The organism is bacterium (genome assembly GCA_035307765.1).
Classification (GTDB): Bacteria; Sysuimicrobiota; Sysuimicrobiia; order Sysuimicrobiales; family Segetimicrobiaceae; genus Segetimicrobium.
This window is the reverse complement of record DATGHU010000007.1, coordinates 1-57,671: the sequence shown is the minus strand read 5'-3', so window position 1 is coordinate 57,671 and position 57,671 is coordinate 1. Positions and strand designations below refer to the sequence as shown.

The following is a 57,671-nucleotide window of genomic DNA, read 5'->3' as shown; positions in this document are numbered from 1 at the left end:
CTGGGGCGGTGACCGCGAGCTCCTCGGCGAGTTCTCCGGCCTCTCCGCCGGCTGCCGTTGTGCGGGCGCGCATTCCGGAGGGAGGGGGGCGCCCCCCGAAGAACAGGAAAGGGCGAGGCCGTGCTCCCCTTGAACGCGGCGGCCCCGGTCCTGCGCGCCGTTTCCCGAACGAGGGACAGAGAAGAGGAGGAGATGCCGTGATGAGCCCTCGTGACCAGGGTGTCCGTTCCGGGCGCCCGATCACGATCGAAGATCTTTTCGCGCTCAAGATCCTCAACGATCCGCAGCTGTCTCCCGATGGAGCTCGGGTGGTCTGTACCGTGACGACGGGGGACGTTGCGACGAACGGCTACCGGAGCCACCTGTGGATCGCCCCCGTCGATGGGCGCGCACCGTGGCAACTGACCAGCGCCGCAGGCAAGGACACAACTCCCCGGTGGTCCCCCAACGGGGCCCAGGTCGCCTTCATCTCAGACCGCAGCGGGGAGAAGCAGGTCTGGGTGATTGGGGTGGAGGGGGGCGAGGCACGTCAGGTGACGTCGGGCCCGCTCGCCCCCTCCGAGCTGGCTTGGTCCCCGGACAGCGGCTGGCTGGCCGTGGTGGCCAAGCCCCAACCTAAGCCGGGGCCGGACGAGAGCGACGTGCGCGTGATCTCGCGCTTGCGCTACAAGCTCGATGGTGAGGGGTTCTGGGACGGGCGATGGAAGCAGGTGCTCGCCGTGCCCGCCGGCGGTGGGGAGGCCCGGCAGCTTACCCGTGAGGAGTGCGATCACGTGAACCCGGCTTGGTCGCCCGACGGGCGCTGGGTTGCGTATGCCGCCAACCCCGATCCGAACGCCGATCTCACCAATGTCACGGATATCTGGGTGGTGGCCGCCGAGGGCGAGGGGGTGCCGCGGCGTCTGACCGGGGGCATCGGTCCGGTCAGCGTGCCGGCGTGGTCCCCCGACGGGACGCGGATCGCGTACGCCGGGCACGATAATGCCTGCCGGGGAGCGACGAATTCAGCCGTCTGGGTGGTCTCCGCCAGCGGCGGTGATCCGGTCTGCCTGACACGCGAGTTCGACCGCAGCATCGGCCATCATGTGATCTCCGACGTCCGCGCCCACCCCGGCGCGGGAGGGCTGACGTGGGCACCCGATGGCTCGCGGATCTCCTTCTTGTATGCCGACGGCGCCAATACCCAGATTGCGTCAGTGGCGGCGGCAGGCGGCGCGGTCCGCCAGGAGACCCAGGGCGATCACGAACTGATAGGATGCTCGCTGGACCGCCGGGCGATTCGAGCGGCGTGCATCGAGAGCGATCCCCTGACGCCAGGGGAGATCGTAGTGCAGGACCTTGGGCCGGCGGCGGGCCCGCTGCGGCGGATCACGGACCTGAACGGGGCGTTCCTGCGGACCCTGGCGCTCTCCGTTCCGGAGCGGTTCCAGGTTTCCAGCGCGGACGGGTGGAGGATCGAGGGGTGGGTGCTGCGCCCCACCGGCCCGGGCCAGCGTGAGCGGGTTCCCACAATCCTGGAGATTCACGGCGGACCGCACGGAGCGTACGGCAACGGATTTTTCCATGAGTTTCAGCTCCTCGCCGCCTCCGGGTACGGTGTGGTCTACATGAATCCACGCGGAAGCCAGGGGTACGGGCAGGCATTCACCGCGGGGACGCGTCACGACTGGGGTGGTAAGGACTACGAGGATCTCATGCGCGGGCTCGATCACGCGGTCGGCGCGTACAGCTGGATCGACCCCGACCGGCTCGGTGTGGCGGGCGGGAGCTACGGCGGGTTCATGACCAACTGGGTCGTCGGTCATACGCAGCGCTTTAAGGCCGCGGTGACGATGCGGAGCATCAGCAACGCCTACAGTCAGTGGGGGACCTCGGACCTTGCCTATCAGAAGGGGTTCTGGGAATATCCGGGCGATCCGTGGGAATCCCCCGGATTCTACCTCGAGCGATCGCCGATCACCTACGTGCGCCAGATGCGGACCCCCCTGTTGATTCTCCACAGCGAGAGCGATCTGCGCTGTCCGATCGAGCAGGGGGAGCAGTTGTTCATCGCGCTCAAGAAACAGGGGACCCCCACGCTCTTCGTCCGCTTCCCGGGGGAGAGCCACGATCTCTCCCGAAACGGGCAGCCCAAGCATCGGGTGGAGCGGCTCCGCCACATCCTGGCCTGGTTCGGCACCTACCTGGCTTCGAGGCCGGGCGCCGCCGAGGCCGGGCGCGCAGCACACCGGCGGCAGGCCGTGGCCGCCGACGAATAGGCCGGCGCCGTGACGCGCATCTATACCCGGACCGGAGACGGCGGGGATACCAGCCTGTTCGGGGGGGCCCGCGTCTCGAAGGATGACCCGCGGGTCCGGGCGTACGGCACGATCGACGAACTGAACGCCGTCCTGGGGCTGGCGCGCGCCGCCGGCTGCGATCCGGAGATCGACGGGCTCCTCGAGGTGCTGCAGCATCACCTGTTCGATCTCGGCGCGGAGCTGGCCACCCCCGCGGCCGCGTCTTCGGCCGCGTCTCACGTGGTCAGGATGTCCGCCGATCAGATCGCCGGGCTGGAGCGGGAGATCGATCGGTTTGAGGATCGCCTCCCGCCCCTGCGCCAATTCGTTCTCCCGGGAGGCACCCCGGGTGCGGCGGCACTGCACCATGCCCGAACGGTGGCGCGTCGCGCCGAGCGGCAGATCGTGCAGCTCGCCGCGCTGGAGCCGATCAACCCGGAGCTCCTCAAGTACGTCAACCGACTGTCCGATCTGCTCTTCGTGCTGGCGCGCGCGGCCAACCTCGCGGCCGGGCGCCCCGACGTCGTGTGGAGGCCCGGCCGCTAGCGAGCGGGCCCTACTTGTGATCCTGGCGGTGGGGAAGCGGGGCCGCCGGCGACCGGTACGGCAGCGGGATGTACTCCACCGACGGACGGCGCCGGCCCGCCTGCGGGTAGAGCTGCATCAGGTCGTAGATCGCCCGCGGCATTTCCGTCGACACCGAAAATCCCAGTCCTCGCGCCTCCGTGACGGTGATCGGATAGTCATGGGTCCACGTGCCCCCGGCCAGGCTGGTCGCCAGCGCCTCCGCACGCTCGGCAGGGAGGCGCCTCGAAGCCAACTCGACGACAACGGTGCGGACCTGGTGGAGGGCCTTCTGCGCAACGTCGGCGAGGATCAGTGTCTCGTCGTCGACCCGTTCGATCGGCTTGCGGGCCACGGCCGCGACGATCGAGACCGCGGGATGGTTCCCCAGTTGAGGATCGACGGGGCCGAGGACGGCGTGGGCGTCCATGACGATCTCGTCGGCTGCGAGCGCGATCAGGGTCCCTCCGGACATCGCGTAGTGGGGGACGAACATGGTCACCCGGCCCTGGTGGTCGCGGAGCGCCCGTGCGATTTGCTCCGCCGCGAGCACCAGGCCTCCCGGGGTGTGCAGGATGACGTCGATCGGCAGGTCCGGCGGGGTCAGCCGGATCGCCCGCAGCACCTCCTCGGAGTCCTGGATGTCGATGTAGCGCACGAGCGGGAACCCCAGCAGGTTCATCGTCTCCTCGCGGTGGATCAGCGCGATGACCCGGCTGTTCCGGGTGCGCTCCAATTGCTGAAACACCCGCAGCCGGGCCGTCTGCTGCCACTGCCGGGTCAGCAGCGGTTGGAGCAGCGAGACGATGACGAACAACCAGATGATCGAGGAGAAATCAAAGTGCATCGCTCACCTCGCTTCTAGCGGCGGTCGAGGCACTGTGAACTCGCCGACACGGGTGGGTGGGCTTTGCCTGGAAGATCATCAGCCACGGGTCGGGCCGGCCGCCTTCCCCGGAATCCCCGGCTCGGTCATCGCCCGCACCGACAAGATGTCGTTGAGTTGGGCTTCGGTGAGCAGCCCCCGGGCCAAAATGATCTCCCGAATCGGCCGGCCCGTCCGCACGAATTCCTTGACGACCTCGGCGACCTTGCTGTAACCGAGGGAGGGGTTGAGCGCCGTCGCCAGGGCGGCGCTGTGCTCCACCCAATGCCGGCACCGTTCCTCGTTGGCCGTGATGCCGCGGACGCACCGCTCGGTGAACGCGCGCACCCCGTTGGTAAGGAGCTGGATCGACTGCAGCAGGTTGAGGGCGATCACCGGCAGCATGACGTTGAGCTCCAACTGCCCCGCCTGGGTGGCGAGGAGCACCGTGAGGTCGTTCCCCATGACGTGGAAGCACACCATGTTCAGCATCTCGGCCATGGAGGGGTTCACCTTGCCCGGCATGATCGACGAACCCGGCTGGACCGGGGGCAGGCGGATCTCATCGAGTCCGGTATTCGGCCCCGATGTCATCAACCGCAGGTCGTTGGCGATCCGGGCGAGGGTCGCGGCGAGTGTTCGGAGCGCAGCTGAGCATTCCAGCGCATCGGCGGTGTTCTGCATCGACTCGAAGAGATTCCCGGACCCCCGAAGCGGCAGACCCGTCAGCTCCGAAAGCCGGCGCACCATCCGGGGGTGGTACTGGGGATCGGCGTTCAGGCCGGTCCCGGTCGCGGTTCCCCCGATCCCGAGATAGAGCAGGCGCTCCCGGGCGTTCTTGATGCGCTCGATATCGTTGGCGACCGCCATCGCGTACGCCCCGAATTCCTGCCCCAACCGCACCGGTACGGCGTCCTGAAGGTGAGTCCGGCCGGCTTTCACAACGCCGTCGAACTCATGCGCCTTCTGGCCCAGGGCTTCCACTAATGTCTCAAGCACCGCCAGGAGGTCGCCGAGGGTCATCAGGGCCGCGAGCCGGATCGCCGTTGGGGTCACGTCGTTGGTGGACTGGGCCATGTTGACGTGGTCGTTGGGATGGACGATCTGGTAGTTGCCCCGTGCGCCCCCCAGCAGCTCGATCGCGCGGTTCGCGATGACCTCGTTCGTGTTCATATTCTGCGACGTGCCGGCGCCCATTTGAAATGCGTCGATCGGAAACTGCGCGTCCCATTTTCCTTCAATGACTTCCTGAGCCGCCTGAGCGATCGCCGCGGCGATCTTGGGATCTAGGAGGTCGAGGCCGGCGTTGACTTCCGCCGCCGCTCGCTTGATCGTCGCGGTCGCCGCGATGAAGGCGCGGGGGAGTCGGAGGCCGCTGATGGGAAAATTTTCAATCGCCCGCGCTGTCTGCGAACCGTAATACGCGTCCGCCGGCACGCGCACGTCTCCAAGCGCGTCGTGTTCGATCCGCTGCTGTCCATCCGTGCTCATCGTGTTTCCTCCGCACCCTGTGTTCCTGTCGACATCAGTATACCGCGCGTGCTCGTGCGGGAGGAAACCAGACCCGCGGGACGGAATACCCCCGCAGTTCCCGACGTCAGGCCTTAGGTAGAGATCGATGGCCGATCACGCGGCAACGCATTCGCCTGCCTCGTCCCTCCCCTGGTGGCTTCAACCGGCGGCCACCGTCACGATCCTCTCTGGCTTTGTGGTCTACGCGACCTGGGTCGCGTTTCAAGGACACGGGTACGTAGCTCCCTACCTCTCGCCGTTCTACTCTCCCCCCGTGACGATCGCCGCCATCCCGATCTCGCCGGCGTTCTGGGTGCTGTGGGCTCCGGCGGGTTTTCGGGCCACGTGCTACTATTACCGCAAGGCCTACTATCGGTCCTACTTTGCCGACCCGATCGCGTGCATGGTCGCGGAATCCCGGCGGGGATACGCAGGCGAGACGGCGTTCCCTTTCCTCCTGAACAATCTCCACCGCTATCTTCTCTACGCTGCCTTGATCGTTCTCGTCTTCCTGTGGGTCGATGCGGTGCGTGCGTTCGACTTTGATGGACACTTCGGCGTGCACCTCGGGTCGCTGATCTTCCTTGTCAACGTCGTACTGCTCTCCGCATACACACTAGGTTGCCACGCGTTTCGGCATATGGTGGGCGGAAACCTCGACTGCTACTCGTGCGCGGCCGGGGGGCGCCTCCGCTTTCGCCTATGGTCGTGGGTGACTCTATTGAACCACCGGCACGCCCCATGGGCGTGGGCGAGCCTTTTCTCCGTGATCGCCGCCGACGTCTACGTCCGGCTGCTCGGCGCCGGGATAATCGCCGATCTGAAGTTGTTCTAGCGAAGGGGCCCGGGCGGGTTCTTCCAGGAGGCGCGAGGAGTGGCGGATCGGTACGAAGCCTTCGAGCACGACGTCCTGGTCATCGGGGCGGGAGGGGCGGGTCTGCGCGCGTCGATCGCGGCGGCGGAGGCCGGACTCTCGGTCGGCCTGGTCTGCAAATCCCTCCTCGGCAAGGCACACACGGTGATGGCCGAAGGCGGCATCGCGGCGGCGTTGGGCAACGTCGATCCCAAAGACAACTGGCAGGTCCACTTTGGGGACACGATGCGCGGCGGCCAGATGATCAACGATTACCGGATGGTGGAAATCTTCGCCAAGGAGGCGCCCGAGCGCGTCTACGAATTGGAGCGCTGGGGTGGGCTCTTCGACCGGACCCCGGACGGAAAGATTCTCCAACGGCCGTTCGGCGCCCATACCTACCGACGGCTCTGCCACGTGGGCGATCGGACCGGGTTGGAGTTAATCCGCACACTCCAGGACAAGGCCGTGCACAGCGGGATCAAGGTCTACATGGAGGTCACGATCACCCGTCTCCTCCGGGACGCGGAACGGATCGCGGGGGCGTTCGGGTACCGGCGTGAGGACGGCCGGTTCGTGCTGTTCCGGGCGAAGGCGGTGGTCCTGGGGACCGGCGGCTGGGGAAAGGTCTTCCACGTGACCAGCAACTCGTGGGAGTGCACGGGGGACGGCTGTGCCATGGCCTACGATGCCGGGGCCGAACTGATGGACATGGAGATGGTGCAGTTTCACCCGACCGGCATGGTCTGGCCTCCGGGAGTGCGCGGCATCCTCGTCACCGAGGCGGTGCGAGGCGAGGGCGGTCTGCTCCGGAACGCCAGCGGTGAGCGGTTCATGGAGCGCTACGACCCCAAGAAGATGGAGTTGAGCAGCCGGGACGTCGTGGCGCGGTCCATTTATAAGGAAGTGCAGGCGGGGCGGGGGACTCCCCACGGGGGGGCGTTCCTGGACATCAGCCACCGCGGCGCCGAATTCATCAAGAAGAAGCTGCCCAGCATGTACGAGCAGTTCCTCAAACTCGCCGATATTGACATCACGAAGTCTCCGATGGAAGTCGCCCCGACGATCCACTATGTGATGGGGGGCGTTCGGGTCGAGGCCGGAACCGGCGCGTCGACCGTGCCCGGCCTGTTCGCCGCCGGCGAGGTCGCCGCGGGGCTGCACGGGGCGAACCGGTTGGGGGGAAACTCGCTCTCAGATTTGTTGGTGTTCGGGAAGCGGGCGGGCGAGCACGCCGCGGCGTACGCGAAAGGCCTCCTCGCCATCCCGCGGGTCGACGAGCGCCAGGTCGATGACGAGCGGACGCTGATGCTGCGTCCGTTCGAGAACGGCGGAGGGGAAAATCCCTTTGCCATTCACGAGGAACTCCAGGGAGTGATGGGCACCCACGCCGGGATCGCCCGGACCGGGGAGGAACTCGACCATGGCCTTGGAAAGATTCTCGCGCTGCAGCGACGGGCGGAGAAGCTCCGGGCCACCGGGTCGATGCTCTTCAACCCCGGGTGGCACATGACCAGGGACGTGCGCTTCATGCTCACGTTATGCGAGGCGATCTTCCGGTCGGCGATCGAGCGCGCGGAGAGCCGCGGGGCGCACTGGCGGTTGGACTTCGTCGAGCAGATCCCGGACTGGGGGACCAAGAACGTCGTGGTCCGCAAGGACGGCGGTGGGATGACGGTGACCACCCGCCCCGTGCCGCAGATGCCGGCGGAGCTCATCGCCTTGGTCAAGAACTAGCCCCGGGGGGCATCGACTGGACGGAGGACGGGAGAAGGGGTTGCGAATGGGGGATGCCACGTTCCAGGTGTTCCGAGGCGATGCCAAGGGGGGGGATCTCGTCACCTATGCGGTGCCGATCACCGAGGGCATGGTGGTCCTCGACGGGATCCACTACATCCAGGGGCACCTGGATGGCACGCTGGCCTGCCGGTGGAACTGCAAGGCCGCCAAGTGCGGGTCCTGCAGTGCGGAGATCAACGGACGGCCGCGGCTGATGTGCAAGACCCGTGTCGATGAGTTCGGTGCCCGGCCGATCGTTGTCCGGCCGATCAAGGTGTTCCCGCTGATCAAAGACCTCGTGACGAACGTCTCCTGGAACTACCGGATGAACGAGAAGATCCCCCCGTTTACCCCGGATCCTAAGGATCCCGGGCCGTGGACCATGCACCCGGAGGATGTGGACCGGCTTTTCGAGTTCCGCAAGTGTATCGAATGTTTCCTCTGCCAGGATGTCTGTCACGTCCTGCGGGAGCACGACGGGCTCGACCGGTACATGGGTCCGCGGTTCATGGTGCGGATCGCCGCCTTGGAGATGCATCCGAAGGATACCCTCTCCCGCACCGACCTGCTGAAGGGTGGGGGGGGGATCGGGTTCTGCAACATCACGAAGTGCTGCGAAGAGGTGTGCCCGGAGCACATTCACATCACCGACAACGCGATTATTCCGCTGAAGGAGCGGATGGCGGACGATTACTTCGATCCGTGGCGGGCGCTCCTCCGGCTCTTCGGCAGCAAGAAAGAACCGAGGGGATCCTAGGAGGCCATGTCGACATTGGGGACGCTCACCCCGCCGAAAGAGGGTCACCGCATCGAGGTCCGCGAGGGCCGGCTCCACGTGCCCGATACCCCGATCATCCCCTTCATCGAGGGCGACGGGACCGGTCCGGACATCTGGCGGGCGACGGTGCGGGTGCTCGACGCCGCGGTGCGCAAGGCCTACGGGGGGAAGCGGCGGATTGTATGGTTCGAGGTGTTCGCCGGCGAGAAGGCGCACAATCAGTTCGGCACCTGGCTGCCGGATGACACCCTCCGGGCATTCGAGCACTACGCGGTCGGGATCAAGGGGCCACTGACCACCCCGATCGGCGGCGGATTCCGCAGCCTGAACGTGTCGCTTCGCCAACAGCTCGATCTCTACGCCTGCGTCCGCCCGGTGCGCTACTTCGAAGGAGTCCCGAGCCCCGTTCGGCACCCCGAGCAAATCGACGTGGTCGTGTTCCGTGAGAACACCGAGGACATCTACGTCGGGTTCGAGTTTGCCAGCGGCACGCCGGAGGCGAAGCGACTGATCGACTTTGTCGGCCGCGAGTTCAAGTGGAAGATTCGTCCGGAAGCGGGGGTCGGGCTCAAACCGATCAGTCCCTTTGGCACCAAGCGGCTGGTGCGGAAGGCCATCGCCTACGCGATCGATCACGGCCGGCGGAGTGTCACGATCGTGCACAAGGGCAATATCATGAAGTACACCGAAGGGGCGTTCGCCCAGTGGGGTTACGAACTGGCGCGCGAGGAGTTCGGGGATCGGACGATCCCGTGGGACGAGGTTGAGAAGCGGCACGGGGGAAAGGTCCCCCCGGGCAAGATCCTGATCCAGGACTACATCGCCGACGTGACGTTTCAGCATCTCCTGACCCGGCCGCGTTCGTTCGACGTCATTGCCACGAGCAACCTCAACGGCGATTACCTATCCGACGCGGTCGCCGCACAGGTCGGCGGGATCGGCATGGCGCCGGGCGGGAACATCAGCGACTTCCACGCCGTATTCGAAGCGACACACGGCACAGCGCCGAAATACGCCAATCAGGACAAGGTGAATCCGGGGTCCCTGATTCTTTCCGGGGTGATGATGCTCGAGCACCTCGGGTGGCAGGAGGCCGCCGACCTGATCGTCCGCGGGATGGAGGCGACGTTCCGGCGGAAGGTGATGACCTACGACCTGGCGCGGTTGACCGAGGGCGCCCGCGAGGTGCGCACCAGCGAATTCGCCACCGCGATCATCGACAGCATGTAATCGTTGGAGGGGTATCGGGTGGCGAGAACGCACGCGAAGGTGACGATCGTCGGGGCGGGCAACGTCGGACACACGGCCGCCCAGTGGATCCTCGGGCATCGGCTGGCCGACGTGGTGCTGGTCGACGTGGTGGAGGGGATGCCGCAGGGGAAGGCGCTGGACCTCCTTGAGGCCGCCCCCATCGAGGGGCTGGACTTCCGGGTGACCGGCAGCAACGGCTACGATGAGACCACCCAGTCGGACGTGATCGTGATCGTGGCCGGGATCGCGCGCAAGCCGGGCATGAGTCGCGAGGACCTTCTCGCGACGAACGCCGGGATCGTGCGGGGCGTGACCGAACAGGTCACTAAACGCTCCCCCGCCGCGCACCTGATCGTCGTGACCAACCCCCTGGACGTCATGGTGTATCTCGCCCACAAGGTGAGCGGATTCCCCGCGGAGCGGGTGATGGGCCAGAGCGGGGCGCTTGACAGCACGCGCTTCCGGACCTTTATCGCACAGGCGCTCTCGGTGTCGGTCCAGGACGTGTCGGCGATGGTGATCGGGGCGCACAGCGATACCCACATGGTCCCGCTGGCCAGTCTCGCCACGGTGGGGGGAATCCCGCTGCGCCGCCTCCTGCCGGCGGAGCAGATCGCCGCGATCGTCGAGCGGACCCGCCGGGGCGGGGCGGAGATCGTGGGCCTGCTCAAGACGGGCAGCGCCTTCTTCGCCCCCGGCGCCGCGATCGCCCAGATGGTGGAGGCGATCCTGCTCGACCGAAAGCGCGTTCTTCCCCTCTCCGCCCGATTGACCGGTCAGTACGGGGTCCGCGATCTGTACGTGGGCGTCCCCGCGGTGCTCGGGACGGGAGGGGTGGAGCGCATCCTCGACGCGCCCATGGACGACGCCGAGCGCAAAGCGTTCGACGCCGCGGTCGCCACCATCCGGGAAAACGTCGCGCTGCTCAAGGTGTAGCCCTTCGTGCAGAGGATCGCCCCCTGAAACTTCACGAGTATCAGGCTAAGGAGGTTTTCGCCCGCTACGACCTCCCCGTCCAGCTCGGGGTCGTGATCGAGCGCCCGGAGCAGGTGGCCGGGCTGAGTGTCCAGTACCCGGTGGTCATCAAGGCCCAAGTACTCGTGGGGGGGCGCGGGAAGGCGGGAGGCGTCAAGCTCGCCAAGACGCCGGCCGAGGCCGAAGTTCAGGCCCGCGCCATCCTCGGGATGTCGATCAGGGGAGAGCGGGTGGGGCGGGTCTTGGTCGCCCCCGCCGCGGACATCGCCGCGGAATACTACCTCGCCTTTGTCACCGATCGCTCCGCCCGACGGGCGGTCGCCGTGGCCTCTGCGGCCGGTGGGGTGGAGATCGAAACGGTGGCGAAGACGACCCCCGAAAAGATCGTGACCGCGGCGATCGATCCGTCTCTGGGGTGCCCGCCATTTCAGGGGCGCTCGATCGGCCGCCGGTTGGGGTTTGCCGGTCCCCGGCTCAACGAATTCGCGGGGATCGCCGGCCGCCTCTACCGGTTGTACTGGGCCGAGGACGCCGAACTGGCGGAGATCAACCCGCTGGCGGTAGTGGGCGCCAACCTCCTCTGCATCGACGCCAAGCTCGTCCTCGACGACAATGCGGCGTATCGGCACGCGGACCGGCCCGCCTCGGAGGAGCTCACCCTCCTCGAGCGGGAGGCGCGGTCCCACGGGTTGTCGTACGTCGAGCTGGAGGGGGACATCGCCGTCATCGGGAACGGGGCCGGACTGGTCATGAGCACCCTCGACCTGTTGGCGCATTTCGGCGGCCGCGCCGCCAACTTCCTCGACATCGGGGGTGGGGCGACGGCGGAAGGGATGCGCCAGGCCATCGCGATTGTCCAGCGCAAGGCCGGGATCCGGGCGCTCTTCATCAATGTATTCGGCGGGATCACCCGCTGCGACGATGTCGCGAAGGGCATCGTGCAAGACCCGCCGAGGGTTCCGGCGAGCATCAGGCTGACCGGGACGAACGAAGAGGAGGGGCAGCGCATCCTCCGGGCGGCCGGGATCTCGGCGGGACTCGATCCCGACGGGGCGGCTCGGCAGGCGGTGGCGCTATCCCGAGGGACGTCACGCCCTCACCAGGGGCCCTAAATTGGCGATCCTGGTGGGGCGCGACACACGGCTGCTGGTGCAGGGGATCACCGGCTACCAGGGGATGTTCCACACGGGACTGATGCTCGAAGCGAGAACGCGCGTGGTCGCCGGGGTCACCCCCGGAAAGGGCGGAACGAAGGTCCACGAGGTGCCGGTGTTCGAGACCGTGGACGAGGCGGTCCGCGCGACCGGGGCCAACGCCAGCGTCATCTTTGTGCCGCCCATGTTCGCCCGCGACGCGGCGCTGGAAGCGATCGCCTGCCGGCTCAACCCCGTGGTCATCATCACCGAGGGGATGCCGGTTCACGACGCGATCGAGGCGGTCGCCTACGCGGGCCGTCAAGCGGTCAACGTGCTCGGCCCCAACGGCCCTGGGGTGACGACGCCCGGGCAGTGCCGGGTGGGGATCATGCCTACGCACCTGTTCAGCCCCGGTCATGTGGGAATCGTGTCGCGCAGTGGGACCCTTACCTACGAGGTTGTGGCCGGACTCACTCACGCCGGGCTCGGCCAGTCGACGGCCGTGGGCTTGGGTGGCGATCCCGTGGTCGGGATGAGTTATGTAGATATCCTCCAACTCTTCAACGCCGATCCGGATACGCATGCCATCGTGCTCATCGGCGAGATCGGCGGCTCGGCGGAGGAAGACGCCGCACGGCACATCGCCGCGCACATCAAGAAGCCGGTCGCCGCCTACATCGCCGGCCGGACCGCCCCCGAAGGCAAACGGATGGGGCACGCGGGGGCGGTGATCTCGGGGACCGAAGGGACCGCCGAACACAAGATCCGCACGCTCGAAGCGGCGGGGGTGGCGGTGGCGACCCTGGTCAGCGGGATCCCCGCGCTGCTGCGCGAACGGCTGAAGGACGCTCCGGCTCCCCGTCGGTCTTCCGGGTAGGCGCAGCGTTCCTCGAGTCCCCGCCGGTCGACGCCCGGCGTATCCCCGGTCCACCCAACCTGATATAATCAAAAGTCAAGTCGATGGGATTGATCGTTCGGTGGATCATTAATGCCATTGCCCTCTATCTGACCACGCTGATCGTCCCCGGGGTCCGGGTTTCGGATTTCTGGGGCGCGGTCGTGGCGGCGCTGGTGCTGGGGATCGTCAACGCGGTGATCCGGCCGGTGGTGCTGATCCTGACGCTGCCCCTGACGATTTTGACCCTCGGCCTCTTCACGCTCGTCATAAACGCTGGGATGCTCTACCTCGTGGCCGGGCTGACGCACCGCCTGCAGCTGGCGAGTTTTTGGGCGGCCCTCTTCGGCGCCGTCGTGCTCAGCGTGATCAGCGCCGTCCTCAGCCGCTTGGTCGCGGACTGATGGCCAGCCGCCAGCCGGTCGCGGGTGTGGTCGGTGAGGAGATGGAGTTCCTCATCGTGACCGGCTTGAGCGGCGCGGGGAAGTCGCTCGCCACCCATTCGCTTGAGGACTTGGGGTTTTTCTGCGTCGACAACCTGCCCCCCGCGCTCATCCCGAAGTTCGCCGAGGTGATCAAAGAATCGCAGGGGCGCATCCGGCATGTGGCGTTGGTGAGCGACATCCGGGGGGGGGAGTTTTTCGACCAGCTGGGGGCGGCACTGGAGAGCCTGGACCAAAGCGGCATTCGTTTTCAGATTCTGTTCCTGGACGCCTCGGATGAGATCCTGGTCCGCCGCTACGAGGAAACCCGGCGCAAGCATCCGCTCGGGGGAAGCGTGCTCGATGGCATCCGCGCCGAGCGCCGGCGTCTGCAGCCGCTCAAGGAGCGTGCGCACCGGATCATCAACACCAGCACGCTGACGGCGAGGGAGCTCAAGCAGGAGCTGGCGGATTCGTTCGTGCGGACCGACGGCCGCCGGACGTTGACGGTGACCGTGATCAGCTTCGGCTACAAGTACGGAATCCCCCTCGATTCCGACCTGCTCTTCGACGTTCGCTTCCTGCCGAATCCCTACTATGTCGAGGCGCTGCGCGCGCTGCCGGGAAGCAGCGCGGAGATTCGCGAGTTCGTGCTGGGGGCGCCGCAGACCGCGGAGTTCCAGCGGAGGCTGCGCGAACTGCTCTCCTACCTCCTGCCGCAGTTTACGGCGGAAGGGAAGAGCCACCTGACGGTGGCCATCGGATGCACCGGGGGCCGGCACCGATCGGTGGTCGTCGGCGATGAACTGGCCAGATTCTTGCGCGAAGCGGGCTACGTCGTGCGGGTCAAGCACCGGGACGTGAGGAAGGAATGAGCCTGAACGGCAAGCGCAACCGGCAGGGGCTGGACCGGGTGCGGCTCTCACTTCGGTGGCTGGAGCCTGGGCTCGGCATCAAACGCTGGATCGCCCTGATGGCCTTCGGCATCTCTCTCGTCAGTGTCGGGGTGGTGCTCATCGTCAACTTCAAGCTCCTCGACGTGCTGGAGCGCGCGGTCATTCGCGCCATCGACATGGCATACATCGTGACGGGCCATGTCATTTCCCCGATCGTCATCGGGACCGTCCTGCTGCTGCTCGGGATCGGGATCATCGTGTACGGGATCCGCGAAACGATCGGGGCCGTGGTCGGGGTTTTCCTGCCGCGGGGGGACCCGCGCTTGGTGGGGATGATCATGCAGCAGCGCCAGCTGCAGCGGGGGCCGCGGATCGTGGTGCTCGGCGGGGGGACGGGCCTCGGGACGCTGCTGCGCGGTTTGAAGAAAGTTTCGACGAACCTCACGGCCGTCGTCACCGTGTTCGACGACGGCGGGTCCTCGGGCCGGCTGCGCCGCGAGCAAGGGATCCTGCCCCCGGGGGACATCCGCAACTGCCTGGTCGCGCTCGCGGAAGCCGAGCCCCTTCTCACCCAGCTGTTCACGCACCGGTTCAAGGGCGGCGACCTGGACGGGCACAGCTTCGGCAACCTCTTTATCGCCAGCATGTCGCAGGTCACCGGGGATCTCGAGACGGCGCTCAAAGAATGCAGCAAGGTCCTCGCGATCCGTGGCCGGGTTCTACCGACCACGCTTGAGGACGTGACCCTCTGTGCCGAGATGAGCGATGGGACGATCGTGGAAGGGGAGTCCGCGATCACCGGCGCCGGCGGGACGATCCGGCGGGTGTTCCTCAAACCCGCTCGGGTGCGGCCGCTCCTGGACGTGCTCGACGCCATCGCGGAGGCGGACATCATCGTGCTCGGGCCCGGGAGCCTGTACACGAGCGTGATCCCGAACCTGTTGGTCGACGGGGTGGTCGATGCCCTGCGGCGCGCGCGCGCCCTGAAGGTGTACGTCTGCAACGTGATGACCCAGCAGGGGGAGACGCGCGGGTTTCGCGCCGCCGATCACGCCCGGGTGCTGCTGGAGCAGGGTGGGCGGGGGATTTTTGACTACGTCCTCGTCAACACCCGGCGTCCCCGCAACCAAGCCCTGCTGGCCCGGTACAGCCAGCAGGGGGCCGAACCGGTTGAGCCGGACGTCGACGCCATTCGCGCGCTCGGCCTGCGTCCCGTCTCGGAGGATCTGATCAGCGAAGAGGAGTTGGTGCGGCACGACCCCAGGAAGATCACGACGGTGCTCCTGCAGCTGTTGGCCACGGTCTCGCCGGAAGCGCGGCGGGCCGCCGCGGCGCTGTAGGAAACTTGACACCCTTCGGCAAAGAATACTACGATAAAATCCGCGTTTTTGCCCGTCGGAAACGGGTTCTGCTGTATCAGGTCCACTGTGCGCCGACCTCCACAGAAGGCGACCGAGCGTCGTTGGCCTCCCGCCGCCCCGGGGCGTTCCCCGGCTCGCCCGGCGGGGGTGAGGAGGGCGGCAGACGAGTGCCCCGGTTCGGGATGGGGTCTGCGCGGAACGCAGCACGAGGGCGGGGTGAAGGGGCATGCTGCTCGACTGGGGATACGTGGCCGTGTTCGCCATCGTGGGCGCAGCGATGGTGTCGCTTCCCCTCCTGATCATTTGGCTGATCAGCCCGCGCAGTAGCTATCCGCAGAAGTTGGAGACCTACGAGTCCGGCATGCCGACCATCGGCCAGGCCTGGTCCCAGTTCAACGTCCGCTATTACCTCTTCTCGCTTGTCTTCGTGGTCTTTGACGTCGAGGTGATCTATCTCTACCCGTGGGCAGTCGTCTCGCGCGGCCAGGGCCCGCTCGCATTCTACGACATCCTGATCTTCCTCGTGATTCTGACCTTGGGCCTGATTTACGCATGGCGCAGGGGTGCGCTGGAGTGGGTCTAGCGATGGAGGGTGCGGAAGCCAGCAGGGGGCGGTGCTCGGCAGGGATGCGCCAGTCGGCGATGCGGTCCTAGCGGAGGCGGATCCGGTGCCTTGGTACGTTGAACTGCTGCGGGCCATTGTCGGCACGATCCTTATTTTTTCCGGGGTCGCGATCATCGCCGCGATGTTTGGCGTCCTGCTGGAGCGGAAGATCAGCGGTTGGATCCAAAGCCGGCTCGGCCCCAAGCACGTCGGTCCGCAGGGCCTGCTGCAGACCATCGCGGACACGATCAAGCTGCTGCAGAAGGAGCACATCGTCCCGCGGCATGCGGACGCCATGATCTTCGCCACCGCGGTCCTCGTGGTGCCGTTGGCGGCGCTCCTCGACTACGTGGTGATTCCCTTCGGGGTCACCCGCTGGGGACCGCTGATCTTCCGGGATCTCAACATCGGCGTCTTGTACTTTGCCGCCACCTCGTCGCTGGTCGTGGTGGGGATCCTGATGGCGGGGTGGGGGTCGAACAACAAGTATGCGCTGCTCGGCGGGCTCCGGTCGGCGTCGCAGATGGTGAGCTATGAGATCCCGATGGGGCTGGCGTTGATCACCATCGCCATGCTGGCGGGATCGCTCTCCACGGTCAAGATCGTCGACGCTCAGGCGCACTGGTGGTACGTGGTCGAGCAGCCGGTGACCTTCCTGATTTTCATCATCGCGGCCACCGCCGAGGTGAACCGGGTGCCGTTCGATCTCGTTGAGGCGGAGAGCGAACTGGTGGCCGGATACTTCTCCGAATACACCGGCATGCGGTTCGCCCTGTTCCAACTGGGTGAGTACGGGGAGATGTTCGCGATGGCCGCGATGGCGGTGACGCTGTTCCTCGGGGGGTGGCGCGGCCCTGTGCTCCCGCCGGTCCTGTGGTTCATCATCAAACTCTACGCGCTGATCTTCGTCTTCATGTGGGTCCGGTGGACCTACCCGCGGTTCCGGATCGACCAACTCCTCAATTTCTCCTGGAAGATTCTCATTCCGGTGGCGCTGCTGAACCTGGTCGTGACCGCGTTCTTCGTGATGGTGGTCCACCGATGACCGGCGAGGTGATCGCGTTCTACGCGCTGGCCGCGGTGCTCCTGCTTTCGGGCGTGGTCGTGGTCGCGAGCCCCAACATCGTGCACAGCGCGGTCGCCCTGATCCCGGCCTTCCTCGGGGTCACCGGCATCTACATCCTCCTCAACGCCGAGTTCCTCGCGGGGGTTCAGGTGCTGATCTACGCCGGCGCGATCACCGTCCTCATCCTGTTCGTCATCATGTTGACCGAAGGGGGCACCGGCCTGCGGCTCCGGCAGCGGAACGAGCAGGGGCCGATCGGGGTCGTGGTGGCCGTGCTGATGGCGGCCCTGTTGATCACCGGGGTGATGCACACCGCCTGGAGCCGGGCCGCGGGGGCGTTGCCCGCCTACACCCCGGGGGCGATCGGGCAGAGCTTCCTTGGGCCCAACCTCTTGGTGTTTGAGGGGACGTCGATCGTCCTCCTCGTGTCGCTGGTTGGGGCGATCATCATCGCCCGGAAAGAGGAGTAGTGATGCTCACTCCACTCCACTACCTCGTGCTGAGCGCGCTCGTGTTCTGCCTCGGGCTGTATGCGGTCCTGACCCGCCGCAACGGCGTCGCGATCCTGATGGGGATCGAACTGATGCTCAACGCGGCGAATATCAACCTGGTCGCCTTCAATAAGTACGGCGCCCCCGGCGCGATGCAGGGGCAGATCTTTGCGCTGATCGTCATCACGCTCGCCGCCTGCGAGGCGGCCGTGGGGCTCTCGCTGATCCTCGCGGCCTACCGGAGCCTGGAGACGATTTATGTCGATGAGATCAACCTGATGAAATGGTGAGCCGCCGCCGATGACTCAGAACGTCTGGCTCATTCCCCTGATGCCGCTTCTGGCGTTCGTCCTGATCATCTGGCGGGGCGACCGGTTGCCCGGCCGCGGGGCGTTCGTGAGCATCGCCGGCATCGTCTTGGCGGGCCTGGGCGGCCTGCAGCTCCTGGGAGAGGTGGGGATGGGAGCGCGGGCCGACCTCACCTACCGCTGGGTCACCCTGGGCAACCACCCGCTGACCGTCGGGTTCGTCGTCGATCCCCTCAGCGCCGTCATGGCGGCGATGGTGGGGGTCGTCGCCTCGCTGATCACCATCTACTCGGTCGGCTACATGCACGGGGATCCACGGTTTTCGCGGTTCTTCGCCTATCTGTCGCTCTTCCAGTTCTCGATGCTCTTCCTGGTCCTCGCCGACAACTTTCTCTTCATCTACGCCGGGTGGGAGCTCGTGGGGTTGTGCTCTTACTTGCTGATCGGTTTCTGGTTCGAGCGCCCCTCCGCCGCGCGGGCGGCGCTCAAAGCGTTTATCACGACCCGGGTCGGCGATTTTTCGATGATGATCGGGATCCTGATCCTATTCCTGCACACGCACACCCTGAACTTTACCGAGGTGTTCAAGGGCATCGAGGCCGGCCAGATCGGCGGCCCCTTGCTGACCGCCGCCGCGATCTTGGTATTCGGCGGCGCGGTGGGCAAGTCCGCGCAGGTGCCTCTCCACGTGTGGCTGCCGGACGCGATGGAGGGGCCGACCCCGGTGAGCGCGTTGATCCACGCGGCGACGATGGTGGCGGCCGGCGTGTACCTGGTGGCCCGCACCTTCCCGCTGTTCATCCTTTCCCCCGCGCACAACGCGCTCTGGGTGGTGGCGTGGATCGGCGGGATCACCGCCTTGTTTGCGGCCACGATGGGCGTCGTCGAGGACGATATCAAGCGCGTGCTCGCCTACTCCACGGTCAGCCAGCTGGGCTACATGATGATGGGCCTCGGGGTGCTGGGGTATTCGGCGGGGATGTTTCACTTGATCACCCACGCCTTCTTTAAGGCCCTCCTATTCCTGGGCGCCGGGAGCGTCATTCACGCCGTCGCCACCAATAACATGAAGGAGATGGGCGGGCTGGCCAAGGCGATGCCGGTCACCTTTTGGACCTTTCTCGTCGCCACGCTGGCACTCACCGGGATTCCTCCGTTTTCGGGGTTCTTCAGCAAGGACGCGATCCTGCTCGCCGCCTACACGCAGAACAAGGCGCTTTGGCTGATCGGGACGATCGGCGCGTTCGTCACGGCGCTCTACATGGGGCGGTTGATGTGGTACACGTTTGCCGGCAGTTATCGCGGCGCGGCGGCCACCGCGGGAGGCCACGATGCCCCGGGGGGGACGGCGCACGGGGGTGGGCATCCGCACGAGAGCCCGCGGGTGATGACCGTGCCCCTCGTGATCCTCGCCGTCTGCTCAATTTTCTTGGGCCTGGCCGAGCATCCGTTCGGACGGTTCGTGCGGTTCCCGGGGGTGGAGGAACCCGCGTCGAACACGGGGCTGCTCCTGTTCTCGGTGCTGGTGGCGGCGGCCGGCTGGCTGGCGGCGGGCGCGATCTACCGCTGGCGGATCGTCCCGTCCACCGCCCTACGGCGGTGGTTCGGTCCGCTGTACACGCTGCTCGTGCGCAAGTACTTCGTCGATGATTTCTACGGGTGGGTGTTCCTCCGCGCCGGGTGGGCGGTGATCTGGCTTGCCGGCGCCTTCGACCGCTACGTCGTCGACGGGCTCGTCAATGCCGTGGGCTGGCTCGCGGGACGGTTCGGGTGGTTCCTGCGGTCCCTGCAGACCGGCCGCGAGGAAAACTATCTCCTGCTGATCTTTCTCGGCGTGGTCGTCATCGTGCTCGTCAGGTTGGTCCGGTGAGTTCCGTACTCAGCGTGATCCTCTGGCTGCCGGTCCTCGGGGCGATCCTGTTGATGTGTGTGTCCCGGGACAACCCCCGGGCTATCCGGGGGGTGGCGCTGGCGACGGCGCTGCTGACGTTCGGTGTGTCGGTGGGCGCCGGGCTCGCCTTCGACCGCGCGCATGCCGGGGCGATGCAGTTCGTCGAGGTCCGAACGTGGATTCCGTCCGTCGGCATCACCTACCACCTGGGCGCGGACGGCTTGAGCCTGCCGCTCGTCATCCTGACGACGCTGCTCACTCTGCTGTGCGTCATCTACTCCTGGCGCGTGGACCTGCGCCCCAAGGAGTACATGATCCTCTTCCTGCTCCTCGAGACCGGTATGGTCGGGGTGTTCCTCGCACTGGATTTCTTCCTTTTTTACGTCTTCTGGGAGGTCAGCCTCGTGCCGATGTACTTCATCATCGGCATCTGGGGTGGACCGCGGCGGACCTACGCGGCGATCAAGTTCTTTTTGTACACGCTGGTGGGATCGCTGGCGATGCTGCTGGCGATCTTGATCCTGTACTTTCACGCGAACCCACGGACCTTCGACATCCCCGTGTTGATCCAGCAGCAGCCGTTGGGCCGAGACCTGCCGCTCGCGATTGTGGCCTTTTGGGGGTTCTTCTTCAGCTTCGCGATCAAGGTGCCGATGTTCCCGTTCCACACCTGGCTTCCGGACGCGCACGTCGAGGCACCCACCGCTGGGAGCGTGCTGCTCGCCGGCGTCCTGCTGAAACTGGGAACCTATGGGTTCGTGCGCATCGCCCTCCCGCTTCTGCCCCAGGCGTTCGCCCAGGAGGCGGGGATCGTCGCCGTCCTCGCCGTGATCGGCGTGGTCTACGGGGCGATGGTGGCGATGGCCCAGACCGATCTGAAGAAGTTGGTCGCCTACTCGAGCGTCAACCACATGGGCTATGTGATGCTCGGGATCGCCGCGGCGGCTTCCGCCGCCGGCCGCCAGAACCTGGCGGCGGCGACGGCGCTCAACGGCGCGACGATGCAGATGCTGGCGCACGGCATCATTACCGGCGCGTTGTTCTTTCTCGTGGGGGTGATCTATGATTACCGGACGCATACCCGGGGGGTCGGCGACTTCGGCGGGCTCGGGGTGGCGCTGCCGGTGTACACGGGCGTGACGATTTTGATGATGCTCGGTTCGTTGGGTCTCCCGGGGTTGATGGGGTTCGTCGCCGAGTTCCTGATCTTTTTGGGGGCCTTCCAGATCTACCCGACGTTGACCGTGATCGCGCTCGTTGGGGTGGTGATCACGGTGGCCCTTTTCCTGTGGACGATCCATCGGATTTTCTTCGGCCCCTTGAACCCGCGGTGGGCGGGTCTGTCTGATCTGGACGGCCGGGAGCGCTGGGCGCTGGTCCCCCTGGCGGCACTGATGGTGGTCATCGGCATCTACCCGCGGCCCCTCGTCGATGCCGTCAACCTTGCGACGATCGCGATTCTCGGGATGAGCCGATGACCGCCGACCTCAGCGCGATCACCCCCGAGCTGATCATCGGCGTGCTCGGGATGATCCTGCTGTCGATTGACCTGATGACCGGCCCGGGCCAGAAACGGGCCGTCGGCTGGGCCGGGGTGATCGGTTTGCTGGTCGCCCTGGTGCCTTCCCTCGGCCTGCTGTACGTCGCGCCCCGACTCGTCTTTGCCGAAACCTACGCCGTGGACCCCTTTGCGGCATTTTTCAAGATTATCGCGATCCTGAGCGGGGTTCTGGTGCTGCTCGCCGCGATGGAGTTCTTCCGAGGCCGCAGGACCGCCTACGAGGGAGAGGTGTACAGCCTGGTCGTGTTCATGGTGCTCGGGTTGGCACTGATGGCCGCGGCCGCGGACCTGATTCTGCTGTTCCTGGCGATCGAGTTCGTGTCGCTGGTCTCGTACGTCCTCGCCGGTTCGCTGAAGAGCGACCGGCGGAGCAACGAGGCCGGCGTCAAGTACTTTTTCTACGGGGCGTCGGCGTCGGCGGTGATGCTCTACGGGTTTACGTACCTGTACGGTGCCGCCGGCACGACCAACCTCTACCACCTGATGCAGCGGACCGCCTTCCTCAGCCCGGGGTTCCTGACGCTCGCGGCGATGCTCATCCTCGCCGGGCTCGGATTCAAGATTTCGCTCGTCCCCTTCCACCAGTGGACCCCCGACGTCTACGAGGGGGCGCCGACGCCGATCACGGCGTTCCTCTCGGTCGGGAGCAAGGCCGCGGCCTTTGCGGCTCTCCTTCGGGTATTCTACGTCGCCCTTCCCCCGCAGTCGTGGGTGACGATCGTGGCCGGCCTGGCCGCGATCACGATGACGCTCGGCAACCTGGTGGCGCTCTCCCAGCAGAACATCAAGCGCATGTTGGCCTACAGCTCGATCGCACACGCCGGCTACATGTTGATGGGCGTGGTGGCGCTGGCCTCCAGTCAGACGGCGGTGGGATCGGGACAGGCGGCGCTGCTCTTTTATCTCTTCGCCTACACCTTCACGAACATCGGCGCCTTCGGGGTCGCCGTGATCGTGGAGCGCGCGCTGGGTTCCAGCGCCATCGCCGATTACGCCGGACTATCCACGCGTGCGCCGTTCTCTGCGGTGGCGATGGGGATCTTCATGCTGTCGCTGATCGGCATTCCGCCGACCGCGCTGTTCTTCGGGAAGCTGCTCCTCTTTGCCTCGGCGATCAACAGCGGGTTTCTCTGGCTGGCGGTCGTGGCCATCCTGAACAGCGTGGTCTCGCTCTTCTACTATGTGGGCGTCGTGCGGGCGATGTGGCTCACTCCGGCACCCGACGATGCGGCGCGGGTTCCGGAAACGGCCACGGCACGGATGCTGCTGGGGATCACCGTGCTCGGGACCCTGCTTGTCGGCATCTTCCCCCAGCGGTTTATCGACTTGGTCAGCACGGCCGCGACGCTCGGCAAGTTTTGATCGACGGGATCGCGTGTTCGAGCCGGCAATTCTTGTATACCTTGACATCGGTTTACGTCGTTTGTTAGCATGATGCGGGCTTGCGGTCCGATCCTTGGCGGGCTGCGCTGTGGACCGGTGGCTAGGGGTTCGGAGTGCGGCCGATATTTTTTGCCCTCGGGAGAGTTCATGGCTCAGCACGAAACCTCGAAATCCGCGTCGGCCGACTCGATCATCCGAGAGATCGCACAAAAAGAAGAACAGTTGCAGGCGGAACTGATTCGCGCGCAGGAAGAAGCGGCGCGGCAAGTGGACGAGGCGCAGCGGGAAGCTGACGCCATCCGCGCACGTGCCCGGGCCCAGGTGCAGCAGGAGGCCGGCGCGTCGTCCGCCGCGGCTACCGCCGAGGCGCAGGCCGTCGGCGAAGAGCTTCTGGCGCGGGCTCGCACGGATGCCGCGGCGATCCGGGAACGGGCCGCCGCGCGAATGCGCGAGGCGGTCGCCCTCGTCGTCCGCGAGGTCCTCGGGGAGCCTCAGTGATCGTTTCGATGAGCCGGATGACCGTGCTCGGCCCTCGTCGGCTGCAGCGCTCGGTCATCGAGGCGGTCCAGCGGCTTGGCGCCCTGCACATCGATCACATCCGTCCGCTGGATCCCGCCATCGGAGCGCGGGGGTTGAGCGCGGAAGATCAGACGGAACGCGCGGCATTGGACGGGGTGCGGACGCAGGCCGAGGGCATCCTGGCGCTTCTTCCCGTCATCGAGACCCCCCCGTCGGACACCGTGCCGTATGCGGATCAGCTCCCCGACGCGCTGCGGGCGCGCCTGGCGCCGATTGAGACCGAGGCACAGGACCTGACCCGAGGCCTGCTGAATGCCGAGGAGGAGCAAGAACTCCTGCGTGCCTACGGGCGGGCCCTGGAGATCCTGACTCCACTGCTTGCGCTGCTGGGAGGCCGCAAGCGTGTCGACGCGATCGGGTTCGTTGTGGACGCAAAGCCCCCCACGGCATTGGACGGCCTGCGCGCGGAGTTGCGAAAGGCCGTCGAGGGGCGGGCGGAGCTGGTCAGCCACCCGGTCGATGACCAGCGGATCGGCGGAGTCGTCGCCTTTGCCCGCCAGGACGAAGAGGCGGTCCGCGGGGTCCTCACGAGGGCCGGTGTCACCGAGCTGCGTCTGCCGGCGAGCGTTCGGGGGCTGCCCCTCGGCCAGGCCGTGCCCCACCTGCGGTCCCGCGGCCAGGCGCTGCCGGGAGAGATCGAGGGGCTCCGGCGTCGGTTGATGCAATTGAGCCAGCGCCATCGGGCCGAGGTCGGCGCGATCGCCACCGTCGTCCGCGACGCGGGACACCGGTTCGAATTGATGGGGCAGCTCCCCCAGTCCCGGTACGCCTTCATGATCTACGGATGGACCCCCACCCGGCAGGTCGCCGCGGTGCGGGAGGGCCTTCGCCGGCAGTTCGGGCGAGAGGTGATGGTGTTCGATGAACCGGCGCCGGTTCACCACGCCGAGGGCGTTCCGGTGCTGCTCGACAACCCGGGATGGCTCCGGCCGTTCGAGATGTTTCTGGCCATCTTTGATCCGCCGAAGTACGGGACGTTCGACCCCACTGTCCTCTTCGCCATCGGGATGCCGCTGTGGGTCGGTCTCATCATCGGGGATATCGGCTACGGGCTGTTCCTGCTGGGGATCACGCTCTGGCTGCGGGCGAAGGCGCTCGCCCGCCGCCCCTGGCGGGCGGCGATCGCGGGGATCGACTTTGGGTTCACCCTCACCCCCACGGTATTGTGGTCGGTGGTCACCGTGCTCGGCTGGATGACGGGGTGGACCTTTCTCTTCGGGGTCATCTTTGGGGAGTTCTTTGGAGATCTTCCCGCCCGATTCATCCCCGGGTTTCATCCGTGGTTCGATCGCTTGGCGCTCATCACCATCTACCTGTACATCTCGATCGGGTTTGGTCTCGCCCAGGTCTACCTCGGGTTGTTCATGCAGATGGCGAAGGCCCTGCGGCACGGGGAACGCAAAGAGCTACTCGAGGCCATAGCGTTGTTCAGCGGAGGCACCACCGTATTTTTGTGGCTCGCCACCCAGGTGCACGTGCTGCCGCCCGCCTTCTTCAGCCCGGTGATGCTGGGAGCGGCGGTGGTGTTCTTGCTCTCGCTGATTCTCTCGCTCACCTTGGGGAGCTTGATGTGGGTGATGGAGTCCATCTCCACCTTCGGCGCCATCATCTCGTACGCCCGAATCTTCGCCGTGGGCATGGCCTCGCTCGCCCTGGCGATCGTCGCCAACACGCTCGGCGGAGGGTACACCGGGGCGTTTTCCAAGATCATCCTGGGCATCTTCGTCGGCGCGGTGGCGCATATCTTGTTCTTCGGGCTGACGATCATCGGGCACATCCTGCAGCCGGCCCGACTCTTCTGGGTCGAGTTCTTTTCGAAGTTCAAGTACTATCAGGATACGGGGCACCCGTACCGGCCATTCCAACGTACCGGAGGTGGATAGAGTGAAACGTCGGGGGGCGATGTTGGTTCTGGTCTTGATGGCATTGTACGTGGTGTCCTTCACCGCGATGGCGGCGGCGCAGGAGGCGGGCAAGGCCGGCGGCCTCGGCATCGGCCCGGGCCTGCTGGGCGTGGGCGCGGGCATCGCGATCGGGTTCGGGGCCGTCGGCACGGGAATCGCGCAATCGAGGATTGGCGGTGCGGCGGCTGGTGTGGTGGCGGAGCGCCCCGAGATGTTCGGCATCATGCTGGTGCTCCTGGTGATCCCGGAAACGCTCGTGATCTTCGGGTTCGTGATCGCCTTCTTCCTATATGGAAAAATCTGAGCCACAGCCCCCTCGAGGGGATCGCGATGGGATCTGAACTGATTCAGCTCCTTGAGCGGGAAGCCCGGGCGGAGAAAGACAAGGTGCTCGACGAAGCCCGCCGCCGGGTCGCGGAAATCCTGGCCGCCGCCCGCAAGGAGGCGGAGGAGATCCTGTCGTCCTCACGCAAGGGCCTGGAAGACGAGCGGGCGCAGGCCCGCACCCGCGCCGCCAGTGCCGGAAGCCTCCGGGCCGGCGCGCAGTTGCTGGAAGCGAAAGATCAGGCGATCCAGGAGGTATTCACCCGAGCCGCCGAGGAACTCGAGCGGGCGGGCCGGGACCCGGCCCGCCGGCGCGCGATTCTGCAGCGGCTGCTGGCGGAGGCGGTGCAGGGAATCGAAACGTCGGGGGCGACACTGGAGATCCCCCCCGGGGACGGCGACGCGGCGCGGGAGGCGTGCCGAGCGCTCCACCTGGCGATGGAGGTTCGGGAGAGCTCCGATGTGCGCGGAGGGGTGCGCCTCACAACCAAGGACCGGCGGATTGCCGTGGAAAATACCGTCGCCAGCAGGCTGAGCCGGACGCGGTCCATCCTGGTCTCGCGCATCGCGGAGACCCTGTGGGGCTCATGAGCCCGGCGTTACGGTAGCTGGAGCGACCCGGCGATGGGAGACTTTCCCTATATCAACGCCCGCGTCAAGGTGATGAAATCCCACCTCCTGCCCCAAGGCCGCCTGGAGGAACTGCTGCAGGCGGCCGATCTCGACACGTTCATCCAGGGGCTGACCGAGACGCCGTATAATTTGGAACTGCAGGAAGCGCTTAGCCGATTTACGGGGCTGCGCGCGGTCGACGAGGCCCTCTCCCAGAACTTCTATCACGCGACCCGCCGCATCCTGAGCTTCGCCGACGGGCCTCCCCGCCGCCAGATTGAAGTCGTGCTGTTGCGGTATGATCTGCAAAACCTCCGGGCGATCGTCAGAGGTCGACACAGCGGCAGGGCCGAGGAGGAGATCCTGGCGACGCTCTACCCCGGCGGAGTGCTGAGCGAGGCCAAGCTGCGCGAACTGCTCCAGCAACCCGACCTCCGGGCGATCGCCGATACGTTGGTGATCTGGATGCACCCGCTGGGCCGCGCGCTGCGGGCGGGGGTCGATGCGGCCCAGCGCAGCGGGAGCCTGGTCGATATCGAACTGGCGCTGGACCGCGCCTACGCCCAACACGGGCTGAGGGTCGCCGACGGGGAAGGGGACGGCGAAGCGACCTTCCGGCGTTTCCTCGGAGCCGAAATCACCGCGACCAACGTCAAGACGGCACTAAAGCTCCGGCGGATGAAGGAGCTGTCCCGCGAAGAGCGGGAGCGATTCTTCATTATCGGCGGCGGGCTGTCCGCCGCGCAATTCCTCACCCTTGCCGATCCGCAATCGAGCTTGGCCGAGACCACCGGCCTTCGGCTGGTTGGGGTCGAACTCACGGGGACCGACAACCTGCTGGAGGTGGAGCGGGCGATCGATCGGGCGACCCAGCGGAGGGCCGCGCAGCTCTCGTTGGGCGATCCGCTGGCGCTGGATGTGGTGATCGGGTACTTGACCCGCAAGGCCGCCGAGGTCAGCAACCTGCGCGTGATTGCGCACGCCCGGCTGCTGGGATTGTCGGCGGACGTCGCCCGACAGGAGTTGGTCGGTGCATAAAGTGGTGGTCATCACCGACAGCGAGACCGCGACGGGCTTTCGCCTGGCCGGGGTCGAGGTTCGGGAGGCGGCGTCGCCTGAGGCGGCGCTGGAATTGATCCGCGAGTACGCGGCGGCCGGGTACGGGCTGCTGATCGTCAACGAAGATCTCCTGCGGGGCACCGACGATGCCCGGGGGCGGCTCCTTCGGGGGCGCGACCTGCCGGTCGTCGTGCCGCTTCCAGCGCCGAGGGCGCACCTCGAGAGCGGAGAAGCCTACATCGCGCGGTTGGTGAAGGAGCATATCGGGTTTGCCGTGAAGCTGAAGTAGCACCGAGCGCCGTGAGCGCGGCGGGCGCGCAGCCGCGCCGGAGAGGACGGACACATGGCAGGGACAGCGGGGGAAATCACGCGCATCTCTGGCCCGGCGGTGATCGCGCGGGGCCTGGTCGGGGCGCGAATGTACGACATCGTCCGCGTCGGCAAAGAGAAGCTGATCGGGGAGATCATCCGCCTTGACGGGGACACGGCGTTTGTCCAGGTCTACGAGGATACGTCGGGATTGTACGTTGGCGAACCGGTGGAGTCGACCGATGCGCCCCTGACGCTGGAACTCGGGCCGGGGATGCTCAGCAGTATTTACGACGGCATCCAGCGCCCGCTTGACAAGATCCGGGAGGCTCAGGGGGACTTCATCTCGCGCGGCGTGATCGTGACGTCGCTCGACCGCGCCCGGAAGTGGGCGTTCGTCCCCAAGGTCAAGAAGGGTGACCGCGTCGGTCCGGGAGACATCCTGGGGGAGGTCCAGGAGTATTCGTACGCGCATCGGATTATGGTGCCGCCGGATGCCGCGGGGGGCGAGATCGCGGAGATTCGCAGCGGTGAGTTTACCGTCACCGATGTCGTGGCACGCCTCGGGGACGGCACCGAATTCCGGATGATGCAGACGTGGCCCGTGCGTTTCCCCCGTCCGGTCAGCCGCAAACTCGACCCGACCGAGCTCTTCGTGACCGGTCAGCGGATCCTGGACGTGCTCTTTCCAGTGGCGATGGGGGGGACGGCGGCGGTGCCCGGGCCGTTCGGGAGCGGCAAGACCGTCGTGCAGCAGACCCTCTCCAAGTGGTCGAACGCGGATATCATCGTCTACGTCGGCTGCGGCGAGCGCGGGAACGAGATGACCGACGTGCTGACGGAGTTCCCCGAACTGGAAGATCCTCGGAACGGCCGGCCGCTGATGGAGCGGACGATCCTCGTCGCCAACACCTCGAACATGCCGGTGGCGGCGCGCGAGGCGAGCATCTACACCGGGGTGACCATGGCGGAGTACTTCCGCGACATGGGCTACCGCGTGGCTCTGATGGCCGACTCGACGAGCCGGTGGGCGGAGGCGCTGCGGGAGATCTCGTCCCGGCTCGAGGAGATGCCCGCGGAGGAAGGGTATCCTCCGTACCTCGCCAGCCGCCTTTCCGCCTTCTACGAGCGGGCGGGCCGGGCGGTCGTGCTCGGCGCGGACGAGCGGGTCGGAGCGGTCACCGTGGTGGGCGCCGTCAGCCCCCCCGGCGGGGACCTGTCGGAACCGGTGACCCAGAGCACGCTCCGCATCGTCGGAACGTTTTGGTCGCTCGATGCGCAGCTGGCGTACCGGCGGCACTTCCCGGCGATCAACTGGAACCGATCCTACAGTCTGTACGAGACGCTGCTCAACTCCTGGTACGCGAAGAACGTGGCCGAGGACTTCACCGACCAGCGCAGCTGGGTGAGCGCTATTCTCTCCCGGGAGGCGGGACTGCAAGAGGTGGTCCAGCTCGTCGGCCCCGACGCCCTCCAGGACCAGGAGCGGTTGGTGATCGAGACCGGAAAGATGATTCGCGAATTCTTCCTGCAACAGAGCGCCTTCAGCGAAATCGACGCCTCCAGCTCGCTGGAGAAATCCTACTGGATGGTCCGAGCGATCCGGGGCTTTTACGAGGCCGCCACGGCCGCCCTCGAGCGCGGAATGGCGATCGACGAGATCATCAACCTCCCGCAGAACGAGCAGATCGCCCGGTTCAAAGAGGTGGCGAACGATAAGTTCCGGGCGCACGCCGATGAGTTCCTGAAGTCCCTGCCGGCGGCCTTCGGCGAGCACGCCAAAGGCGGGGCCGCCGTGGGGGCGCCCGGCGACGGGCGCCGTGCCGGGACGCAAGCCTAGGAGAGGGAGCGCGGACAATGCAGCTGTCGACCAAGCGCTACACCAGCATCAATTACATCTCGGGGCCGCTCCTGTTCGTTGAGGGAGCCCGCGACCTGTCCTACGGCGCGATCGTGGAGATCCACGTCCAGGACGGCAGCACCCGCGGCGGCCAGGTGATCGAGGTTTCCGAACGCAACGCGGTGATCCAGGTGTTCGAGGAGACCCGCGGGATGGATCTGGTGAAGACGTCGCTCAGCCTGCGCGAGGACGTCGCCCGGATCGGCGTGAGCCGGGAGATGATCGGCCGGCGGTTCAACGGCCTGGGCGACCCGATCGACGGCCTGCCGCCGATCATCCCGGAAAAGCGGCTGCCCATCCTCGGTGCACCGATCAACCCCGTCGCCCGCGAGAAGCCGGCGGAGTTCATCCAGACGGGCATCTCGACGATCGACGTCATGAACACGCTTGTGCGCGGGCAGAAGCTGCCGATTTTCTCGGGTGCGGGGCTGCCGGCGAACGAGATCGCCGCCCAGATCGCCCGTCAGGCGAAGGTCCTCGGCGAGGCCGAGCAGTTCTCGGTCGTGTTCGGCGCCATGGGGATCACCCAGCGTGAGGCCGCGTTCTTCATCCACGAGTTCGAGAGCACCGGCGCGCTGGCGCGCAGCGTCGTCTTCATGAACCTCGCCGACGACCCGACGATCGAACGGTTGATGACCCCGCGCGCGGCGCTGACGGTGGCCGAATACCTCGCCTACGAACTCGATATGCAGGTGCTCGTCATCCTCACCGATATGACCAACTACTGCGAGGCGCTGCGGGAGATCGGGGCCGCCCGCGAGGAGATCCCGGGCCGTCGCGGCTACCCCGGCTACATGTACACCGACCTCGCCAGCATCTATGAGCGCGCCGGCCGCATCAAAGGGAAGAAGGGCACGATCACCCAGTTCCCGATCCTGACGATGCCGGACGATGACATCACCCACCCGATCGCCGATCTGACCGGGTACATCACCGAGGGACAACTGGTCCTCAGCCGGCCGCTTCACCGGCAGGGCGGATATCCGCCGATCAACCCGCTCCCCAGCCTCTCGCGGCTGATGAACAACGGGATCGGCAAAGGCCGGACGCGCGAAGACCACCGTCAGGTGGCCGACCAGCTCTACTCCGCCTACGCCCAAGGCCTGGATCTGCGCCGGCTCGTCGCGATCATCGGTGAAGAGGCGTTGACGGAGAACGACCGCCTCTACCTCCGGTTCGCCGATCGGTTCGAGAAGGACTTCATCGCGCAGGGCCAGGCGGACCGCTCGATTCAAGATTCGCTGACCCTGGGCTGGAAGCTGCTCTCGACCTTCCCGAAGGGCGCCTTGACCCGCATCAGCCGCGACCACGTCGACAAATACTACTTCGGCGAACAGATGGACCGGATGTTTCGGCCGGGTGAGCGACCGGGATGAGACCGGGGGGCGGTGGGGTGATGACGTCGGCGGTGCAGGAGGGGGTGCCGAATGGCTGAGACGATCAGCCCAACCCGGATGAACCTGCTCCAGCGCCAAAACCAGGTCAAGCTGGCGCAGCAGGGGGTCGATCTGCTGAAGCGCAAGCGCGACGCGCTCGTCGCCGATTTCTTTAACATCGTGCGCCGGGCCTTGGCCGCGCGCGAGCGCCTCACCAAGTCGGCGGAGGAAGCGTACACGCTGCTGAGCCTCGCCAAGGCGGTCGAGGGTCGGGAGGTGCTCGAAGGGGCCGCCCTCGCCGATTCGCGCCGGCTGGAAGTAGAAATCGAGACCAAAAATATCTGGGGGACCCGCATCCCGACGATCACCACCAACGACGTCCGGCGATCGATTCTTGCCCGGGGTCAGGATCCGGTGGCGGTCACCGCGCGGACCGTCGAGAGCGCGGACCACTTCGAAGAGGTGGTCGGGGCGATCCTGGAGGTGGCGAGCACCGAGATCACGCTCCGGAAGATCGGCGAGGAGATCAAGAAGACCACTCGGCGCGTGAACGCGCTCGAACAGGTGGTCATCCCGCGCATCCGCGGCGAGATCCGTTACATCCGGGATGTCCTGGAGCAGCGGGCGCGCGAGGATGTGTTCCGTCTGAAGCGGATCAAGAAGAAGTTGGAGGCGAAAGCGGGCGCCGCCGGGTAGAGCCCCGAGCGGCCACCCCCGCGGGCCCGAGGGCCGCAGCGTGGACGTTCCTCAGTCCCGGCAGACGGTGGAGGCGATCCCGGATCTTCGGGGCGTCGTCGTGATGCTGGGGCCCGTAGACGTGGGCAAGACGACCACGGCTACGGCGATCGCCAACGCCGCACTGCGGGCGGGGCGTTCCGTCGTGGTAGTCGATGCCGACACCGGGCAGTCCGACATCGGGCCCCCGGCGACCGTCGGGCTGGCCGTGGCGCGGACTCCGGTCCGCAGCATGGAGCAGTTCCCCCCCGCCGCCGCGTTCTTCGTTGGAGACACCTCGCCGCGAAACGTCCACCGCTACCTGATCGAGGGAACGGTCCGGGCGGTGGAGTGGGCGCGCGTGCGGCAGGTCGAGGTTGTGGTCGTGGACACCACGGGATGGGTCGAGGGTCCGGCCGCGGCCGACGCCAGGGGGCAGGAGATGCGACGCATCCGGCCGCAGCACGTGGTGGCCCTCCAGCGGGACGTCGAGGTCGAGTCGATTCTGGCCAGGGTCCCACCGGACATCACCCTGCATCGACTTCGCCCATCCCCCGATGTCCGGAGCCGCCCGCAAGAGGTGCGGCGAGAAATGCGGATGATGCGATTTCGCCACTACTTCGCTTCGGCGCAGCGGCACACGGTGGATCTGGGCGCACTGCCGGCCGCCCGACCGGCGATCTACGGGGGACGCATCATTCCCCAGCACCGGATGCTGACCGATATCCCGCAAGGCGCTCTTCGCCATCTCCTGGTGGGGCTTGTGGACCAAAGCGGATGGCTCGCGGCGATGGGGTCGGTGGTTGATGTAGTGCCGGTGCGGCAGGCCGTGGTGGTCGCCGCGCCGCTTGGCTCGCTGGCGGGCGTGAGCGCCCTGCAGTGGGGGGCGCTCCGGGTGGCGCCCTCCGGCCGTGAGGAAGGAAGACTGGCCTAGGGGGAAAACGCCCCCGTTCGGGGTAGAATCAGAGGAGACGGGCCTTCCTCGGAGGGGGTGCGTCCTCTCTGCGGTGGCGAGAGGCACGAGTCGGGAAGGGGAGGCGGCGTATGGCACGGATCGGGATCAACGGATTTGGGCGGATCGGCCGGCAGGTGCTCAGGGCGATCCTGGAGCGGCATCCGTCGTTGGAGGTCGCCGCCGTGAACGACCTGACCGACGTCAAGACCAATGCCCACCTGTTTCGGCACGACAGCACATACGGCGCGTTCAACGGAACGGTCGAGGTGCAGGACGGCCGGATTGTGATCAACGGGCGGCGGATCGAGGTGCTCTCCGAGCGAGAGCCGGCCAAGCTCCCCTGGAAGGATCGCGGCGTGGAGCTCGTCGTCGAATCGACCGGCCGGTTCACCGATGCCAAGAAAGCAGCGGGGCATCTCGAAGGGGGCGCCAAGCGCGTCGTGATCAGCGCGCCCGCGACGGGCGAGGACGTGACGGTGAACATGGGGGTGAACCACACCGCCTACGATCCCGCGAAGCACAAGATCGTCAGTAACGGGTCCTGTACGACCAACTGCTTGTCGGTGACCGCGATGGTGCTGAGTCGAAACTTCGGGATCCGCTCGGGGTTTATGAACACGGTGCACTCCTACACGAACGATCAGGTGATCCTGGATGTCGTGCACCACGACCTCCGCCGCGCTCGCGCGGCCGCGCTGAACATCATTCCGACGACGACCGGGGCGGCGAAGGCGATTTCCCTCGTGTTGCCGGAATTGAAAGGCAAACTCAACGGGCTGGCGCTCCGTGTGCCCACGCCCACGGTGTCGGTCGTCGATCTCACCGTAACGCTCGACAAGCCGGCCACCGCCGAGGAGATCAACCGGGCCTATAAGCGCGCGGCCGGCGAGGAGCTGAAGGGATACCTCGGATATTCCGAAGAGCCGCTCGTCTCCATGGACTTCAAGGGTGACCCCCACAGCGGGATCGTCGATGCCCTGTCCACGATGGTGGTGGGGGACGCGGTCAAGGTGCTCTCCTGGTACGACAACGAGTGGGGCTACTCGTGCCGGGTCGCCGACCTCGTCGTCTACATGAGCAGCCGAGGGTTGTGAGAAAGAAGACCGTTCGCGACATCGACGTCTCCGGTCGGCGGGTCTTCGTCCGGGTTGATTTCAATGTTCCGATCGAGCAGGGGCGGATCTCGGACGATCATCGGATCACGGCGGCGCTGCCGACGATTGCTTATCTCCGCGATCACGGGGCCGCGGTCATTCTCGCCTCGCACCTGGGCCGGCCGAAGGGCCCCGATCCCGCCCTTCGGATGGACCCTGTGGCGCGGCGGTTGGCGGAACTGCTGCATCGGCCGGTCCCCAAGTTCGATGACTGCGTCGGCCCCGAGGTCGATGCCGCGGTAGGGGCGTTGGCACCCGGGGATGTGGTCCTCCTCGAGAACCTGCGGTTTCATAAGGAGGAGGAGGCCAACGACCCCGCCTTCGCCCGCGCCCTCGCCAGCACCGCGCAGATCTACGTGAACGACGCCTTCGGCACCGCCCACCGCGCCCACGCCAGCACCGTGGGGGTGGCAAAGATCCTCCCCGCCGTTGCGGGGCTCCTGATGGAACGGGAACTCTTGTTCCTCGGAAAGGTCCTCGAAGCGCCCACGAAGCCACTGGTGGTCATCCTTGGCGGCAAGAAGGTGGAGGACAAGATCGGGGTCATCCGCAATCTGCTTCGGCTCGCCCAGTCGATGCTGATCGGCGGGGGGATGTGCTACACGTTCCTCCGGGCCTCCGGCGGCCAGATTGGCGGGTCGCTCTGCGAGGAGGACAAACTCGACTTGGCCGGCGAGTTGATGGGGGAGGCGAACGACCGAGGAGTCCGCCTGCTGCTCCCGCTGGACGTCATCGCGGCCCAGCGTCCGGCGGCCGATGCGGAGGTGCGGACCGTCAGTGCCCGAGCTATCCCCGACGGGTGGATGGGGCTCGACATCGGTTTGCGGACCGAGGCGGCATTTGGCGCCCCGATTGCGGGGGCTGGGACCGTCCTTTGGAACGGGCCGATGGGTGTGTTCGAGCTTGCCCCGTTCTCCGGTGGCACGCGGGCAATCGCGAAAGCGGTGGCGGAGTCGTGCGCCGAGTCGATCGTTGGCGGTGGGGACACCGCGTCGGCGGTCGAGCAGTTTGGGTATGCGGACAAGATGACGCATGTCAGTACCGGCGGCGGCGCCACACTGGAGTTCATGGAAGGTAAGGTCCTCCCGGGTGTCGCCGTGCTCGAGGACGCCACCTGACCGTGCGAACTCCCCTCATCGCCGCCAATTGGAAAATGCACATGACGGTCCCCCAGGGCCTCCGCTTGGTCGCCGAGGTCAAGGCCGCCCTCCGGGATCTGCGCGGCGTGGAAGTCGTGATCTGTCCACCGGCCACCGCTCTGGCTGCTGTTGCGGAGGCACTCCGCGGTACGACGTTCGTTCTCGGTGGACAGACGATGCACTGGGAGCCACAGGGGGCCTTTACCGGCGAGATCAGTGCGGCAATGCTTGTTGACGTTGGCTGCCGTGCGGTACTGATCGGCCACTCTGAGCGCCGTCTGTACTTTGGGGAGAGCGACGAGGCGGTCGGACGGAAAGTGCGCTCGGCGTTCGCCGGCGGCCTCGTCCCGATCGTCTGCGTCGGCGAGCGCCTCGAAGAGCGACAGGCAGGGGAGACCGATGGGGTGATCACCCGGCAGGTGCGTGCGGCAGTTCGCGAGATGGCGGCACCGGACCTCCCGCGCCTCGTTGTGGCGTACGAGCCGGTGTGGGCGATCGGCACCGGGCAGACCGCCACCGGGGCGGAGGCGGGCCGGGTCGCGGGGGTGGTGCGCCGGGTGCTCGCGGCGGGGGGAGCGGCAGCCGCCGCGGGGGAGGTGCGGATCCTCTACGGCGGAAGCGTCAAACCCGACAACATTCGTGAGTTTTTCGAGCAGCCCGAGATCGACGGTGCCCTCGTCGGCGGAGCCAGTTTGGACAGCCAAGCGTTCGCCGCCATCGTTCGGGCGGCAACGGGGTGACGAACCCCCGCGCCTTGTGGTACTGTTAATGGGTTAATCGTGGAGGTGCGCTGGTGACGAACGTGGTCCTCATCTTTCATTTTGTGTTTGCGGTGGCGGTCATCGGCGTGATCGTGCTCCAGGGACCCAAGGGGGAGGGGCTCGGTTCGATCGGGGGCGGAGGGGCCAGGTTATTCCACGGGCCGAAACCCCGGGAAACTCTGCTGCTTCGGGTGACATCGTCGTTGGCGATTCTTTTTGGTGCGACGTCCCTGTACTTGGTGTTGACCCACTACGGCCGGTTGTTTCCCTAGCGTTCTGTGACCCGCGAACTTCCACCGCTGTCCTCGATCGAGGACGTGCACCGTTATGTTGTTGACGGGACGCGACGTCTGCACAGCGCGACCCACCGGGAGATCCTCGCCGGCCTGACCACCGACATCTATTTTGTCCGGACTATGGAGATCCTTCGATCAATGGGACTGGCCGAGACCCCTGTGGTCGCGGAGGTGTTCCCCAGCCATGATGGGGTCTTTGTGGGAGTCGAGGAGCTCCGATACCTCCTCCGAGACCGCGGGGTAAAGATCCATAGCCTCGCTGAGGGAGAGCGGTTTTCTGCCCGAGAGATCGTCATACGAATCGAAGGGCCGTACGCACAGTTCGGCATGTTTGAGACGGTGCTCCTGGGCATGCTTGCTCAGCCGAGTGGGTGGGCAACGGCCGCGCAGGAGATCGTGACCGCGGCTGCGGGGAAACCTACATACGTCTTCGGCGCGCGCCACGTTCACCCCGCCGTGGCGCCGGTGATGGAGCGGGCGGCGTTGATTGGAGGCATGCGGGGAGCGGCCTGCATCCTTGGTGCCAAGCTCGCGGGTCAGCAGCCGGTCGGGACGATGCCGCATGCGTTCATCCTGATTGTGGGCGATACGGTGCGGGCGGCCACGGCATATCACGAGCAGATGCCCGAGCGCGTTCCCCGTCTGGTCCTCGTCGATACGTTTACGGACGAAGCTGTAGAGGCGCTCCGTGTCGCGGAGGCGCTCGGGCGGGATCTGAATGCGATCCGATTGGATACCCCTCGGGAACGGGGAAGTGTCACGCCAGATTTGGTTCGAGAAGTGCGAAGCCGATTGGATCTCGCGGGGCACAAGGACGTTCAGATCTTTGTCTCGGGAGGGCTCACACCCGAACGTATTCGTGCACTGACCGAATCGGGGGCCGATGCCTTCGGCGTGGGCAGCCACGTGAGCTCGGCGTCCCCAATCGACATGACGATGGACCTCCGCGAGGTAAATGGCAGACCGCTTGCGAAGCGCGGTCGAACTCCCGGGCGGACGCCGAGTGCGAGGTTGCGCCCCTAGGATCCGAGCCATCACCCGGCCCGGTCCGATGGGTCGGGGACGTGTCGCGTCCTTAGGAGCGCAAATCCGGTCCACGACTCCGCGATTGACACTTTTCTCGAGCGGTTCGTATAATGGGGTCGCACAGAGATGCCGTGGCGCTGGTTGCGCGACGGCATCACGTGCCGGGATGGCGGAACCTGGCAGACGCGCACGTTTGAGGGGCGTGTGGGGCAACCCGTGGGGGTTCAAATCCCCCTCCCGGCACCATCGCTACCGAACACGGCCTCTCCCATAGGCAGGATGCCCGCAAAATTGCCGGTGATCTCAGCCACCAAGCGGTGTCCGTCGCGTTGCAGAACGATCTTGTCGAGGGCGCGCGCCAACAGTCGGCGGGCCTCGTCCACGTTCGTCCCCAACATCTCTCGCAGGTTTGTGAGATAGCCCGTAACCACAGACTTCACCGAGACTACGGGCGCGGAATGCCGCCGGACGTCGCGAGCGGCCTGCTCCAGTGCGGCCACACGCCGCTCGGCATCCTCGATCATCGTCTTGGTCGTCGGCGTGATGATCCCGGCCCGGATGGCGTTCGCAATGTTCTCCAGCTCCCGGCGGGCGGTCCGGAGCGCGTCCAGCCGCTGAGCGGCCGTGTCCGGAGCCTGTCGAAGCGTTCGCTCCAAGGCCGAGTTCACGGCACGCGTGAGGTAGTCGAGCCTGGCAGGCGTGAACAGGTCGGAGAATACGTAGTCCACGATCTTCTGCTCGGCCACCTCGCGGCGGACCAGTCGCCCATTCGCGCAGACCGTTGGGCCGCGGTCGGCATGCGCGGCGCAGCCGTAGTGTCCGTCACTGCCGGCGCGGTGGGTCTGGATCACATACCGCGCCCCGCACTCGCCACACACGAGCAGACCGCTGAGCAGGTACTTCGGGCGGGCTCCCTCGCGCGCCCCGGGCACCCACGCGCGCTGCTGGCGACGCGCCTGCACGCGCTCCCACAGGTCGTCAGAAACGATCCGCAACGATGGCTCGTCGGCCCAGACCCATTCAGCCCGAGGACGGGGGCGCATGTGGCGCTTGCCGGTCTCGGGGTCGCGGACTTTGTATGAACGGTTCCACGCAATCTTGCCCGTGTACAGTGGGTTGTTCAGAATGCCCAATGCACGCGCCGTCGAGCCGGCGATGGTGGCGGGCGCCCACGATCCAGTCTTCCGGCCTCGGAGACCCCGCGGCGGTTGGACGCGCTCCGCATTCAGACGGTGGCAGATAGCGCGGGGCGTGAGGCCGTCGCAGTACAAACGGAAAATGTAGCGAACGGTCTCAGCCTCACCGGGGTCAATGACGCGACGGTGGCCGATGACCTTCCCGGTCTCTTCCTGCACAGGTTCGGAGCGGTAGCCAAACGCGCGGCCCCCTACGCTGAACCTGCGGTGGACTTGACCTATCATTCCGCGCCGCACTCTGTCTTTGAGGTCCTCCACGAACAACTCGTCTTTGAGCCCAATGATCGAGGAGAGAATCTTTCCCACCCGATCGGTGAGATCGATGCCCGGCGAGGTCGCAACTGAGAGGACGCGCACGCCCCAGTACTTGAGCCGCTTCAACGCCTGGTGCATCTCCCCGGCGTCTCTCCACAGCCGATCGGGAGCCTCACAGATGATCGCGTCGATCTCGTGGTCCTTGGCGAGACCCAGGAGGCGCCGGTAGCCGGGCCGCTCCGCGGTTGTGCCGGAGATCTCTGCGTCGGTGCAGACGTGCGCATCCGCAACGCTGTAGCCCGCCCTCGTAGCGAACTCGCGGTCCAAGCGGATCTGATCCGGGAGTGACGTGGCGCGTTGAAGGTCGGAACTATACCTGGCATAGATCGCGGCTCTGCTGCTACCGCTCACGAGGCTGCCTCCTGGTCGTGCTTCCGCCGGCGCAGGATATCCCGGGCGATGATCTCAGCCAGGTGGTCGAGCATAGCGCGCTCCAGGTCGCTCATGGGCGGTTCCGGCGGCGGAGAGGTTCGACGCCCGGTCTGGCGATGTCCTGCGGCGGTCCTGGGCACGGTCACGTCACCGGGCCGGGCCTGGCGGTGCCGATACGGCAGCGGGTAGGGTCCTGGGGCGGCAGGCCGTAGTCGCGCAGCCCGTAGTAGGGGGGCGAGGTGACGACGCTGTGCACCGAAGCCGCCGGCAGCCGGCCCAGGATGTCGAGCACATGGCCCACGTGGACCACCACCCGTGGCATCAGGCGCCGGGTTCCCCCGTTAAAGATCGCAGGACCGTGATCGCACGGGCAAGCTGGCCATCATCACAGGTCCGGGAGAACGCTCGCCAGGCAGCTTCCCCCGGGGCGATGACCTCCCCCGGGTCGATCTCCACCCTGGGCCATCCCCGATCCCGGCCTATGGCCTCTACCCAGGTACGCTGGCCGTCATCCGGTGTCCGAGAATTTCCTTCCGGTGGATTTTCTCTAGGGGAGAAGTCTTGGGAACGAAATTGCCCGCTCGTCGCAAACCCTTGCGCCGCAAGCGTTTCGGGCTCGGAATTTCGTTCCGGCATGCCATCCTGAATTTTCAGCCCGGGAAGGAAATTCCAGGTGTAAACGAGGAGCGGTCTCCCCCGACCACCGCTCCTCTCGGGGGTGCAGGCGACAGCGCCTTCACCCAAAAGCTGCTTCAGAGCCTCCTCGACCTCCGCGTGCCGCCGGCCAAGCGCGGTCGCGATCTGTTTGACCGACCCCCGACCGCCCTTGGCGAGGAAATCCACAACCTCACGCCGGATCGTGGCAGTTCGGGAGTCCCGCGCGGTGCCGTGGAAAGACCATTTACCGACGCCCTGGAGCTCCAAACCCCACGAGGTCGCCGGGACTAGCTTGGACTCCACGCGGAGCAAGCGGTGCGGTGTTATCGGACCCTCGTCCGGATCTTCCTCGGCATCGCGGGGAAGCACGAGGCGCATGATGACCTTCGCACGGGCGCGGATAACGTGCGAGCCGGCCACGTCCTGGCCCGATTTGTTGTCATGCGCGATGACTAGGACCGTCGCCCCGGTGCGGTCCGGGATGCCGTCGAGCGCCGCCATCACAGGCCCCATGCGGGCCTGATCGTTCGCCGCCTCATGGCTCGCTGGCACGAAGAGATAGAGGGCATCCAGGAGAGCAAAGATTGCCCCGACGCGGACAATGTCCCGTTCAACATCCCGAAGCAATGCGAGGGGGTCACTCAGATCCGCCCGTCTGGCGGTGGAGACATGCAGGCGCGAATCTTGTAGCAAACCGAGCTGTTCGAGCCGCCCTCGCGTGAGGCTCTCGGGATCGTCAAGCAGGAACGCGGCGACGGGCCCAGACACCGAGGGGAAATGGTCGAACAGAGCCTCACCCCGGAGGACGGCGCGAACCATCTCCATGCCAAGGAGCGTCTTGCCCCGCTTGTCGCGGCCACTGAGGAGCGCCAGCATGCCGCGCGGCAGTAGCTCGGTGATGAGCCAGCTTACGGGCTCAGCCTTGAGATCCGCGGCCGGCACGAGTCCGGTCCTGGTCTCCGCCCGGTCCCGGGGAATCCAGGCGGTACGGATGCCCTCCAGCGTCTCAACCGACGCTCCTGTGTTGGCCTCTGTCTGGAGTTTCATGCCGAGCGCGAGATACTCGCGCTGCTCGGCACCCTCCCGCACGATGCGGATGTAGTACTCCACGTTCGCGGCAGTGGCGACGACGTTGGGCAGCGAGGCGATGTAGGTCCGGTCCCCAACGTCTTCCAGCTTGCCCATATTGGCGAGGCGGTTGCAGACCGTGATCAGTTCCACCGGCTCATCGCGCTTTGACAGGTCCAGCATCGTGGAGAAGATAATGCGGTGGTCGCCGCGGTAAAAGTCCTTGGGCCGCAGGGCTTCGGCCGCCCGGGCGATTGCGTCGTGGTCGAGCAGCATGCAGCCGAGGACCGCCTGCTCAGCTTCCAGATTGTGCGGAGGAGAAGAAGGGTAGATCCCGCTCACGGCGGGCCGCCTCCCGTGTAAATGATCGCCCGGCCGCCATCCGTGCCCGTCCAGGTGATGACGGTCTCGCGTCCCTCCTCGGAGACAGAGAAGCTCCTCATCCACGGTCCTTCCCGCGGCCAGGGGCGGTGCGCTTAGTCGTCACAGGCCAGTCGACACTGTAGTCGAGGGCGGCGTGCACGCACTGTACCATCCAGGCAGGGATGTCCGGGTCTTCGGCGAGCTGACGGAGGCAATAGACAGGGATGCGCGCATATAGCTCGGGCAGAAGCGCTTCCAAGACGGCCGAGATTCTGATAAGCTCAGAACGCATCGGAGTCTCTCGCTTGCCGGGCCGCCTGCAACGGCCCGGTTTTCCTTTGGCGGTTGTCACCCCGCCGCCCCCACGGCCGCCGGGAGCTCAGCTTGAGGAGCCCTCTCCGCCGGCCCAGACTGCGACGCCCGGCGACGCTTCACAAGCCGCTCGACCTCGGCTTCTCGGAACAAGCGCACGCGTGCTTTCCCCTCAGTGCGAATTGCCCGGAGGCGGCCCCTTCGTTCCAGATGGCGAACGCCATCAGGGCTCAGGCCCAGCCGCCTCGCTACCTCGGAAACCGTCAGCCATCGCTGCATCCGCGTCACCTCGTATGTCGTGGTGCCAGGAGTGTAGCGCACTCTGCGGGAAATCTCACACGTCTACTGCGAGGAAAGCCCTGGGAGATACGGCTCCGCGATGCGAAAAAAAGGTGGCGCCGGGAGGCAGAAGTCTACACGTGCGCAAACGGGCCAGCCACGGGGGCCCGAGCGGGAGGGCAGTTCGCGGCGAAAGTACTACACGGTAGGGACGTTCATCTCTCCAGACGGAGCACCCGCCCGCTCCGATGTGGAAGTGGTTCTTCAGGACTACGAGGCCGCCGGCCAGCTGCTCGACCTGTTCGCCCGAGGCGAGGCAGGCCGCAAAGAGGCGCAAGCGATCCTCGCCCGAGAGCTCCCGCCCATGAGTAAGGTCTTCTTTGAGGATGCGGCTTCGGAAGACGAAGCGCAGCGGTTCTTCCAGGGTGACGACAGCACGCCCGTGCCGGCTGAGGCGCGTGGCTTTAACGAGGTCAAGGATGAGTTGAGGCGTCTTGTCGTAGAGGCGATGACGTCTGCCCCACAACGATATCAGCGCAGGCTGGAACCGTATGGGTTGGCCGGTGACCTGATTAAGCTGTTCGGCCAGCATTCGTCCGTGTCGATCGGGTCGCTGAGGGTGAATCGGGCGTCGGTCAGGCGTCTACGGGAAAAATGGCAGGTCCGCGTGAACCTCGACGACCTACCGGATGTGTGTTGGCGCGGTGACCTCGGATGGGAAATCGTGCTTGAGTGCGCGCTGTTTGAGTGGGCGGGCTGGCGGCTCCTGTGGTGCAGAAAGGGGACCCATTGGATTTTCGCGGGTCCCCATCGTCGATTCGCTTGCCGTGCGCATCAAAAAGCCGGCCAGCAGCAGCGCTATCGGGACAAGATGACATTCAGGCGAACCGAACTGCAACGACGAGGGTTCGAAGAATTCGTGACAGTCCGTGACCTTCTGGGCGACCGCGCAAAACGCATCCCACACGCGTCCGGCGTGTATGTGATGTTGCGAGACTCGGACGATCCTCCTCAGTTCCTCGACCGTAGCAAGGCGGGCCGCTTTCGCGGCAAGGATCCGACGGTCGCTATCAAGGTCCTCGAAGAGAATTGGGTCAAAGGCGCACAGATTCTATACGTTGGCGAAGCGCGGGATCTAAGGCAGCGCGTGCGGCAGCTTATCGACTTCGGAGCGGGCAAAGCGGTGGGGCATCATGGGGGGAGGTTCTTGTGGCAAGTCAAGGGAGCTGACGGGTTTATGATCGCATGGCAGATCGACGACCACCCGCGCGAAGCGGAACGCCGTCTGATTGGCGAGTTTCGCGCCGCGTACGGGAAACGGCCCTTCGCGAACCTGTTGGACTGAGAGATGGCAAAACACCAGCCTTGGGCAGCCTGCCGAGCGCGCGGCCTGCCGGGTGGGCTGTCGAGTCAACTAAGAACCCGGTAGTTCTAGATCGTCCGAAGCGCGCTTCGTGATCCCAAGTTGTCGAAAGGGAGGTCTCCTGATTGCCCCGCTGAGCCGTGTAAATCAAGCACTCGCAGATGCCCGCCGGCCCTGGCCCAAAGGAGTTCCTTTCGGCCACAGTTTGGCTCCCGCGAAACCTCCGCTAGAAGGTCTCTTTGGTTTATGGAGATTTGGCCTCTGGGCGCTTCAAACGGCGGCCCAGGCTAGATGAAGCCTGCCGGGTCCTTCCTGGCCATCCCTGAGCCGCTTGGGCCATCTGGAGAACGATATGGGCATAAGCGTGGTGAGTGGCCCACGCCCGTTTTTGCGGAGTCATGAGATACGCAGATCAGGGTGCGACAGCACGACGGCGGGAGGGGGGCCGTAGGATGACAATCATGAAACGAGACGCCGCACGCAGGATGTTGCCAAAGGCATACTCTCTTGGGCAGCGAAAATGATGATGCTTCGATACACTATTCCCATTGATATTTACGCTCTTGGCCCATGGCCGGACGCGTTAGCATTGGGTGGCGCCTTTGAGGACGGTCAGATTCGCGTCAAGTACCGTCCAGTCGGGCACTTGGACCCGTTTGAAGTACCTGATTTGCCCCCTCCAGAGCACTATGTTAAGCATTGCAGCGGCTTAGAAATCGAGCTGAATGATCAGGGAAGTCAGATTGATGTGCTGGTGGAAGGTCAAAATTGGTCTGCCCTTATTCCTATCCTTGTGACAATAGCAAACCGCATCTTGCGGGGCATCAGAAATACTGGAAGAGTAGCTCATGTGTCAGAGTTGAAGATTAACCTCTCCGAGGCGGAGAAATATATCGAGCGATGGCTAGTAACAGTAGATGATGCAGCTGGCGCCCCACGCACCCTAGTAAGAATGCAAGATGATCCTTTCGCGGGCTTCATTGCCTCAGTGCGTGGCGGAACGGCGACACCGTCGGGAGAACTCCGGGTAGGCACTTGGCTTGATATCACAGAGGCTATTGCAGAGAATCAACCGCCCGCGCCCGAGCAGGAATTTTTCGTGAACGCAATTGAGCACATGCGTCTGGATAATCTCCGTTACGCTTTATTGGAGGCGGTGATTTGTCTTGAAATTGTACTAGCTCGATACTTGAGTCTATTCTTTCAACTCAGAGGCGTCCCCAATGACCGTATCAAGGAATTCCTTGGGCCCAAGCTGGGTCTACGTGATCGGGTTACCATCATGTTGGAGTTAACGGTGGGGCATGAGGCTTTGCGCAAAATTGACCTTCAAAAAGTAATTGGTGCGATCAATTGGAGGAATGTGGTCGTGCATCAGACTGGTCATCTTCCTCCGCACCTAAAGGACAAAGATACAAGGGATGGAATCATTGCGGTCCTGGCCCTAGCAACGGTTTTGGCGGGCAAGCGCAATGAGCTTCAAGCCGCTCCCGAGCTTCAAGTGATTAGTCAGGAAATATCTAAGGAGCTCGGTGGCGGTTTCAGTAAACCCTTCCCAGTTTTAAAATCCCCGGGAGGTCATTATGTTGTTGTGGAGTTCCGTTACATCGCGGCAGACACTATCCCAGCCGTAGAGGAGCTGGAGCGAATCGTTGACCGGGTGGCCGAAAAATTGGAGCGAAGGGATGCCCGATTCCAGAGGGATCAACACCTCACCGTTGACTTTGTTGCGTTTCCGGATGATGTGCATGCTCGTTGGCGCAATGGACGCCTAATCACTCGATAAAGCACTCTGTGTTTTGTGACAATGAGCGGCTAGGAGAGTCCTAGTGCAACGACCCCCTCTTGCAACTTCACTTCAAACCCTTTTCATTGGTGAGGGAGATTCAGAAGTCGGGAAGGGGTTAGAGGCCTAGGAATTTCTGTTGTCCCATCATCGGGAGAGCCTTATTCTGAGATTGTAAGGAACATCATGAGCATACATGGAATGCGGCGGCCCGACGGGTTACCCACAGGCATAATAGAGTAGTGATTCTATATGCCTGTAGTGGCTAGGTCGGTTTCCTGCGACGGGGATATGAGAATATGGTTTCTATGCACCCTCCGGGCTCCTGCGGGGTCCCCACTGCCGGGGTCAGGCCGGGAGCTGCTATCGGCCTGCGGCCTGGGAGGGGACCTGTCGTCTGACCCTCTCGGACCATTCAAGAAGTTCCGGGATAGGGTATTCACCCCGTGCGGCACAGGGCCGAGCTATCCTGCGCAAATTTAGGGTATTCAAGTCATCAAATGAGTAGAGGGGTCATTACATCTTTCCGAAAAGGGAGTGATAGCGTACATGAAGCGAGTTATCGCCCTGCTGATATTCGCTCTGTTCAGTGGGTTGTCGATTGCACACGCTGATGCTTGTGACACGGATACTATCAATCAGATTTCAACGAATGGCGACGTTCTGATTATGGCGTCAGGCCACGTTTACCGAGTAGATGACAGCTCTGCGTTCAGTGGTGATGAACAAGATGATGTGGTAATTTGTGCGACAAGTTCGCCAAGCGTATATCGAATTGTCGATACAAGTACCGGTGATGAGGCATACGGCGCGGAACTAAGATGAATATTAGCGCTTGGAGACCTGCCTGCTTGAAGGTAAATGTCAAATTGTCTTACTCGAGTTGGGCACGTCGCAACCGAGCCACTGCTTGAGTCTCCCACGGGCCATTGGAATAATGATTCTATGGCCATGTGGTCGAACCTGTCAGCAGGCCAGTTTGGGCGTGTTCTAGGCAGGCTCATGCTTTCCGCGTGTTGAAGCGAAGTATATTTCGATCTAGATCTTCCCTTGCGGGGGGTAGAAGTGTAGCCAGCGCATGATGTCCGCAACGATTTGCCTACCCAGATAACGTGACGTCCCCCTGGGACGTCGGCGAGAGAGGAGGCTCCTCCCCGAGGCCAGTGTGATGTCCTGAGTGCTCTGTCGGGGCCGCGCCCGGTCGATCGGAAGAATCGTCATGGCCGCACCTGACAGAAGATGATTTTGTCAATGTAATGGGGCAGGGTATTCTACGTTAAAGGCAAGAGGTGTAAGAGGATCATAATGACCCTCTGCGCGATCCAGCATTTCCCAACAGGGGCCATTCGAAGCTTTCTTGAGCAAGTCGCACATGTCGAGCCGCAGGAAGCGCTTATTATGGTCGGAGACAGCCGGGTTTCGGACAAAAACACCGGAGATTTCGCAGACGGTGCAGTAAAGCTTTTTGTCCTGAACGAAGACGTGGCTGTCGCGGTCGCGGGCAACGTGGCAATCCTCGAGAAAGTTCTTAAACGTACGGCTGCAATCCTTGAAGGAGGACTTCCGTTCGAACCATTTCCCCTCGCAACGAGAATCTATGAAATCGCTCAGGAAGCGTCGGCGGAGCTAGAACTGAGGGAGTGTCAACTATTGCTCGCCGCCCGCCATCCAAAAGATCACACGCTAGCAGCTTTTGTGATTGACCTTATGGCGGATCCTCCTGTCCGGATGGTCACAGATCTCACCGCCGTCATTGGATCCCAGAAGTTGTGCGAGGAATACCGATCGTCGGCCGAACAGGCTGATAGGGACAATCCGGGTAAAGTCCCTGGTTCACCTGAGGAGATCGCTCTTCGAATGTTTGGAGTGGTCGACGCTGTGGCCCAAAATCATCCTGGCGGTGTCGTAGGTACACCAATCAATTGCATCATTATGGACAGGACGCAAATTGGATACTACCCAGGGCCGCCGCATGTACTGTAACGCTGTATAATCGACTCTTATGTCCGGCCACCTAGAGGCAAGCAACCTTGGTTGTCCGGCTCCTCGGGTGCTTAGGGCGCAATAGATTTTTAGATGTATCCATCAGAGGAGGTAACAGTGAAGATCACGCAACCAGAAAGCCCCATGCTCACCCCCCTCCGCGGACCCTTGAAATTCACCGCGCAGCGAGGCGAGGGAGAGCAAGGCGGTCGTTCGAGTCGCGCGAGCGCATGGCAACGAGGGGATCGCTAAGCCCGAGCGGGATGCAGGGCAACAGGCGTCGCTCGTCGTGGTCAGGCATGCTTGATTGTGGAAACCCAAATCCCGAAGCGAACGAGCAGATACGCAGCTAGGAACACGCCCATGTAGAAGAGTGCTGCAAACGTGCGATATACCCATGGCGCGAACTGGCGCGTGGGAAGCACGGTGATTGGTTGCGCGACGGCTTCGTCAGAACGCACCCCAGCATTGATTAGACTCCAGGTTACTGGCGGGAAGTAGATATAAGTGATAGTAACCTGTTCTTTGGGAGCGAGGGTCGGGAAGATAAGCGACACACCACCTTGCGGTAAGTCCTTGCGTTCGTGCGGGACGGGCGGGACGACATTGTAATCGGGTAGTGAGAAGTGGGAAACACTTACGTTATGCGCAGGACGTCGACCGACGTTTCGGACCGTAAACGCATGTGTATTGACTGGGATGACAGATTTGTCCGGGGGACGTAGCGTGACCGAGGTGATTTGTTCGTACCAGGTAAACAGCCGTGGGCGCAGTTCGAGTAGGTTGACGATTATGGCGCTGAGTATGACGGCGGCGATCGGCCCAGCGATCGTCGCAAAGACAAGCCATGGGCTCTCCATTTTACGTCCTCCTCAAGAATTACGCACCTACGGCATACCCATCCCGCCGGCCGTGTAGACAGTTCCTTGAAGGACCGGTCTACCGACGCCTCACTCTTCTTCTAATCCGTACCAGTGATGCACCAATCGTTCGTCGCGGGATCGAGAGGTATCGTGTGATGGAGTTAGAACCAGATTCGAGACTAGCCGACAAGGAGCCTAGCCGTGATGTGTGCTCGAGTGTCGACTGAGCGTCGCGGCCCACAAGACTCACTATCGGAGGAGATGGTCTATCGGTGCAGATGACCTGTTACGATAAGGTTGCGGGCTAGCCGCTCGTGTGTGTCGGCCCATGTCTTCTACAAGTGCAGAATGAGTGCAGCTGCCAAAGGCACGTGCCGGTCGGTATGGCCGTCTGGGGAGGCCGATCGCGCGCCAGGCCTTGTCATCACGCGTGGCCGAGGTGTTCGACCTCGTCATCCGGATCCGGCGATCCTGGTGCCGTCGGGGGTTCGAAGCCCCCGCTCGGCGCCAGCATGGCCTTAATGCCGTACCTGATGTCGCCCCATCGGTTCGAAGCGCGCCGGCGCCCCGTTCTCGGAGTCATACTCAGCCATAGAAGGCGAATTCGCGGAAGTCGAAATCGCACTCAGGGGGTCGTGTCTACGCTACAAGGATAATACGGTCCCGGAGCATGTTCGGTAGCGTATCAGACGGGCTCCCGGCACCATGCTCTCTGGCTCTAGCCTACTACTTGCTTGACTCCACGAGGTTCACCGTCGATCATTGCAAGCGGGATCCGAGTTGGACGTTCTTGGATTGCCCGACCCTGTTCCCACTGCTCAATAGTCCCTTGCTTCCGAAACATCACCAATCAGAGTGATACATTTGGTGGAAGGAAGGTGGTATCGTTAGCTTGCACTAAGGACATGTCATGCTTAGTAACCTTCCCCATCGGCTAACCAGTTTCATTGGGCGGGGGCGGGAGATCGCTGAGATCAATCATCTGCTCCCCGATACTCGTCTGCTCACGCTCACAGGCGCAGGGGGCTGTGGTAAGACGCGGCTCGCACTCGAGGTGGTGGCCCACCCGGAGGAAGAGGCCAAAGACGGGGTCTGGTGGGTAGAATTGGCCGCGCTCTCAAAATCCGCTCTTATCCCTCAGGCCGTCGCCGCTGCACTCGGCGTGCTCGAGCAACCGGGCCGCGAGTTGATCGAGACACTGACGAACCACATGCGTCCCAAGGCGCTGCTGCTCCTCTTGGACAATTGTGAGCATTTGCTGGAGTCCTGTGCGCAACTGGCCGAAAGGCTGCTGCAGGTTTGTCCCCATATCCGCATCCTGGCAACGAGCAGGGAAAGCTTAGGCATCGCCGGTGAGCTGATCTATCGCGTCCCCTCCCTCTCGCTGCCCCACCCCAGGCACATTGGGGCACCTGAGGACCTCATGCAGTACGAGGCGACACGTCTTTTTGTGGAGCGGGCAACGTTCAACCAACCCGAGTTTACGCTCACCCAGAGGAACGCGCCGGCGGTCGCCCAAGTGTGCCATCGGTTAGACGGCATCCCTCTCGCCATTGAGTTGGCGGCGGCGCGTGTGAAGGTGCTGGCGGTGGAGCAAATTGCGCAACGGCTAGACGACCGGTTTCGACTGCTGACCGGCGGAAGTCGTACGGCCGTGCCTCGACATCGGACACTGCGCGCCGCAATGGACTGGAGTTACGATTTGCTATCAGAGAAGGAACGCACCGTGTTACACCGGCTGTCGGTCTTTGCCGGTGGGTGCTCCTTGGAGGCGGCCGAAGCCGTCTGCTCCGGAGAGCGCATCCTGCGCCATGAGGTCCTCGACCTCCTTACGCAGCTAACGGATAAGTCACTGGTGGTGGCGGATACCCAGGGTGGGGAGGCCCGGTACCGGCTGCTGGAGACGGTGCGCCAATATGGCCGAGACCGGCTGGAAGAGACGGAAGAAGCAGCGGATGTCCGGAGGCGGCATTTTGAGTGGTACCTAGGACTGGCGGAGCAGGCTGAGCCGGGGCTGCGAGGTCCTGCACAGGGAAACTGGCTCAAGCGGCTGGAGGCAGAACACGACAACCTGCGCGCCTCGCTGGAGTGGGCCAAAAGGGAGACAGGCAGCGTCGAGGCGGGGTTGCGATTAGCGGGGGCTCTGTATCGATTTTGGCTCTTGCATGGACATTGGAGCGAGGGCCGCGGGTGGCTGGAAGGAGCATTGTCTGCGATCGACGATACATCGATCCCGGCTCTGCCGAAAGCCCTTAGGGGAGCAGCACAGCTAGCGTGGCGTCAAGGAGACGACGCCCGGGCGACTGCGTTGGCAGAGAAGGGCCTGGCTGTGTCCTGCGAACTGGGCGACCGAGACGAAATTGCATGGCACCACCTCGCTTTGGGCACAACGTTGCTTCAAAGCGATGCCACTCGAGCGAAGGCGTCGTTGGAGAATAGCTTGGTTTTTTCCGGAGAATTGGGGGATAGCTGGCGCATCAGCGTGGCCCTTGCATACCTGGGGGTTGTGGCCCGCTATCATCGGGACTATGAGCAGGCTGCTGCGTACTATGAAAAAAGCCATGCTCTGTCCCGAGAAGTAGGTGACAAATGGCTCATCGCCCTTGTGCTTCGCGGCTTGGGCACCGTGGCCCTACATCTGAGCGATCATGGGCGGGCAGCAGCATTTTTCGCAGAGAGCCTTGCCCTCAGCCGAGAATTGGGGAACACGTGGGGCACCGAAGAGTGTCTAGAAGGCTTCGCGGGGCTGGCCTGCGCACAGGGACAGTACGAACGGGCGGCCCGGTTCATCGGAGCAGCAGAAGCGCTACAGGAAACCCTTGGCTTCCGTCGCCTTACTCCCGACCAAGCCGACTACGGCCAACGCCTTGTCACCACGCGCGATCGCCTCGGTGAGAGGGTCTTTGCAAGAGCGTGCGCGGAGGGCCGTGGCATGACGTTGGAGCAGGCCTTCGAATATGCGCTGACTCCAATGTTGAGTGCCGCATTCCATCCTGTGGGAACACCAAAACAGACGTCTTCGGAACAATTGAGCGGCCTCACCCCCCGCGAGCGAGAAGTGGCGGTGCTGATAGCACAGGGGCTCACGAACCGCGAGATCGGCGCCGCACTGGTGATCGCAGAGAAAACAGCGGATGCTCACGTCCAGCACATCCTCAATAAACTGGCATTCCACTCGCGAGCGCAGATTGCCGCTTGGGCAGTCGAGCGTGGACTGGCGAGGGCCTCTCCAGACTGATCAACATATCGTCACCTTCATCATGCCCTTTTGTCAAACGGAACACGTTGCGTAGGAGTGTCTGGCACGTAATGATCCAAGACAGCTGTCTCTCAACATTGTTTGGCACGAAGTAGGTACCCTCAAACCGCCAAATAGGTACCCGAGTAGGGCTTTTCCCCGATGACGCCATCCCGAATTTCCTCTAGTGTGAGCCCTGGCGAGGGCTAGCGAAGGGGGGGTATCGAGATGGCAATCAGTATGGCTTCAGGGATCGACAATATCTTCTGTCTTCTGCTTCTCGCCGATTCAGACTCGAGAACCGTGCCCCCCCTGATTCTCGTTTCGTCGTCCGCTTGAATTGGCGTGCCCAATTCAAGCATGCCGTCTAAGCGTACCACAATGGGGGTCTTATGTGGCGGACATCAAACGGATTCTGATCACCGGCGGAGGAATTGCCGGGCTTTCGCTGGCGACAGCCCTCCACCGTCAAGGCTTCGCCGCAGAGCTGGTTGAACGCAGCAAGGGGTGGCCCGCGATTGGAGCAGGCATCAATCTTGCTGCCAATGGGGTCCGAGCGCTTCGGGCTCTCGGCGTGGGCGAGGCCGTGGAGCAGGCCGGCGCGGTCATCCGGCGGTGGGGATTCTTTGACCAGCAGGGGGAGATGCTGTGCGACACCGACCTGGAAGAACTGTGGGGTGAGGTGGGTCCATGCATTGGCATCGAGCGCGTCAAGCTGCATCAAGCGCTTCTCGCCGGAGCCGCCGAAGTGCCTTTCCGACTGGGTGTCGCCGTCGTGTCCGTAGCACAAGCCGATGGGAAGGTCTTGGTGGGATTCAGTGACGGTTCCTCAGGAGATTACGACCTGGTTGTCGGCGCCGACGGAATTCACTCAACCGTGAGCGCTGTCACGATGAGAGAGGGCTCGCCAGTATATGCAGGACACATGGTATGGCGGAGTATTTCGCCGACCCGCCCGCAAGGGGTCACCAACATGAAGGTCCTCATGGGCGATGACCGCTATTTTGGAGTCGTTCCAATGGGGGACGGCCGCACGTACGGGTTTGGCGCCGTCGGCGGGCCGCGCATCGACGATCCGCTTCCGGGCCGGCTGGAACGCTTTCGGCGCCGCTTCGAGGAGTTTGGGGGGCCGGTGCCTGAGTATCTTGCCTCCATGGAATGCGACGAGCAGCTTCACTTCGGTGCCATCGAATGGGTAGACCGCCTCTCTTGGCACAACGGGCGGGTGGTGTTGATCGGTGACGCCGCCCACGCCGGCCCGCCGCACATGGGCGAGGGGGGGTGTATGGCCATCGAGGATGCATTCGTGCTGGCAGAGGCCCTCCGGTCGGAACAGAGCATTGAGGAGGCCCTGGACGCGTATGTGGCTAGGCGCAGACCTCGGACGGACTGGGTCCAGCAGCAGAGTCGTGCCGCGGCGCAAGCGTGGATTCTCTCACCTGCCGTCCGCAATGGCGCTATGCGTGAACGCGGAGACCAGATAATGCATGATAGGTTCGAACCGCTCAAGTCATTGCCGTAGCGGAAGTCGTTTGAGCTGTTTACGCCCCGGCTTGTGGGCTTTTGGGCTTGCCAATGGTTGGTGGCAGTGAAGGCGGATGTCACGACCCGCGCATCCAGGCAAGGTATCGATGCAACCTACGTCTAAGGATTCGCGCTCTTCGTCCTCCTCCACTGTCTGAGCGGCCTCCTGTACGAACAGGTCAATGACCCAGGTCTGCGGCAGTCTCTTATCCAGTCAAAAAGACCACCTGAAGATGGGGAAAGACGTGGTCAGGCCACCGCTCCGGTCGCCAAAGGCCATCTGTATAATGCGGGAGACGGGCTCCCGGCACGCATGGTTATCGTACTCGGAGCCAAGGCCGCCCTTTTTCCGCAGGGTAATCGAGTCGATGAGTTTAGCAAGGAGGCCCCGCGCGTAGTCCGGATCGGTTCCAAGCGTCCCCCGAAGGTCCCGCAGGCACATCTCGGCAGCACTCGGCAGTAGGGGGGTCTGACCTTGGGGTCTTCCTAGCGATAATCCTCAACGATCCTCAACCGCCTGTCCGCCTGGAGGGTCCGACGACCTATTCGACGTGCCGGTGCGGAAGGTCCCCCACTCATTGCTTCTTTGGCTTCTCGGATTTAGATTTTTCCGGACACACTCAATCACGCGGTCTTTCCCGGAAGCGGCTTCCTCAGCATGTTTCTGGTACTGGGCCTTGAACCACCACAAGGCTTGCTTCAAGTTGGCTAAGAGAGAAGGGCCGGAGTGTTTCCCGGCCCTCGCCCTCTCGCAACCGACTTCCTGGCCTACTTGACCTTTTGCCCGAGCAGTTCCCCCGCCCCCTTGTGTCCGAGCACTGCCCCGGTCGTCACTCGCGTGGCAGTCGGAAGCACATTCGGATTCTTCTTGACCCATTCCGCTGCTACCCTATTGGATTCCTCAGCGCCTGTTTTGTCCGTAAAGATGCTGGTGGAGAGCATCGTACCGTTCCCAGCATCGGTGAAATAATACGCGATGAACCCGGGGACCGCGCTGATCAACGGGATAAAGGTCTCGTTGACGTGCCGCCCCAGTTCGCGAGGATTGGTCACATTCTCATACCGCCGTGCACTCAGATGCATATGGTTCCTACCTCCGTCTCCCTATGTCTGTCTGCTGGTGCCGATTTCCTAGCGCGATGATATAGTACGGATGATGCCCCAGATCCCGTCGCACCAAGTAGTCGCGCCCGCGATCCGTGATTACCGCTTGCCCCAATTGGGTCCAAACCCGCCGCCGCTTCGCCAGACCATAATCGACGGAGTAGTGAAGATTCAGGGCGGCTGACTGATTGCCGAGGAAATTATCGTCGAGTAAGGGGGAAACAAGTTCATTCTACGCTTATTCAACCGGAGAAGCGAAGCCAGCATGGGGCCTGATCGGCCCAGACCTTGGGCCTTACCGTCTCTGGCGTATGTTTCCGGCCCCCCGGCCTACACCAGAGCCATGCGTCGCAGCGTAGCGGGTTCACATGCGGGGAGCCGATCCTCCCCCCGGGGCGCGCACGCGGGACGTTGGAGTACTGGAGGGTTGAGGTTTGGGGAACTATCGGATTTGTGAGGGAAGTCGACGGGCTCCGGGGATGTAGAGGCATCGGATGCGGTCCGGCTCCTTGGTCCCCGCTGGATAATGAAATCTGACTCAAAGAGCGCATCCTGGCGGGATCCCAGCCTGTGTGGGGGTGGGAGGCGATGGGCTAGGTGTGGTTTCCCCTAGACGTTGTTGACACTCGCGACGGCAGGGCGCGACTTCCAAGGGCGGAAAGTGGGCGCCTGGGACCATATGAAGAAGGTCATCGTTGAGAAATAGTGTGTTGCTCGGATCGTCTTTGGATAAAACGGCCGGAAATTGAGTGAGAAGTCCCATGCTACCCGGAGTCGACGAGGCCCGGTCAAATCTATGGGGCGAGGTGCCCCCTGCCTGACGCGGCCGCGGGCGCGGGAGTCCCTGGATCAGGTCTGGCACCTCGACCTGATGTACCAGGGGTGGCGGTAGAGCTCCGGCACGCGCCCTTGCCAAGCCGCTGTTACTATACTTACGCACTCCTATTAGAAATGTCCCCAGAACTCCTCCGGCCGGATCGTCTTGTATGAGAGACGGCTCGGCCCGGGCTGTGCACCGTAGGCGCCAGACGGGGCCGGTTGCCAGAATGCTGAATCTTGCTAATGCTGTTTGTTGTTGGGACAGGGCTGTTCCTGAGGGTGTCCGCACTTCTCCTGGGGGTTGCGGGATCACGCCCATCACTACGCCCATGAAACGTTGCGTGGCGAGAGGGCGCGTTTTAGTGTCCGGAGGATCACATAGACCTGGTTCTCAGCACAACCAGCGAGTGGAAAGTTCGCCACTGCCAAACGATCTTATGCCCCGTCCCCCCACTGGATCCTAAGCACGGTGGCGCGGCTGTGGCGCACGTCTCGGGAAGGGGTCCTCTGCTAGGTGGTGAATCTCTAACTTCATGAAAATGCCAGAGCCAAACACGGTGATCGTGGTGATTCTAGTCGCTGCCATTAGTGGTAACGCGACTTACGGCTATCTTCTGGAATCCAGCCACGGGCATCAGCCACCAATCGCGCGTCACGTGCACATCCATGGGACGACTGGGCTGATTTCACTCCTGTAGCGCACACGATTGCCTACTGTGCTTTACTAAAACCGTTTAGTTAGCGCATTTAAGTCTTTCAATTACCGCACTTTCCCCAGCAAGGTTCTTTTCTCTGTGAGTCGGAGCTTGACCTTCGGAACAGGAGGAGTGCAAAGTTCGTTCTGAATCCCCCCGCTACTATGCGTCGGCCACGGCGTCGGGCAGTGAGCTCAGGAGGCTAGGCACGTCGTCACAGGCCAACTTTGCGATTCGGAAAGAATCCTCCTCCCGGCACCACGGTTATACAACTCCTCATCCAACTCCAGCAAGGCAGGGAGATTCCCCTGAAGTTCGGCGACGAGGCGGTCTCCGTCTCACCTTAGGGTGATTGGCCTATCATTTTCGCCAGCAGGCTCCTGGTACGTTCAGTATCACGTCCAAGCGCTCCCATGAGGTCGTTCAGATACATTTCCACCACAGAGGGGAGGACGGCAACCGTGTTCTCGACAGGCGGGACCTGGAGCGCGATCTCCAACTCTCTCCTTCAGGATGCCTCCTTCCAACTGGGCATACGCGACGGGGATGTAGTAGAGGGTTTCCCCGAACGGCGACGTTTTGTGCAGCCAGGGCTCGCTAAACGAGCCGAGGCCTACGTTCCAGCCACGGAGCCGCTCCAGCGTCGTAGAAGCATCTAGGACGCTTCTGAAGGCTCGGTCCAGCCTCCAGACAAGTATCAGGTCCATCCTACGCTTACTGGCGTCATCTAGCAGCGGCCTCCACTCCACCGATGAAGAACCACCTCAGCCAAAACGGCATTTGCTTCACCTCCTTCAGGGAATCACAGCCGCAAGAGAGTGATGTTGCGCGGAACCGCAATTCCGTTGTTCCCATTTTGGAGGGTTTGGAAACATGGTACGAAGAGGGCGCGCGCTGTTAGGCTTCCACTCCGGGAAGGCGCGCACTCGCGTTCGGCTACCGGCGGATGCGGTCGCTTCAGCCAATTCAGTGTTCGTTCCGGGCCTCCCTCTGGACGTCCTCCGGCCGGATCGTCTTTTATGAAGAGACGGCTCGGCCCCGGCTGTGCCCAGCGGTGGGCTCCAGACGGGGCCGGTTGCCAGAGTGCTGAATCTTACTGATGCTGTGTGTTGTTGGGACAGGGCTGCTCCTGGGGGTGTCCGCACCTCTGCTGCGACTTGGGGGACCCGCCAGGGTTGCCTCGACCACCGTGCTGGCTTGGATTGGGTTGCCGCTGCGGCTGCTGATAGGTCGGGTTTGGCTGCGGATAGGGTTGCTGATGGGTCGGACTCGGCCGCCGCTGCGGCTGTTGGTACGCCGGATTCGGTTGCCGCTGGGGCTGCTGATAGGTCGGACTCGGCTGGCGCTGGGGCCGCTGGTAGGCCGGTGCAAGATTTCTAGTGTCGGTGTCCCAGCGGCGATCGCCCTGGCGCACTGGAGCACTCTGATAGGCTCGTACATCGGGTCCCACGTATGGCCGATACGTTGCGCGATAATAGTATTGGCGGTACGGACCGTAGTAGGGATAGCGATAAAGATGGCCGTAGGCGTCACGTGTCATGACGTATTCAAGATTGTTGACAACGACGACCCCGAGCACGACCCCGGCAATCGTCGGTGCGACTATGATGACCGGTGCGGACACGAGATAGTAGCCGGTGTACGGCCGGTATTGCGGCCGGTAGTAAACGCGGTAGTATTCGCCGTAATAGGGATACCGGTAGTAGCCCCCGTCCGGGCCGTGCACGATCAGATAGAGGAGCCCGGCGACGATAACCGTCCCCAGAACAATCCCCCAGATGGGGACCGGCGAGACTTGCAGGGGTTGAGCCTGGGCTTGGCCGACTCCGGCGAGCCCCAGGGCTGGGATCAGAATGACGGCAAGGACGAGGACCATGGCTATTCGCATGTGTATACCTCCTCTCACCTTCAGTCTTACCCACAACTCACCATTGGGCACTTATGTTTATCTGCTCATATAGTGCAGTTTTCGGATTAGTTCAGTCGAAGTATGCACTCGACCACCGAAAAGTTTATGTGCTCTCTTGGCAGGGAATAACATGGAGTCACCTGCCGGAGGGGGAAATCCGGGCCGGGAGGGATCACATAATGGAGAAGCGATGGGACAATGTGAGACCTTTGACATTCCGGATGATTGGTGCAGGAATCATCGTGGCTGGGAGCGCGCTCTTGCTGCCTACGCTGGACTTTACGATGAGAGCGCTTGCTAGATGGCTCGGAGGCATGATCGGAGAAGCCGTGGCAGCCTCCTTACGCGCCCTATTTTCCGGTCTGGGGGTGTTCCTTCCCCAGCATTCCTTGCCGGAAACGCGGCTTCCATTGTCTGTGAGCCCGTTTCACGCAAGCCTGACGGACACATCCAAGGTAGTCGCCGCGATACAAACGAGTGAAGTGGCAAACCGAATCGCGGGGATCGACAAAAGGATCAAAAAGGACCGCGTTCGCTGGGAGGAAGGCGCCGGATCACCCCCGGCTTCTTCTCCGGCCTGAGACCCTTTCAGCGCCCCATAACGTAGCGAATCTTTCGGGGTTGGGATCCCGAGCGCCTGGCGTGGCGGCGGACAGGCTCCGCGTTCAAAGTGACGCGAGTCCGATGCCTCAAGATCGAAGGGAGCTAGGATCAAAAGGTGTGTAAATTCAAGCGGCGTACCCTTTCCAAGGGATCACACACCGGAACCTCCCTGGCCGGGGAGGGGAAAGGAGTACGCCGATGCCAGGGTACCATACACCCGATCTTTCCCACAAGGTGGAGGCTC

Annotated in this window: 49 protein-coding genes and 1 tRNA gene (1 of these 50 running past the window's edge); 42 read left to right on the top strand and 8 right to left on the bottom strand. The window is 64.1% G+C overall.

Annotation, left to right across the window (positions count from 1 at the left end):
• The 3 genes from VKV57_02565 to VKV57_02555 all read left to right on the top strand — a co-directional run.
• Positions 1 to 12 carry the 3' end of a metallophosphoesterase family protein gene (locus VKV57_02565; GenBank protein HLW58789.1) on the top strand. It extends 723 nt beyond the left edge of the window, so the window shows 12 of its 735 coding nt (coding positions 724-735); its start codon lies beyond the left edge, outside the window; it ends in the stop codon at positions 10 to 12.
• Positions 13 to 200: 188 nt separating this feature from the next.
• Positions 201 to 2,258 (top strand): S9 family peptidase, encoded by a 2,058-nt coding sequence (locus tag VKV57_02560; protein HLW58788.1) that lies wholly within the window; start codon positions 201 to 203, stop codon positions 2,256 to 2,258.
• Between the two features lie 9 nt (positions 2,259 to 2,267).
• The gene (locus VKV57_02555; protein ID HLW58787.1) at positions 2,268 to 2,825 is read left to right on the top strand and encodes a cob(I)yrinic acid a,c-diamide adenosyltransferase; all 558 of its coding nucleotides are present in this window, start codon (positions 2,268 to 2,270) and stop codon (positions 2,823 to 2,825) included.
• Between the two features lie 10 nt (positions 2,826 to 2,835).
• Here the strand turns inward: VKV57_02555 and VKV57_02550 are convergent, their stop codons facing one another.
• Positions 2,836 to 3,690, bottom strand: a complete 855-nt coding sequence (locus VKV57_02550; protein ID HLW58786.1) for a hypothetical protein — start codon at positions 3,688 to 3,690, stop codon at positions 2,836 to 2,838.
• Between the two features lie 78 nt (positions 3,691 to 3,768).
• Entirely contained in the window at positions 3,769 to 5,199 is a 1,431-nt protein-coding gene (locus VKV57_02545; protein HLW58785.1) for an aspartate ammonia-lyase, read from the bottom strand.
• A gap of 127 nt (positions 5,200 to 5,326) precedes the next feature.
• Between VKV57_02545 and VKV57_02540 the strand changes: the two genes are divergently transcribed.
• From VKV57_02540 to VKV57_02380, 33 genes are all read left to right on the top strand, one after another.
• Positions 5,327 to 6,055, top strand: a complete 729-nt coding sequence (locus VKV57_02540; GenBank protein HLW58784.1) for a succinate dehydrogenase — start codon at positions 5,327 to 5,329, stop codon at positions 6,053 to 6,055.
• Positions 6,056 to 6,094: 39 nt separating this feature from the next.
• Positions 6,095 to 7,810: an FAD-binding protein gene (locus VKV57_02535; GenBank protein HLW58783.1), complete on the top strand. Its 1,716-nt coding sequence runs from the start codon at positions 6,095 to 6,097 to the stop codon at positions 7,808 to 7,810.
• Positions 7,811 to 7,856: 46 nt separating this feature from the next.
• A complete protein-coding gene (locus tag VKV57_02530) occupies positions 7,857 to 8,609 on the top strand; it encodes a succinate dehydrogenase/fumarate reductase iron-sulfur subunit (GenBank protein ID HLW58782.1) in 753 nt (250 codons plus the stop codon).
• Positions 8,610 to 8,615: 6 nt separating this feature from the next.
• Complete coding sequence (gene icd / locus VKV57_02525; protein HLW58781.1) at positions 8,616 to 9,860, top strand: isocitrate dehydrogenase (NADP(+)); 1,245 nt, start codon at positions 8,616 to 8,618, stop codon at positions 9,858 to 9,860.
• Between the two features lie 18 nt (positions 9,861 to 9,878).
• Positions 9,879 to 10,817, top strand: coding sequence for a malate dehydrogenase (gene mdh / locus VKV57_02520; GenBank protein HLW58780.1), 939 nt, complete (start codon positions 9,879 to 9,881; stop codon positions 10,815 to 10,817).
• Between the two features lie 23 nt (positions 10,818 to 10,840).
• Complete coding sequence (gene sucC / locus VKV57_02515) at positions 10,841 to 11,968, top strand: ADP-forming succinate--CoA ligase subunit beta (GenBank protein ID HLW58779.1); 1,128 nt, start codon at positions 10,841 to 10,843, stop codon at positions 11,966 to 11,968.
• A 1-nt stretch (position 11,969) separates the two neighbouring features.
• Positions 11,970 to 12,869 carry a succinate--CoA ligase subunit alpha gene (sucD, locus tag VKV57_02510; GenBank protein HLW58778.1) on the top strand — a complete coding sequence of 300 codons (900 nt, stop codon included), beginning with the start codon at positions 11,970 to 11,972 and terminating at the stop codon, positions 12,867 to 12,869.
• A gap of 83 nt (positions 12,870 to 12,952) precedes the next feature.
• A complete protein-coding gene (locus VKV57_02505) occupies positions 12,953 to 13,291 on the top strand; it encodes a phage holin family protein (GenBank protein ID HLW58777.1) in 339 nt (112 codons plus the stop codon).
• A 41-nt stretch (positions 13,292 to 13,332) separates the two neighbouring features.
• A complete protein-coding gene (rapZ, locus tag VKV57_02500) occupies positions 13,333 to 14,184 on the top strand; it encodes an RNase adapter RapZ (protein HLW58776.1) in 852 nt (283 codons plus the stop codon).
• Positions 14,181 to 15,545, top strand: coding sequence for a gluconeogenesis factor YvcK family protein (locus VKV57_02495; protein HLW58775.1), 1,365 nt, complete (start codon positions 14,181 to 14,183; stop codon positions 15,543 to 15,545). Before rapZ ends, VKV57_02495 begins: the two co-directional genes overlap by 4 nt.
• 247 nt (positions 15,546 to 15,792) lie before the next feature.
• Positions 15,793 to 16,149 carry an NADH-quinone oxidoreductase subunit A gene (locus VKV57_02490; protein ID HLW58774.1) on the top strand — a complete coding sequence of 119 codons (357 nt, stop codon included), beginning with the start codon at positions 15,793 to 15,795 and terminating at the stop codon, positions 16,147 to 16,149.
• 85 nt (positions 16,150 to 16,234) lie between these two features.
• Entirely contained in the window at positions 16,235 to 17,215 is a 981-nt protein-coding gene (nuoH, locus tag VKV57_02485; protein ID HLW58773.1) for an NADH-quinone oxidoreductase subunit NuoH, read from the top strand.
• Positions 17,212 to 17,706, top strand: coding sequence for an NADH-quinone oxidoreductase subunit J (locus tag VKV57_02480; protein HLW58772.1), 495 nt, complete (start codon positions 17,212 to 17,214; stop codon positions 17,704 to 17,706). The genes nuoH and VKV57_02480 overlap by 4 nt, the downstream gene beginning before the upstream one ends.
• Positions 17,706 to 18,017 carry an NADH-quinone oxidoreductase subunit NuoK gene (gene nuoK / locus VKV57_02475; GenBank protein HLW58771.1) on the top strand — a complete coding sequence of 104 codons (312 nt, stop codon included), beginning with the start codon at positions 17,706 to 17,708 and terminating at the stop codon, positions 18,015 to 18,017. The genes VKV57_02480 and nuoK overlap by 1 nt, the downstream gene beginning before the upstream one ends.
• Before the next feature lie 10 nt (positions 18,018 to 18,027).
• Positions 18,028 to 19,905 carry an NADH-quinone oxidoreductase subunit L gene (gene nuoL, locus VKV57_02470; protein ID HLW58770.1) on the top strand — a complete coding sequence of 626 codons (1,878 nt, stop codon included), beginning with the start codon at positions 18,028 to 18,030 and terminating at the stop codon, positions 19,903 to 19,905.
• Positions 19,902 to 21,404 carry an NADH-quinone oxidoreductase subunit M gene (locus tag VKV57_02465; GenBank protein HLW58769.1) on the top strand — a complete coding sequence of 501 codons (1,503 nt, stop codon included), beginning with the start codon at positions 19,902 to 19,904 and terminating at the stop codon, positions 21,402 to 21,404. Before nuoL ends, VKV57_02465 begins: the two co-directional genes overlap by 4 nt.
• Positions 21,401 to 22,849, top strand: coding sequence for an NADH-quinone oxidoreductase subunit N (locus VKV57_02460; GenBank protein HLW58768.1), 1,449 nt, complete (start codon positions 21,401 to 21,403; stop codon positions 22,847 to 22,849). The genes VKV57_02465 and VKV57_02460 overlap by 4 nt, the downstream gene beginning before the upstream one ends.
• 168 nt (positions 22,850 to 23,017) lie before the next feature.
• Positions 23,018 to 23,368 (top strand): V-type ATPase subunit subunit G family protein, encoded by a 351-nt coding sequence (locus tag VKV57_02455; GenBank protein ID HLW58767.1) that lies wholly within the window; start codon positions 23,018 to 23,020, stop codon positions 23,366 to 23,368.
• Complete coding sequence (locus VKV57_02450; protein ID HLW58766.1) at positions 23,365 to 25,332, top strand: hypothetical protein; 1,968 nt, start codon at positions 23,365 to 23,367, stop codon at positions 25,330 to 25,332. The genes VKV57_02455 and VKV57_02450 overlap by 4 nt, the downstream gene beginning before the upstream one ends.
• Positions 25,333 to 25,351: 19 nt before the next feature.
• Entirely contained in the window at positions 25,352 to 25,657 is a 306-nt protein-coding gene (locus VKV57_02445; protein ID HLW58765.1) for a F0F1 ATP synthase subunit C, read from the top strand.
• Between the two features lie 26 nt (positions 25,658 to 25,683).
• A complete protein-coding gene (locus tag VKV57_02440; GenBank protein ID HLW58764.1) occupies positions 25,684 to 26,268 on the top strand; it encodes a V-type ATP synthase subunit E in 585 nt (194 codons plus the stop codon).
• A 33-nt stretch (positions 26,269 to 26,301) separates the two neighbouring features.
• On the top strand, positions 26,302 to 27,327 hold the full coding sequence (locus VKV57_02435; GenBank protein ID HLW58763.1) for a V-type ATPase subunit: 1,026 nt from the start codon (positions 26,302 to 26,304) through the stop codon (positions 27,325 to 27,327).
• Positions 27,320 to 27,637, top strand: a complete 318-nt coding sequence (locus tag VKV57_02430) for a V-type ATP synthase subunit F (protein ID HLW58762.1) — start codon at positions 27,320 to 27,322, stop codon at positions 27,635 to 27,637. Before VKV57_02435 ends, VKV57_02430 begins: the two co-directional genes overlap by 8 nt.
• Before the next feature lie 54 nt (positions 27,638 to 27,691).
• Positions 27,692 to 29,497 (top strand): V-type ATP synthase subunit A, encoded by a 1,806-nt coding sequence (locus tag VKV57_02425; GenBank protein HLW58761.1) that lies wholly within the window; start codon positions 27,692 to 27,694, stop codon positions 29,495 to 29,497.
• Positions 29,498 to 29,514: 17 nt separating this feature from the next.
• Positions 29,515 to 30,933: a V-type ATP synthase subunit B gene (locus VKV57_02420; protein HLW58760.1), complete on the top strand. Its 1,419-nt coding sequence runs from the start codon at positions 29,515 to 29,517 to the stop codon at positions 30,931 to 30,933.
• Between the two features lie 51 nt (positions 30,934 to 30,984).
• Positions 30,985 to 31,629, top strand: coding sequence for a V-type ATP synthase subunit D (locus tag VKV57_02415; protein HLW58759.1), 645 nt, complete (start codon positions 30,985 to 30,987; stop codon positions 31,627 to 31,629).
• Between the two features lie 40 nt (positions 31,630 to 31,669).
• Positions 31,670 to 32,581 (top strand): Clp1/GlmU family protein, encoded by a 912-nt coding sequence (locus VKV57_02410; protein ID HLW58758.1) that lies wholly within the window; start codon positions 31,670 to 31,672, stop codon positions 32,579 to 32,581.
• A gap of 110 nt (positions 32,582 to 32,691) precedes the next feature.
• Positions 32,692 to 33,696: a type I glyceraldehyde-3-phosphate dehydrogenase gene (gene gap / locus VKV57_02405; GenBank protein ID HLW58757.1), complete on the top strand. Its 1,005-nt coding sequence runs from the start codon at positions 32,692 to 32,694 to the stop codon at positions 33,694 to 33,696.
• Positions 33,693 to 34,874, top strand: coding sequence for a phosphoglycerate kinase (locus tag VKV57_02400; protein HLW58756.1), 1,182 nt, complete (start codon positions 33,693 to 33,695; stop codon positions 34,872 to 34,874). The genes gap and VKV57_02400 overlap by 4 nt, the downstream gene beginning before the upstream one ends.
• 2 nt (positions 34,875 to 34,876) lie before the next feature.
• Positions 34,877 to 35,635, top strand: coding sequence for a triose-phosphate isomerase (tpiA, locus tag VKV57_02395; GenBank protein HLW58755.1), 759 nt, complete (start codon positions 34,877 to 34,879; stop codon positions 35,633 to 35,635).
• A 53-nt stretch (positions 35,636 to 35,688) separates the two neighbouring features.
• Positions 35,689 to 35,928 (top strand): preprotein translocase subunit SecG, encoded by a 240-nt coding sequence (gene secG, locus VKV57_02390; GenBank protein ID HLW58754.1) that lies wholly within the window; start codon positions 35,689 to 35,691, stop codon positions 35,926 to 35,928.
• A 45-nt stretch (positions 35,929 to 35,973) separates the two neighbouring features.
• Positions 35,974 to 36,975, top strand: a complete 1,002-nt coding sequence (locus tag VKV57_02385; GenBank protein HLW58753.1) for a nicotinate phosphoribosyltransferase — start codon at positions 35,974 to 35,976, stop codon at positions 36,973 to 36,975.
• Positions 36,976 to 37,138: 163 nt separating this feature from the next.
• A tRNA-Leu gene (locus tag VKV57_02380) sits at positions 37,139 to 37,224 on the top strand.
• On the opposite strand, the gene VKV57_02375 is transcribed toward VKV57_02380, so the two are convergent.
• The 3 genes from VKV57_02375 to VKV57_02365 form a co-directional block, all read right to left on the bottom strand.
• The gene (locus VKV57_02375) at positions 37,203 to 38,840 is read right to left on the bottom strand and encodes a recombinase family protein (protein HLW58752.1); all 1,638 of its coding nucleotides are present in this window, start codon (positions 38,838 to 38,840) and stop codon (positions 37,203 to 37,205) included. The genes VKV57_02380 and VKV57_02375 overlap by 22 nt on opposite strands.
• Before the next feature lie 163 nt (positions 38,841 to 39,003).
• Positions 39,004 to 39,183: a hypothetical protein gene (locus VKV57_02370; protein HLW58751.1), complete on the bottom strand. Its 180-nt coding sequence runs from the start codon at positions 39,181 to 39,183 to the stop codon at positions 39,004 to 39,006.
• Positions 39,183 to 40,928 (bottom strand): DnaB-like helicase N-terminal domain-containing protein, encoded by a 1,746-nt coding sequence (locus VKV57_02365; GenBank protein ID HLW58750.1) that lies wholly within the window; start codon positions 40,926 to 40,928, stop codon positions 39,183 to 39,185. The genes VKV57_02370 and VKV57_02365 overlap by 1 nt, the downstream gene beginning before the upstream one ends.
• 868 nt (positions 40,929 to 41,796) lie before the next feature.
• Between VKV57_02365 and VKV57_02360 the strand changes: the two genes are divergently transcribed.
• The 4 genes from VKV57_02360 to VKV57_02345 all read left to right on the top strand — a co-directional run bounded on the left by VKV57_02360 (position 41,797) and on the right by VKV57_02345 (position 46,672).
• Positions 41,797 to 42,885, top strand: coding sequence for a hypothetical protein (locus tag VKV57_02360; GenBank protein HLW58749.1), 1,089 nt, complete (start codon positions 41,797 to 41,799; stop codon positions 42,883 to 42,885).
• A 538-nt stretch (positions 42,886 to 43,423) separates the two neighbouring features.
• Positions 43,424 to 44,689 (top strand): hypothetical protein, encoded by a 1,266-nt coding sequence (locus tag VKV57_02355; GenBank protein HLW58748.1) that lies wholly within the window; start codon positions 43,424 to 43,426, stop codon positions 44,687 to 44,689.
• Between the two features lie 549 nt (positions 44,690 to 45,238).
• Entirely contained in the window at positions 45,239 to 45,514 is a 276-nt protein-coding gene (locus tag VKV57_02350; protein ID HLW58747.1) for a hypothetical protein, read from the top strand.
• Between the two features lie 480 nt (positions 45,515 to 45,994).
• A complete protein-coding gene (locus VKV57_02345) occupies positions 45,995 to 46,672 on the top strand; it encodes a hypothetical protein (protein ID HLW58746.1) in 678 nt (225 codons plus the stop codon).
• Between the two features lie 293 nt (positions 46,673 to 46,965).
• Here VKV57_02345 and VKV57_02340 read toward each other — a convergent pair whose 3' ends face one another.
• Entirely contained in the window at positions 46,966 to 47,532 is a 567-nt protein-coding gene (locus tag VKV57_02340; protein ID HLW58745.1) for a hypothetical protein, read from the bottom strand.
• Between the two features lie 913 nt (positions 47,533 to 48,445).
• Here VKV57_02340 and VKV57_02335 point away from each other — a divergent pair.
• Complete coding sequence (locus tag VKV57_02335) at positions 48,446 to 50,773, top strand: LuxR C-terminal-related transcriptional regulator (protein HLW58744.1); 2,328 nt, start codon at positions 48,446 to 48,448, stop codon at positions 50,771 to 50,773.
• A 394-nt stretch (positions 50,774 to 51,167) separates the two neighbouring features.
• Positions 51,168 to 52,295 (top strand): FAD-dependent monooxygenase, encoded by a 1,128-nt coding sequence (locus VKV57_02330; protein HLW58743.1) that lies wholly within the window; start codon positions 51,168 to 51,170, stop codon positions 52,293 to 52,295.
• Positions 52,296 to 53,065: 770 nt separating this feature from the next.
• Here VKV57_02330 and VKV57_02325 read toward each other — a convergent pair.
• Together VKV57_02325 and VKV57_02320 are read right to left on the bottom strand one after the other, a co-directional pair.
• Positions 53,066 to 53,350, bottom strand: a complete 285-nt coding sequence (locus VKV57_02325; protein ID HLW58742.1) for a hypothetical protein — start codon at positions 53,348 to 53,350, stop codon at positions 53,066 to 53,068.
• 2,658 nt (positions 53,351 to 56,008) lie between these two features.
• The gene (locus VKV57_02320; protein ID HLW58741.1) at positions 56,009 to 56,803 is read right to left on the bottom strand and encodes a hypothetical protein; all 795 of its coding nucleotides are present in this window, start codon (positions 56,801 to 56,803) and stop codon (positions 56,009 to 56,011) included.
• Between the last annotated feature and the right edge of the window lie 868 nt (positions 56,804 to 57,671).

Excerpts from the sequence above, each read along its gene's own strand:
- VKV57_02370 (HLW58751.1), bottom strand. The coding sequence starts at position 39,183 with ATGCCACGGGTGGTGGTCCACGTGGGCCATGTGCTCGACATCCTGGGC.
- VKV57_02340 (HLW58745.1), bottom strand. The coding sequence starts at position 47,532 with ATGGAGAGCCCATGGCTTGTCTTTGCGACGATCGCTGGGCCGATCGCC.
- rapZ (HLW58776.1), top strand. The coding sequence starts at position 13,333 with ATGGAGTTCCTCATCGTGACCGGCTTGAGCGGCGCGGGGAAGTCGCTC.
- VKV57_02435 (HLW58763.1), top strand. The coding sequence starts at position 26,302 with ATGGGAGACTTTCCCTATATCAACGCCCGCGTCAAGGTGATGAAATCC.
- VKV57_02460 (HLW58768.1), top strand. The coding sequence starts at position 21,401 with ATGACCGCCGACCTCAGCGCGATCACCCCCGAGCTGATCATCGGCGTG.
- VKV57_02445 (HLW58765.1), top strand. The coding sequence starts at position 25,352 with ATGTTGGTTCTGGTCTTGATGGCATTGTACGTGGTGTCCTTCACCGCG.
- VKV57_02530 (HLW58782.1), top strand. The coding sequence starts at position 7,857 with ATGGGGGATGCCACGTTCCAGGTGTTCCGAGGCGATGCCAAGGGGGGG.
- VKV57_02495 (HLW58775.1), top strand. The coding sequence starts at position 14,181 with ATGAGCCTGAACGGCAAGCGCAACCGGCAGGGGCTGGACCGGGTGCGG.
- VKV57_02425 (HLW58761.1), top strand. The coding sequence starts at position 27,692 with ATGGCAGGGACAGCGGGGGAAATCACGCGCATCTCTGGCCCGGCGGTG.
- VKV57_02355 (HLW58748.1), top strand. The coding sequence starts at position 43,424 with ATGATGATGCTTCGATACACTATTCCCATTGATATTTACGCTCTTGGC.
- VKV57_02550 (HLW58786.1), bottom strand. The coding sequence starts at position 3,690 with ATGCACTTTGATTTCTCCTCGATCATCTGGTTGTTCGTCATCGTCTCG.
- nuoL (HLW58770.1), top strand. The coding sequence starts at position 18,028 with ATGACTCAGAACGTCTGGCTCATTCCCCTGATGCCGCTTCTGGCGTTC.
- VKV57_02415 (HLW58759.1), top strand. The coding sequence starts at position 30,985 with ATGGCTGAGACGATCAGCCCAACCCGGATGAACCTGCTCCAGCGCCAA.
- gap (HLW58757.1), top strand. The coding sequence starts at position 32,692 with ATGGCACGGATCGGGATCAACGGATTTGGGCGGATCGGCCGGCAGGTG.
- VKV57_02320 (HLW58741.1), bottom strand. The coding sequence starts at position 56,803 with ATGCGAATAGCCATGGTCCTCGTCCTTGCCGTCATTCTGATCCCAGCC.
- VKV57_02505 (HLW58777.1), top strand. The coding sequence starts at position 12,953 with ATGGGATTGATCGTTCGGTGGATCATTAATGCCATTGCCCTCTATCTG.
- VKV57_02420 (HLW58760.1), top strand. The coding sequence starts at position 29,515 with ATGCAGCTGTCGACCAAGCGCTACACCAGCATCAATTACATCTCGGGG.
- VKV57_02490 (HLW58774.1), top strand. The coding sequence starts at position 15,793 with ATGCTGCTCGACTGGGGATACGTGGCCGTGTTCGCCATCGTGGGCGCA.
- VKV57_02480 (HLW58772.1), top strand. The coding sequence starts at position 17,212 with ATGACCGGCGAGGTGATCGCGTTCTACGCGCTGGCCGCGGTGCTCCTG.
- VKV57_02350 (HLW58747.1), top strand. The coding sequence starts at position 45,239 with ATGAAGCGAGTTATCGCCCTGCTGATATTCGCTCTGTTCAGTGGGTTG.
- VKV57_02455 (HLW58767.1), top strand. The coding sequence starts at position 23,018 with ATGGCTCAGCACGAAACCTCGAAATCCGCGTCGGCCGACTCGATCATC.
- VKV57_02345 (HLW58746.1), top strand. The coding sequence starts at position 45,995 with ATGACCCTCTGCGCGATCCAGCATTTCCCAACAGGGGCCATTCGAAGC.
- VKV57_02545 (HLW58785.1), bottom strand. The coding sequence starts at position 5,199 with ATGAGCACGGATGGACAGCAGCGGATCGAACACGACGCGCTTGGAGAC.
- VKV57_02440 (HLW58764.1), top strand. The coding sequence starts at position 25,684 with ATGGGATCTGAACTGATTCAGCTCCTTGAGCGGGAAGCCCGGGCGGAG.
- icd (HLW58781.1), top strand. The coding sequence starts at position 8,616 with ATGTCGACATTGGGGACGCTCACCCCGCCGAAAGAGGGTCACCGCATC.
- VKV57_02560 (HLW58788.1), top strand. The coding sequence starts at position 201 with ATGAGCCCTCGTGACCAGGGTGTCCGTTCCGGGCGCCCGATCACGATC.
- VKV57_02335 (HLW58744.1), top strand. The coding sequence starts at position 48,446 with ATGCTTAGTAACCTTCCCCATCGGCTAACCAGTTTCATTGGGCGGGGG.
- VKV57_02540 (HLW58784.1), top strand. The coding sequence starts at position 5,327 with ATGGCCGATCACGCGGCAACGCATTCGCCTGCCTCGTCCCTCCCCTGG.